At 61.5% G+C, this 57,242-nt stretch carries 54 protein-coding genes and 5 pseudogenes (1 of these 59 running past the window's edge); 34 read left to right on the forward strand and 25 right to left on the reverse strand.

Features of this window, described 5'->3' with window-relative positions; translation table 11 throughout:
- Positions 1–798: pseudogene (locus P7F60_RS21500) on the forward strand (DDE-type integrase/transposase/recombinase); the annotation flags it as partial.
- Here the strand turns inward: P7F60_RS21500 and P7F60_RS21505 are convergent.
- From P7F60_RS21505 to P7F60_RS21525, 5 genes are all read right to left on the reverse strand, one after another.
- On the reverse strand, positions 770–1,396 hold the full coding sequence (locus P7F60_RS21505; protein ID WP_277919754.1) for a hypothetical protein: 627 nt from the start codon (positions 1,394–1,396) through the stop codon (positions 770–772). The pseudogene P7F60_RS21500 and the gene P7F60_RS21505 sit on opposite strands and share 29 nt — an antisense overlap.
- A gap of 5 nt (positions 1,397–1,401) precedes the next feature.
- Positions 1,402–1,797, reverse strand: a complete 396-nt coding sequence (locus tag P7F60_RS21510) for a hypothetical protein (protein WP_166096897.1) — start codon at positions 1,795–1,797, stop codon at positions 1,402–1,404.
- 107 nt (positions 1,798–1,904) lie between these two features.
- On the reverse strand, positions 1,905–3,449 hold the full coding sequence (locus tag P7F60_RS21515; RefSeq protein WP_277919755.1) for an SIR2 family protein: 1,545 nt from the start codon (positions 3,447–3,449) through the stop codon (positions 1,905–1,907).
- A gap of 573 nt (positions 3,450–4,022) precedes the next feature.
- Entirely contained in the window at positions 4,023–4,775 is a 753-nt protein-coding gene (locus P7F60_RS21520) for an alpha/beta hydrolase (protein ID WP_166096899.1), read from the reverse strand.
- A 49-nt stretch (positions 4,776–4,824) separates the two neighbouring features.
- On the reverse strand, positions 4,825–6,600 hold the full coding sequence (locus tag P7F60_RS21525) for a cytochrome c biogenesis protein DipZ (RefSeq protein WP_166096901.1): 1,776 nt from the start codon (positions 6,598–6,600) through the stop codon (positions 4,825–4,827).
- A gap of 321 nt (positions 6,601–6,921) precedes the next feature.
- Between P7F60_RS21525 and P7F60_RS21530 the strand changes: the two genes are divergently transcribed.
- The 4 genes from P7F60_RS21530 to P7F60_RS21545 all read left to right on the forward strand — a co-directional run bounded on the left by P7F60_RS21530 (position 6,922) and on the right by P7F60_RS21545 (position 10,654).
- Positions 6,922–7,962: an alpha/beta hydrolase gene (locus tag P7F60_RS21530; RefSeq protein ID WP_166096902.1), complete on the forward strand. Its 1,041-nt coding sequence runs from the start codon at positions 6,922–6,924 to the stop codon at positions 7,960–7,962.
- An 89-nt stretch (positions 7,963–8,051) separates the two neighbouring features.
- Positions 8,052–8,792 carry a response regulator gene (locus P7F60_RS21535; protein ID WP_166096903.1) on the forward strand — a complete coding sequence of 247 codons (741 nt, stop codon included), beginning with the start codon at positions 8,052–8,054 and terminating at the stop codon, positions 8,790–8,792.
- Complete coding sequence (locus P7F60_RS21540) at positions 8,789–10,108, forward strand: HAMP domain-containing sensor histidine kinase (protein WP_166096905.1); 1,320 nt, start codon at positions 8,789–8,791, stop codon at positions 10,106–10,108. The genes P7F60_RS21535 and P7F60_RS21540 overlap by 4 nt, the downstream gene beginning before the upstream one ends.
- 129 nt (positions 10,109–10,237) lie before the next feature.
- Entirely contained in the window at positions 10,238–10,654 is a 417-nt protein-coding gene (locus P7F60_RS21545; RefSeq protein ID WP_166096910.1) for an organic hydroperoxide resistance protein, read from the forward strand.
- Between the two features lie 220 nt (positions 10,655–10,874).
- Here the strand turns inward: P7F60_RS21545 and P7F60_RS30845 are convergent.
- Positions 10,875–11,507 (reverse strand): annotated as a pseudogene (locus P7F60_RS30845) (TetR/AcrR family transcriptional regulator); the annotation flags it as partial.
- Between the two features lie 112 nt (positions 11,508–11,619).
- On the opposite strand from P7F60_RS30845, the gene P7F60_RS21555 reads away from it, so the two are divergent.
- The 3 genes from P7F60_RS21555 (at position 11,620) to P7F60_RS21565 (ending at position 14,232) form a co-directional block, all read left to right on the forward strand.
- Entirely contained in the window at positions 11,620–13,215 is a 1,596-nt protein-coding gene (locus tag P7F60_RS21555) for an ABC-F family ATP-binding cassette domain-containing protein (protein ID WP_166096907.1), read from the forward strand.
- Between the two features lie 65 nt (positions 13,216–13,280).
- Positions 13,281–13,850 (forward strand): hypothetical protein, encoded by a 570-nt coding sequence (locus P7F60_RS21560; protein ID WP_235914672.1) that lies wholly within the window; start codon positions 13,281–13,283, stop codon positions 13,848–13,850.
- 52 nt (positions 13,851–13,902) lie between these two features.
- The gene (locus P7F60_RS21565; protein ID WP_235914673.1) at positions 13,903–14,232 is read left to right on the forward strand and encodes an alpha/beta hydrolase fold domain-containing protein; all 330 of its coding nucleotides are present in this window, start codon (positions 13,903–13,905) and stop codon (positions 14,230–14,232) included.
- 109 nt (positions 14,233–14,341) lie between these two features.
- On the opposite strand, the gene P7F60_RS21570 is transcribed toward P7F60_RS21565, so the two are convergent.
- The 8 genes and pseudogenes from P7F60_RS21570 to P7F60_RS21605 form a co-directional block, all read right to left on the reverse strand.
- Positions 14,342–15,310 carry a quinone oxidoreductase gene (locus P7F60_RS21570; RefSeq protein WP_166096909.1) on the reverse strand — a complete coding sequence of 323 codons (969 nt, stop codon included), beginning with the start codon at positions 15,308–15,310 and terminating at the stop codon, positions 14,342–14,344.
- Between the two features lie 46 nt (positions 15,311–15,356).
- Positions 15,357–15,929, reverse strand: coding sequence for a TetR/AcrR family transcriptional regulator (locus P7F60_RS21575; protein WP_166096913.1), 573 nt, complete (start codon positions 15,927–15,929; stop codon positions 15,357–15,359).
- A gap of 140 nt (positions 15,930–16,069) precedes the next feature.
- On the reverse strand, positions 16,070–16,483 hold the full coding sequence (locus P7F60_RS21580) for an SDR family NAD(P)-dependent oxidoreductase (RefSeq protein ID WP_235914674.1): 414 nt from the start codon (positions 16,481–16,483) through the stop codon (positions 16,070–16,072).
- Positions 16,484–16,553: 70 nt separating this feature from the next.
- A pseudogene (locus P7F60_RS21585) lies at positions 16,554–17,657 on the reverse strand (aldehyde dehydrogenase family protein); the annotation flags it as partial.
- Between the two features lie 110 nt (positions 17,658–17,767).
- Positions 17,768–17,932 (reverse strand): hypothetical protein, encoded by a 165-nt coding sequence (locus P7F60_RS21590; protein ID WP_277919757.1) that lies wholly within the window; start codon positions 17,930–17,932, stop codon positions 17,768–17,770.
- A gap of 133 nt (positions 17,933–18,065) precedes the next feature.
- Positions 18,066–19,439, reverse strand: coding sequence for an aspartate aminotransferase family protein (locus P7F60_RS21595; protein ID WP_277919758.1), 1,374 nt, complete (start codon positions 19,437–19,439; stop codon positions 18,066–18,068).
- 34 nt (positions 19,440–19,473) lie between these two features.
- A complete protein-coding gene (locus P7F60_RS21600) occupies positions 19,474–20,970 on the reverse strand; it encodes an NAD-dependent succinate-semialdehyde dehydrogenase (RefSeq protein WP_277919759.1) in 1,497 nt (498 codons plus the stop codon).
- A 117-nt stretch (positions 20,971–21,087) separates the two neighbouring features.
- Positions 21,088–21,582 carry an Lrp/AsnC family transcriptional regulator gene (locus P7F60_RS21605; RefSeq protein WP_277919760.1) on the reverse strand — a complete coding sequence of 165 codons (495 nt, stop codon included), beginning with the start codon at positions 21,580–21,582 and terminating at the stop codon, positions 21,088–21,090.
- A gap of 66 nt (positions 21,583–21,648) precedes the next feature.
- Between P7F60_RS21605 and P7F60_RS21610 the strand changes: the two genes are divergently transcribed.
- From P7F60_RS21610 to doeB, 10 genes are all read left to right on the forward strand, one after another.
- On the forward strand, positions 21,649–23,070 hold the full coding sequence (locus P7F60_RS21610; RefSeq protein WP_277919937.1) for a PLP-dependent aminotransferase family protein: 1,422 nt from the start codon (positions 21,649–21,651) through the stop codon (positions 23,068–23,070).
- Positions 23,071–23,192: 122 nt separating this feature from the next.
- The gene (gene ehuA / locus P7F60_RS21615) at positions 23,193–23,978 is read left to right on the forward strand and encodes an ectoine/hydroxyectoine ABC transporter ATP-binding protein EhuA (protein ID WP_277919761.1); all 786 of its coding nucleotides are present in this window, start codon (positions 23,193–23,195) and stop codon (positions 23,976–23,978) included.
- A 99-nt stretch (positions 23,979–24,077) separates the two neighbouring features.
- Positions 24,078–24,905, forward strand: a complete 828-nt coding sequence (ehuB, locus tag P7F60_RS21620) for an ectoine/hydroxyectoine ABC transporter substrate-binding protein EhuB (RefSeq protein WP_277919938.1) — start codon at positions 24,078–24,080, stop codon at positions 24,903–24,905.
- A 71-nt stretch (positions 24,906–24,976) separates the two neighbouring features.
- Positions 24,977–25,636 (forward strand): ectoine/hydroxyectoine ABC transporter permease subunit EhuC, encoded by a 660-nt coding sequence (ehuC, locus tag P7F60_RS21625; protein ID WP_277919762.1) that lies wholly within the window; start codon positions 24,977–24,979, stop codon positions 25,634–25,636.
- Positions 25,637–25,638: 2 nt separating this feature from the next.
- A complete protein-coding gene (gene ehuD, locus P7F60_RS21630) occupies positions 25,639–26,301 on the forward strand; it encodes an ectoine/hydroxyectoine ABC transporter permease subunit EhuD (RefSeq protein ID WP_277919763.1) in 663 nt (220 codons plus the stop codon).
- On the forward strand, positions 26,298–27,083 hold the full coding sequence (eutA, locus tag P7F60_RS21635; protein ID WP_277919939.1) for an ectoine utilization protein EutA: 786 nt from the start codon (positions 26,298–26,300) through the stop codon (positions 27,081–27,083). Before ehuD ends, eutA begins: the two co-directional genes overlap by 4 nt.
- Positions 27,080–28,063 carry a hydroxyectoine utilization dehydratase EutB gene (gene eutB / locus P7F60_RS21640; protein ID WP_277919764.1) on the forward strand — a complete coding sequence of 328 codons (984 nt, stop codon included), beginning with the start codon at positions 27,080–27,082 and terminating at the stop codon, positions 28,061–28,063. The genes eutA and eutB overlap by 4 nt, the downstream gene beginning before the upstream one ends.
- Positions 28,060–29,052, forward strand: a complete 993-nt coding sequence (eutC, locus tag P7F60_RS21645) for an ectoine utilization protein EutC (protein WP_277919765.1) — start codon at positions 28,060–28,062, stop codon at positions 29,050–29,052. The genes eutB and eutC overlap by 4 nt, the downstream gene beginning before the upstream one ends.
- A 34-nt stretch (positions 29,053–29,086) precedes the next feature.
- Entirely contained in the window at positions 29,087–30,268 is a 1,182-nt protein-coding gene (gene doeA, locus P7F60_RS21650; RefSeq protein ID WP_277919766.1) for an ectoine hydrolase DoeA, read from the forward strand.
- 3 nt (positions 30,269–30,271) lie between these two features.
- Positions 30,272–31,267 carry a N(2)-acetyl-L-2,4-diaminobutanoate deacetylase DoeB gene (gene doeB, locus P7F60_RS21655; protein ID WP_277919767.1) on the forward strand — a complete coding sequence of 332 codons (996 nt, stop codon included), beginning with the start codon at positions 30,272–30,274 and terminating at the stop codon, positions 31,265–31,267.
- Positions 31,268–31,369: 102 nt separating this feature from the next.
- Here doeB and P7F60_RS21660 read toward each other — a convergent pair.
- A pseudogene (locus tag P7F60_RS21660) lies at positions 31,370–31,561 on the reverse strand (integrase); the annotation flags it as partial.
- Between the two features lie 261 nt (positions 31,562–31,822).
- Entirely contained in the window at positions 31,823–33,370 is a 1,548-nt protein-coding gene (locus P7F60_RS21665) for a winged helix-turn-helix domain-containing protein (RefSeq protein ID WP_277919768.1), read from the reverse strand.
- A gap of 139 nt (positions 33,371–33,509) precedes the next feature.
- On the opposite strand from P7F60_RS21665, the gene P7F60_RS21670 reads away from it, so the two are divergent.
- Genes P7F60_RS21670 through P7F60_RS21685 form a run of 4 tightly spaced genes read left to right on the forward strand, consistent with a single transcriptional unit; the run spans position 33,510 to position 37,252 of the window.
- Entirely contained in the window at positions 33,510–34,259 is a 750-nt protein-coding gene (locus P7F60_RS21670) for a DUF1194 domain-containing protein (RefSeq protein WP_277919769.1), read from the forward strand.
- Positions 34,260–34,309: 50 nt separating this feature from the next.
- On the forward strand, positions 34,310–35,143 hold the full coding sequence (locus tag P7F60_RS21675; protein WP_277919770.1) for an ABC transporter substrate-binding protein: 834 nt from the start codon (positions 34,310–34,312) through the stop codon (positions 35,141–35,143).
- Positions 35,136–36,428, forward strand: coding sequence for a cation:dicarboxylase symporter family transporter (locus tag P7F60_RS21680; RefSeq protein ID WP_277919771.1), 1,293 nt, complete (start codon positions 35,136–35,138; stop codon positions 36,426–36,428). Before P7F60_RS21675 ends, P7F60_RS21680 begins: the two co-directional genes overlap by 8 nt.
- Entirely contained in the window at positions 36,425–37,252 is an 828-nt protein-coding gene (locus P7F60_RS21685) for a class I SAM-dependent methyltransferase (protein ID WP_277919772.1), read from the forward strand. Before P7F60_RS21680 ends, P7F60_RS21685 begins: the two co-directional genes overlap by 4 nt.
- A gap of 62 nt (positions 37,253–37,314) precedes the next feature.
- Here the strand turns inward: P7F60_RS21685 and P7F60_RS21690 are convergent.
- Together P7F60_RS21690 and P7F60_RS21695 are read right to left on the reverse strand one after the other, a co-directional pair.
- Positions 37,315–37,583, reverse strand: a pseudogene (locus P7F60_RS21690) (integrase); the annotation flags it as partial.
- A 520-nt stretch (positions 37,584–38,103) separates the two neighbouring features.
- Positions 38,104–38,316 carry a hypothetical protein gene (locus P7F60_RS21695; RefSeq protein WP_277919773.1) on the reverse strand — a complete coding sequence of 71 codons (213 nt, stop codon included), beginning with the start codon at positions 38,314–38,316 and terminating at the stop codon, positions 38,104–38,106.
- Positions 38,317–38,915: 599 nt separating this feature from the next.
- Between P7F60_RS21695 and P7F60_RS21700 the strand changes: the two genes are divergently transcribed.
- From P7F60_RS21700 to P7F60_RS21755, 12 genes are all read left to right on the forward strand, one after another.
- Positions 38,916–39,431, forward strand: a complete 516-nt coding sequence (locus P7F60_RS21700; protein ID WP_166096917.1) for an RNA polymerase sigma factor — start codon at positions 38,916–38,918, stop codon at positions 39,429–39,431.
- A 228-nt stretch (positions 39,432–39,659) separates the two neighbouring features.
- The gene (locus tag P7F60_RS21705) at positions 39,660–40,592 is read left to right on the forward strand and encodes a FecR family protein (protein WP_277919774.1); all 933 of its coding nucleotides are present in this window, start codon (positions 39,660–39,662) and stop codon (positions 40,590–40,592) included.
- Between the two features lie 113 nt (positions 40,593–40,705).
- Entirely contained in the window at positions 40,706–43,177 is a 2,472-nt protein-coding gene (locus P7F60_RS21710) for a TonB-dependent siderophore receptor (RefSeq protein ID WP_197738785.1), read from the forward strand.
- Positions 43,177–44,067 (forward strand): siderophore-interacting protein, encoded by an 891-nt coding sequence (locus P7F60_RS21715; protein ID WP_166096920.1) that lies wholly within the window; start codon positions 43,177–43,179, stop codon positions 44,065–44,067. The genes P7F60_RS21710 and P7F60_RS21715 overlap by 1 nt, the downstream gene beginning before the upstream one ends.
- A 2-nt stretch (positions 44,068–44,069) precedes the next feature.
- A complete protein-coding gene (locus P7F60_RS21720) occupies positions 44,070–45,065 on the forward strand; it encodes an ABC transporter substrate-binding protein (RefSeq protein ID WP_235914676.1) in 996 nt (331 codons plus the stop codon).
- Between the two features lie 39 nt (positions 45,066–45,104).
- Entirely contained in the window at positions 45,105–46,139 is a 1,035-nt protein-coding gene (locus tag P7F60_RS21725) for an iron chelate uptake ABC transporter family permease subunit (protein WP_277919775.1), read from the forward strand.
- Between the two features lie 15 nt (positions 46,140–46,154).
- Entirely contained in the window at positions 46,155–47,228 is a 1,074-nt protein-coding gene (locus P7F60_RS21730; RefSeq protein ID WP_277919776.1) for an iron chelate uptake ABC transporter family permease subunit, read from the forward strand.
- A complete protein-coding gene (locus P7F60_RS21735; protein WP_277919777.1) occupies positions 47,228–48,169 on the forward strand; it encodes an ABC transporter ATP-binding protein in 942 nt (313 codons plus the stop codon). The genes P7F60_RS21730 and P7F60_RS21735 overlap by 1 nt, the downstream gene beginning before the upstream one ends.
- A gap of 259 nt (positions 48,170–48,428) precedes the next feature.
- Positions 48,429–49,439 (forward strand): hypothetical protein, encoded by a 1,011-nt coding sequence (locus P7F60_RS21740; protein WP_277919778.1) that lies wholly within the window; start codon positions 48,429–48,431, stop codon positions 49,437–49,439.
- 50 nt (positions 49,440–49,489) lie between these two features.
- Complete coding sequence (locus P7F60_RS21745; RefSeq protein ID WP_277919779.1) at positions 49,490–50,674, forward strand: acyl-CoA dehydrogenase family protein; 1,185 nt, start codon at positions 49,490–49,492, stop codon at positions 50,672–50,674.
- Positions 50,675–50,689: 15 nt separating this feature from the next.
- Positions 50,690–51,241, forward strand: coding sequence for a flavin reductase (locus tag P7F60_RS21750; protein ID WP_277919780.1), 552 nt, complete (start codon positions 50,690–50,692; stop codon positions 51,239–51,241).
- A gap of 123 nt (positions 51,242–51,364) precedes the next feature.
- A complete protein-coding gene (locus P7F60_RS21755; protein WP_277919781.1) occupies positions 51,365–51,670 on the forward strand; it encodes a DUF2218 domain-containing protein in 306 nt (101 codons plus the stop codon).
- 56 nt (positions 51,671–51,726) lie between these two features.
- Here the strand turns inward: P7F60_RS21755 and P7F60_RS21760 are convergent, their stop codons facing one another.
- The 7 genes from P7F60_RS21760 to P7F60_RS21790 all read right to left on the reverse strand — a co-directional run.
- Positions 51,727–52,011, reverse strand: coding sequence for a hypothetical protein (locus P7F60_RS21760; RefSeq protein WP_277919782.1), 285 nt, complete (start codon positions 52,009–52,011; stop codon positions 51,727–51,729).
- A 159-nt stretch (positions 52,012–52,170) separates the two neighbouring features.
- A complete protein-coding gene (locus P7F60_RS21765) occupies positions 52,171–52,554 on the reverse strand; it encodes a carboxymuconolactone decarboxylase family protein (protein WP_277919783.1) in 384 nt (127 codons plus the stop codon).
- 49 nt (positions 52,555–52,603) lie between these two features.
- Positions 52,604–53,830 (reverse strand): acyl-CoA dehydrogenase family protein, encoded by a 1,227-nt coding sequence (locus P7F60_RS21770; RefSeq protein WP_277919784.1) that lies wholly within the window; start codon positions 53,828–53,830, stop codon positions 52,604–52,606.
- A gap of 25 nt (positions 53,831–53,855) precedes the next feature.
- Entirely contained in the window at positions 53,856–54,446 is a 591-nt protein-coding gene (locus P7F60_RS21775) for a VOC family protein (RefSeq protein ID WP_277919785.1), read from the reverse strand.
- A 165-nt stretch (positions 54,447–54,611) separates the two neighbouring features.
- Complete coding sequence (locus P7F60_RS21780) at positions 54,612–55,436, reverse strand: helix-turn-helix transcriptional regulator (RefSeq protein ID WP_277919786.1); 825 nt, start codon at positions 55,434–55,436, stop codon at positions 54,612–54,614.
- Positions 55,437–55,537: 101 nt separating this feature from the next.
- The gene (locus P7F60_RS21785) at positions 55,538–56,908 is read right to left on the reverse strand and encodes an aminotransferase class III-fold pyridoxal phosphate-dependent enzyme (protein WP_277919787.1); all 1,371 of its coding nucleotides are present in this window, start codon (positions 56,906–56,908) and stop codon (positions 55,538–55,540) included.
- A 32-nt stretch (positions 56,909–56,940) separates the two neighbouring features.
- Positions 56,941–57,242, reverse strand: the 3' portion of a protein-coding gene (locus tag P7F60_RS21790; RefSeq protein ID WP_277919788.1) for an IclR family transcriptional regulator. Its footprint extends 493 nt past the window's final position; 302 of the gene's 795 nt are visible here — the last part of the coding sequence; the start codon falls outside the window, past its right edge; it ends in the stop codon at positions 56,941–56,943.

The raw sequence follows: 57,242 nt of genomic DNA on the forward strand, positions 1-57,242 counted from the left end.
GCGCCCAATCTGCTTTACCGGTGGCGCAGGCTCTTGAATGAGGGAGGTGCTGCAGCCGTGGTTTCTGACGAGCCGGTCATCGGCAATTCGGAAGTGAAGAAGCTGGAAGATCGCGTCCGCGAGGTGGGGCGCATCCTTGGCCGCAAGACGATGGAGGTCGAAATCCTCCGCGAAGCCCTTTCGAAAGCGGACTCAAAAAAACGGATATCGCGGCCGATCTTGTTGCCGAAGGACGGTTCCCGATGAAAACCGTCGCAGACACGCTGGGCGTCTCCCGTTCCAACCTCGTCGAACGTCTCAAGGGCAGAGCAAAGCCGCGTCCCGCATCTGAAGGTTGAAGATGCAGAGCTTCTGCCAGCCATTCGCGGGCTCGTCGATGCCAGACCCACCGCTGGCTATCGGCGGATCGCCGCGCTCCTCAATCGCGAGAGGCGATCCGCCGATAAGCCTGTCGTCAACGCCAAACGAGTTCATCGCATCATGGGCAACCACGCCATGTTGCTGGAGAAGCATACGGCCATTCGCCAGGGCCGCATCCACGACGGCAAAGTCATGGTGATGCGCTCCAACCTGCGATGGTGCTCGGATGGACTGGAATTTACCTGCTGGAACGGCGAGGTCGTTCGTCTCGCCTTCATCATCAACGCCTTCGACCGCGAGATCATCGCTTGGACGGCTGTCGCCAATGCAGGCATCTCCGGCTCCGACGTCCGCGATATGATGCTGGAGGCTGTCGAGAAACGCTTCGGCGCAACCCGAGCCCCACATGCTATCGAGCATCTCTCGGACAATGGCTCGGCCTAGCCTCGTCCCGCCGCGCCGTCGTCAACCGCTCACTCTCCGATGCTCGCTCCGTCGAGAGCGCCTGCAGGCGCCCCGCTTCCGACGTAAGGTTCGCTATCGTGGCCGCAATGTGTGCGGTGAGGGAGCCACTATTGAGCTCCGCGTAGTCGCGGTTGCATACCGGGCACATGTCCCCTTCGACATGCGGCGCGATCCCCGCAAGGGCAGCGGCGAGCGTCCGGACGTCCTTGGCGCCCGCTTCGAGCGCTTGGTTGATCTCGCCAGTGCGTGTTGTCGCCCTTTGGATCGTGGTTCGCGCCCCCATAAGCTGCTGGCTCGCCGTGTCGTGCTGGTCCAGCAACCGCAGACAGCGATCAACTTCGACGACACACCATTTGAGCGCATCCGTAACCTGATCCTCGACGCTTGCGCCATCGGGTGGCGACAGCTCGGAATGAAACTCTCTAATGGCGTCCAGCGCCTCTGTGATCTGCGCTCCAGGACCGTTCAGCCACGTTTCGTACTCGGATCCGATGGCGGCAGCATCCCGCTCCAGCGCCGCGATCTCGGCGTGGGGACTTACTGCGGAGGTCTGATCCAGACGGCTCAGCAACGAGCTCACCTCTGAGCCCTGCTGTGTGACGCTCGCGAGTTCAGCCTGGTCCCTGTCCGATCTCCAACCCGGGCCCGCAGCGCGGCGACATCGAAACCGGTAGCAACCGGCCCTGCGGTCGAGTCTAGAACAGCCAGCAGTTCGTTAAGGCGCACGATGCGTTGGGCTGTCGCCTGGCGAGCCGTCTCGACGTTCGACCGCTCGCGCGCAAGCTGCTTGTCGAGCAGATCACGAGCGTCCTCTAACTGCCTGTGGACCGGAGCCAGCTTCCGTATCCGAGTGACGTGGAACGCATGGTCGAGGCCGTCGACCAGGGCGTCGAGCGCGTCGAGACGCAGCAACCCCTTCACGAACTCGGTCAGCCGCGAGTTCGTGGTCTTCTTCTGGTCGTAGATGTCCAACGGCCGACCCAGCACTGCTAGCACCGCTCCGCAAAGAAATCGGCATCGACCGCATTGAGCGCCGGCTTCGCTTCGAACCAGGATCTCAAAGACCGTTTCCGCTGTCGTCATAGTCCGACCTCAGAGTTAAACCTGCTCTGGACCTCGTCAAACGATGCCGAGCTCGAGTAGGACGCTGACGTTAACATAGCGCGGCGGCGCCTTGCCTGTCCGCCAGGACTTGGATGGGCTTCGCTGTTGCCGGGGAGTGACCTTGCGCGAGCAGATGACGACAACGTCGTCGTCTGCCTCGTCAAATGCCCCGGACGCGACGAGCTGGTTGATATTATCGTCATTGGCGGCGAGAAACACGCGGGCCTCGGCCGCCGTGGCGACAAGTCGCAGTGCCCCGCTCGTCGGCTGCTCCGGATCGTCCACCGCAACCGACCACTGGCGACAAGCCCCTGGCCGATCAGGCCCAGTGCGGCAGCGGCTTCCGGCCTGGCGGAGAACTCCGCCGCCGGGTCCTGCTGCATCAGATGTGCCGGCTGCGCACTTAGCGGCTCATAGGGGCGGCGGCCGGCGCTGCCCGGACGCCCGAGAAATTGTTCGGAGACCCGCCCGATCAACGCTGCAATGGTCCGGGCGCAATCGTACCGGTTGGCGTTACCGGCCCGCGCCGCGGCACCTTCAAGCGCTTTGAGTCCATCGACAAGGCTCTGCTTGCCCGTAGCACCAACGGCTGGCGACGTCAGCAGACCTGCAAGCGCGGCAAGCTTGCTGAACATTGTTCTCAGCAGTAGCCAGCAGCAGTGGGTTTCCGAAGGCAGGCAGGGTGGCATCTGTCCGAATCTGGTGACGGTTGGCCTCATAGTCACCCTGGTACGCACCCTCGAGGATAATTTCTGTCCCTCAGAGAGCTCCTGGGCCGCGAACACGATCGGCGGCGGGGCGGAATTCCAGGCGCAGCCATTCGCGCTGAACAGCTGCTGGATGTTGGTGTCCTGCCTGGAAAGACCGATCATCAGCGTTCTTGAACGGGCAATTAGTGCCCGGAGCTGTTCCCGCATCTGGGTGAAGCGCGGGTTCAGAGCCCAATGCGTGATGGCCGCTTCCCTCGCCACAAGCAGTGGCCGATACTCGGCTTCGTTAGCTATTGCCCGGTTCGCACAGCCGTGGAACTTGTACGACCTCCCGATCCCCGGCGGTCCGTGGAGATCGCCCCCGGTAACAGCGACGAGAAACGTCTCGTTCGGCCGACCGAGTTCAACCATTGCGGCTTCCAGTAGGCCATCCCAGTTTGCAGTTGCAAGATCCGATACCACGCCTTCGAGAACCAGCATACCGATCGCCAGGTGCTCGGCGTCGGCCCTCTGCACTGCAAATGTCGTGGCGAAGTCGAGAACGTCCCACAGCAGGTAGTCGAAGGGCCGGTCCTGAACCTCGGTACCCAGCGCCTTGGAGTACTTGTTCCAGAGTCGGTCGATGAGTGCGGCGTGGATCGGCCAGGATGCAACCGGCCGCGCGAGGTCGATCTGTGCTCTCTCGTCGGCAGACAGATCGGCAAGACCGAGAATCGCGTCAAAGGCGCGATGGTGCTCGCAATCGGCGCCGGTGATGCGCAGGCACAGGTTCTCTAGCAGCTTGGACAGCACACCGTCCAGCCCGGCCACGCGTTCCCGCTAAATAGCAGATCCCAACCAGAGGGCATACTGCCCGGCTTGGAAGCCAACCGAAAAAACCCTTCTGCGGACCATTGAGCGGGTCGAGCGTTTCCGAGATCTTGATTGTTGACGCTGTCGGCAAGGTGCTCCTCCTCAACACCACGCCCAGCGTGATCGAGTGAATGTTTCAACCAATATTGAAGAGCAACCGGGTTGCAACAACGCTTGGCGGTTCGTCACTGCAATCAGTAGAGGGCGATGCCAGCTAATATGAGATTGGAAGTCGATGTCTGTCTGTGGCGGGGGATAGATAAAGCATTGAGAAGCCCGTTGAGAAAGCCCGACTTAGGCGACCTCGGGCTCATATCGGATATATGTCCGCTTCTCGTTTGAAGTCCCTCAAATACGAATGGTTGCTTACGACCCCACATCAACCATTTCCCGAGAGCACGTAGCTGTGCGTAAACGTAAATTCGGCGCTAACGTGTGAGCCGGCCGACTGGGTCGGCGGTTCGACTCTCTTCAAGAGCGAATTAGTTTCAGTGGCGATCCATGTTGCCGGATCGCCACTTTATGCCCGTGCTAGAGAGCCTTCGCTGCTGTTTCAATGATCTCAGCAACCTTCTCGGGCTGAGAGGCGAAGACGGCGTGGCTGGATTTGATCTCGGTCACGCTGCTGCCGGCGCGGCTGGCCATTTCACGCTCCAGATCAGGATTGATGGAGCGATCTTCGGTCGCAACAATGGACCAGCTCGGTTTCGTCTTCCAAGCGGGATCCCCTATCTTGGCTGAGAACGCTTCTTTCGAGGCGAAGACCTGCGATCTTGCCAGAAACGCCGCATCGTCCTTCGGCAGGTCCGCGGCGAAGTCCTTCGCGAAGCCCGCGGGATCGAGATAGAGATACTTCCCGTCCTTCGTCTCGCGGATATTCATGCCGCCAGCGGGCTTCGAACTTGCGAGGCTTATGAGACTTTCGCCCTGGTCCGGCTGGAAGGCAGCGACATACACGAGACCAGCGACAACGGGATTGTGGCCAGCCTCGGTGATTACCATTCCACCATAGCTGTGACCGATGAGAAGCGTCGGGCCGTCCTGCAAATCGAGCACCCGGTTGGTGGCGGCGATATCGTCGGCGAGCGACGTAATCGGCTGCTGCACGATCGTGACATTGAAACCTCGCTGGACCAGGATATCGGATGCCTTGCGCCATCCCGAACCATCGGCAAGTGCGCCATGAACGATGACGATGTTTTTGACCTCGGCGGCCTGCGCAGAATAAGCGATGACGCTGGCGGCGAAGGCGAGTGCGAGGATCGAGATGGAATGTCGGTTCATGCGTTTTACTCCTGTTGTCGTGGAAGGTCTTGATGCGAAGGATGGGGTGTCAGCCGAAGGTGAAGGCGTAGGCTTCGACGCCTGAGTCGAGGAAGCGGATCTTGAATGTCCGCTCCTCCACGTCGCCGGACTGGCGAACGAGCTGGTAGAGCCTGGTAGACGTCACCGTGCCGTAGCCGTCAGCATCGATGTCTGTGCCGTGATCGAGCCCAGGTGCCGTGCCGTCGATCGTCACCTGGAAGCGAATAGGCTTACCGGTCGCTTCGGGTCCGAGCACCAGATGCAGATCGCGGGCGCTAAAGTGGTAGACGATGCCGCCATCCGGCTGGTCCAGTACGGCGCGCTCGGCGCCGATCGTCCAGGTTCCGAAAAGGCCCCATTCATTGAGAGCTGGTCTATCGGCGGAATATGTGGTGACCACATCCGCGCGGAGGCCTTCCGGAGAGACGAAGTCTGCTGCGCGCTCATAGCCCAGGTAGCTCTCGCCGGAGCGGATGTTTTTGAGATCGGGGCTCGCCTCGACGCCCTTGGGATTGGGCGTCACGGTTGTGGTCGCTGCCAGATCGTCGCTGGTTTCTCGCAACAGGTCCTGGATCGCCTGCTCGGTCTGGCGGTAATTGCCTTCGCCAAAGTGGTGGTAGCGGATCTGCCCCTTTGCATCGATCAGGTACTGTGCCGGCCAATAGCTGTTTTGGAACGCACGCCAGACCTTGTAGTCATTGTCGATTGCAACCGGATAACCGATCTTGAACTCCTCGATCGCCTTTTTGACGTTGTCGATCTTCTTCTCGAAGGCGAATTCCGGGGCGTGTACACCGATCACGACCAGGCCCTGATCATTGTATTTTTCGGCCCAGGCGCGAACATAGGGGGAGGTCCGGATGCAGTTGATGCAGGAATAGGTCCAGAAATCGATGAGGACGACCTTGCCGTGAAGCTGTTCCCTCGTCAGCGGCGGCGAGTTCAGCCACTCGACGGCGCCGTTCAGCGAAGGCGACGCGCCCTCGACGGGCAGATTGCTGCGGAACGGCTGTCCTGCTTCGATGACAGCGGATGTTGTGTCATTGCTGGCAACAACGGATGGAGGCTCGCTTGCTGACTTGTCTTTCAGTTGGTTTAGTATGGCCTGCTCGAATGTGGAGGTGCTGGCATAAGAGAGCCGCGCCAGGAGACCGGTGTCGAGACCGAGCGCAATGACCGCGACGCCAGCCAGAACTGCGGCTCCCAGCCCTTGGCGAATACGCTCGCTGATGCCGAGCGACCGCTTCATGCCGGCAATCAACTTGCCGCCGATGAGGAGAGCGATGGCAAGCGATGTCGCGGCGCCAGCAGCATAAGCGACAAGCAGAACAGTCGTCTGGAGGTTGGCGCCATTCAACGCCGCGCCTGTCAGCAGAAGGCCAAGGATCGGCCCGGCGCACGGCGCCCAAAGGAGCCCGGTTGCAACGCCGAGGATGAATGAACTCGCCGCAGTCGGCACAGAGCCTGGCCTGCCCGACACGTTTAGCAGCCTGTTGCCGAAATCGACGACGGGCTGGGTGATGATGCTCGCAACGCGTGGTGACAACAAGCTGACCCCGAAGACGGCGAGCAGCAGGATCGCGGCGAGACGACCGTATTCATTGGCATGGATCGCCCAACTCCCGCCGACTGCTGCAAGCGTCGCTACCAATGCGAACGTGACGCTCATGCCGATCAGCATGGGAAAGGTACTTCTGAAGAAGGGCTGTCCAGCTCGGGCAAAGACGAAGGGTAGAATGGGAAGGATGCACGGGCTGAGGATGGTCAGCGCCCCTCCGAGGTAGGCAATGATAAGAAGCGTCATCGTCGTTTCCTTGAAACCGGTTGGTCGGGTTCTGGACGGCGATGGGGCGCGACCAGCAACAGGGCCAATCTGGTCGGAGCGACGTGTCCCGCATGTGTCGGGCTTCCATCGGAAATGTACCGCAGTGTAGGACCCGGCCCATCCACAACAGAGCGATACAAATTGTTGGCAAGCCCGGTCGGCGGGTGGCGCGAGTTGTATCAGACTGTATCGAAGGCTGCGGAGGCTACATGCGCATTCAATTCAGGGCTTGACGGGACATATGCGGGATACGTGGAGTTGGCTTTCTTTTCATCACAATCAATCAAGATGGAGAGAACGATGTCCCCTCAATTCAACCACCAGCGCCGGCGCTTCTTCGGTATCGCCGCCATGACCGTGGCTGCCACGCAATTGGGCATGAGCACGATTGCCCATGCCCAGATGCCCGCCGCGGCCCCGGCCTCGGTCAAGGCGGGAGGGCAAATTGCGTTCGCGGCACTCAAGCAGATCAAGGCAGGCGTACTCGATATCGGATATGCGGAAGCCGGCCCGGCCGATGGTCCCGTTGTCCTGCTCGTTCACGGCTGGCCATACGACATCTACAGCTATGTTGATGTGGCACCGATCCTGGCCGATGCAGGCTACCGCGTGCTTATTCCCTATCTGCGTGGCTACGGCACGACGCGTTTCCTCTCGGACGAGACACCGCGAAATGGCCAGCAGGCGGCACTGGCTGCCGACATGATTGCCTTCATGGATGCGCTCGGCGTCGACAAGGCGATCCTGGGTGGATATGACTGGGGTGCGCGCACCGTCAACATCATGGCGGTTCTCTGGCCGGAACGCTGCCAGGCGATGGTTTCGGTCAGCGGCTATCTCATCGGCAGCCAGGCCGCCAACAGCAAGCCATTGCCGCCGGCCGCGGAACTCTCCTGGTGGTACCAATTCTATTTCGCCACCGAGCGGGGACGGCTCGGCTATGCCGCCAACACGCACGAATTTGCAAAGCTCATCTGGCGGACGGCATCGCCCACCTGGATGTTCGACGATGCGACGTTTAACCGATCGGCCGCCGCCTTGGACAATCCGGACCACGTCGCCATCACAATTCACAATTACCGCTGGCGGCTCGGTCTCGAAGACGGTGAGGAGAAGTTCGATGGCTTCGAGAGGCAGCTCGCCATGGGTCCGGTGATCACCATTCCGACGATCACCATGGAAGGCGATGCCAATGGTGCGCCCCATCCGCAACCATCGGCCTATGCAAAGAAGTTCTCTGGAAGATACGAGCACCGGAATATAGCAGGTGTCGGGCATAATTTGCCACAGGAATCGCCGGAGGCATTCGCCCAGGCCATCATCGACGTGGCGCAATTCTGATCGCAAGGCTGCCGCGAGAAACCGCTTTACTCGTGGCAGCCAACGCGGAAACTAAACTTGCCTGGTTTCGGATCCTTGAAAGGTCACAAATGGAGCATGTCGACCATATTCTGATTGTCGATGACGACCGCGAAATTCGCGAGCTGGTCTCAAGCTATCTGAAGAAGAACGGTCTTCGAACGACAGTTGCCGCCGATGGTCGGCAGATGCGCAGTTTCCTGGAAGCCAGCACGGTGGACCTGATCGTGCTCGACGTGATGATGCCCGGGGATGATGGCTTGGTGCTGTGCCGGGAACTGCGCGCCGGCAAGCACAAGGCGACGCCGGTCATCATGCTGACGGCACGCGACGACGAGATGGATCGGATCATCGGGCTGGAAATGGGCGCCGACGACTATCTGCCGAAGCCGTTTGCGGCGAGGGAACTACTTGCCCGTATCAAGGCGGTGCTGCGGCGTACGCGTATGTTGCCGCCCAACCTGCAGATCAGCGAAGCCGGCCAACTGCTGACCTTCGGCGATTGGCGGCTCGACACCGTCGGCCGGCATCTTCTTGACCATGACGGAACAGAGGTTGCCTTGAGCGGCGCCGAGTACCGACTGCTACGGGTGTTTATCGATCATCCGCAACGCGTGCTCAATCGCGACCAGATCCTGAACCTCACGCAGGGCCGCGATGCCGAACTATTCGACCGCTCGATTGACCTTCTGGTCAGCCGTCTGCGCCAGCGGCTTGGCGATGATGCGCGCGAGCCGACCTACATCAAGACGGTGCGGGCAGAAGGTTATGTGTTCTCCGTACCTGTTGAAATCTCGGTGCCGAAGACATGAGTAGTGGCAGCAAGTCTCTTTCTGGCTGGTGGCCGGGCACCCTTCGCTCGCGATTGTTCCTGATCCTATTTTCTGGGCTGGCGGTCGCCTATGGCCTGTCTTTCAGTATTCTTTTTGCCGAGCGCTATATGTCGGCCAAGGCCGTCATGCTCGGGACATTGGAGAGCGATCTGGCCACGTCTATCGCTGTTCTCGACCGTCTTCCCGCCAGCGAGCGGCCTGATTGGCTGGATCGCCTGAGTCGCGGCAGCTATCGCCTTGTCCTTGGGCCAGGGCTTCCCGGTGTTCCGGACTTGTCGGGGCGTGGCGCGGAGATCGCGGACCGGATCGGGCAGGCGGCCGGCAACCGGTTCCCGATCCGCGTCGAAGCCATACCGGGCGACCACATGCGGCTGCAGGGGCATCTGACGCTGTCGGACGGTTCGCCGCTGACAATCGATGTGACCCCGCGCGGGGTGATGCCCTTAGCCGAATGGCTGCCGTATGTCTTCGCAGCCCAGATGGTTCTGCTCATCCTTTGCACCTGGTTTGCGGTGCGCCTCGCCATTCGTCCGCTTGGCGCTCTCGCTGCTGCTGCCGATGCACTCGATCCCAGCAGACAAGGGTCTCCCTTGAACGAAGATGGTCCGAACGAGGTTGCCCATGCGGCACGTGCGTTCAACGCCATGCGTGACCGTATCGCCCATTACCTGGAAGAACGTGTGCAGATCCTTGCGGCAATCTCCCATGACCTGCAGACGCCGATCACGCGCATGCGGCTTCGCGCTGACATGGCGGACGACAGCCCAGAAAAGGACAAGCTGGTCGGCGATCTGCGCGAAATCGAGCGGTTGGTGCAGGACGGAATTGCCTATGCGCGCAGTTCGCACGGCAATGGCGAGAAAAACTCGCGCATCGATCTTGCTTCCTTCATCGACAGCATCGCCTACGACTATCAGGATACCGGCAAGGCGGTTTCGGTAACCGGCATTGTTCAGGGGACTGTCCTGACCAAGCCGCATGCGTTGCGACGTATCCTGACCAATTTCATCGACAACGCCCTCAAGTTTGCCGGTGCGGCAGAGATCAGCGTCGAAAGATCGGGCGAGGGAAATATTATCATCGCAGTCATGGACCATGGACCAGGCATTCCCGACGACAAGCTGGAGTCCGTCATGCAACCCTTTTATCGTCTCGAGACGTCCCGCAATCGGGACACAGGAGGCACAGGGCTTGGATTGGCGATTGCCCAGCAGCTAGCCGTCTCGATCGGTGGGATGGTGCGTATCTACAATCGCGACGATGGCGGGCTTGCTGCGGAAATATCGCTACCCTGACCTACGCGACGCGTCGCTCCTACGATGGGATACAATTTAGCCCTTTTCGAAAACATGCCGGATACGTCGATGCGCCAGAACACCTCCGTCAACCACGTCGTTCTATGCGAACGAATAAAGGAGTGTTCCATGACCAAGATCGAAAAAGTTCTCTATACTGCCAAGACCCATACTACCGGCGGACGCGACGGTGCGGCGCGCAGTGACGATGCGCAGCTTGACGTCAAGCTTTCGCCTCCGGGTAGCAACAAGCCCGGCACAAATCCCGAGCAACTCTTTGCTGCTGGCTGGTCCGCATGCTTTATCGGTGCACTGGGCATTGCCGCGGGCAAACATAAGCTGGCGCTGCCAGCGACGACGGCCGTCAATGCCGAAGTCGACCTCGGAATGACTGACGGCGCCTACCTGCTGCAGGCCCGGCTGAATGTCAGCCTTCCGGGGCTCGATGCCGACCTTGCACGGGTTCTTATCGACGAAGCTCACCAGACCTGCCCCTATTCCAAGGCGACACGGGGCAACATCGCGGTTGAACTGAAGCTTGCCTGAGCAGTCTCCGCAACCTCCCGGAGGGTTCGATTAAACGCCTGATCGTTGGCATGCTCGCGCTTGCCGTCTTCGCAGCGCCCTGCGTTCATGACGTGTTCTCGCCGGAACCGTCCCCGATAGCCGCGCTGGCCACGGCCGTTGGTCTTCTGGGGTAGAGAGGGTTGGAGATCGAAGAGGGAGCGCCTCTGAAACAGTCGCTCCCCTTTTCCATCAGGACTTTAGGTGTCATGGCAGTCTGGAAGATCGTCCATCGGCTTTCGAAAACGTGGCGGCACTCGGCTTCATCGGGAGTGTCGCAAAGGCCGAGGCGGATGCGGTTGTTGGCGCCCTCCAGCAGATCGACGAGGACGCCGCATAGTTCTGATGAGTCGCCTTCAATGAGGGCACCTGATTGCTGAGCAGCGATGATTGCGTCGACCATGGGCTCCAGCGCAGCGCTCGACCAGATCGCCAGCCTTTCTCGAAGGGACGCCGATACCACGGCCTCTGCAATGACTGAGAGGTAGAAGGCCGAATAGTCCCTGTCCATGCCGAACAGGAAATAGCGAAATGCGATCCCATGGAGGGCGAGCAGGGGTTCCTCGTGCTGCTTTGCCGCATTTGCGAGCGCTGCTCGAAACCGGGCGAGATCGCGCTCAACCACGGCCTCCAGAAGCGCCTTCTTGTTCCCGTATCGACGATATAGTGTGTGTTTGGAGATCGCCTGGCGCGCTGCAATCTCCTCCATCGAAGCGTTGGCGATACCCTTCTTTGCAAAGACGGCGCGGGCTTCGTCCAGAATCTGCCGGGTAAGGCTCGCCGCCTCCTCGCGTGTCGGTCGTCCTCCCGGGCGTGGTGGCTGTATTTTCTTCATGCGACCTCGAAGCGTCGGATGGAGGGGGATTTGAGGGTCACCGTTGCTGATACCCGAATAATTTGATAACAGCACGGTATCGTGCCGTTTATTTCGTTGCAACAGGTTTGATATGTCTTCCATCGTGTTGTCGGGTCTTTCCTGCGTCAAGCCGGACGGTGATCCGGTATTCGAGGGCCTCGACCTATCGTTTCGACTGGAACGAACTGGTCTGGTCGGGCGAAATGGTGTCGGCAAAACGACCCTGCTGAAAATGATCTGCGGTCTGCTCTCCCCGTCTGCGGGGTCCATAACCGTCGAGGGTACGGTGGCGCTCGTCCGGCAGATGCTGGATGTCGAGACAGATGAAACGATCGCCGATCTTTTCCGTGCCGGGCAGGCGCTAGACTTGCTCGCCCGGGCAGAAAGCGGGGAAGCCAGCCTTGAGGATCTGGCGGAGACCGATTGGACGGTCAGGGAGCGTATGTTGTCGGCACTTGCCCGATTTGGGCTGGCTGCCGAGCCCGATACACTGCTCAATCATTTATCTGGTGGACAACGGACCAGGGCTGCTCTTGCGGCGGCTCTCTTCAAGGAACCGGATTTTCTTCTGCTCGATGAGCCGACCAACAATCTGGACAGAGCCGGCCGGCAAGCGGTGATCGACCTTCTCAGCAGGTGGAAAGGCGGGGCGATCGTCATCAGCCATGATCGCGGACTGCTTGAGTATATGGATGCCATCACTGAATTAACCACGCTTGGTGCGAAACGCTACGGCGGCAACTGGAGCGACTATCGGTCGGCGAAGGCAATCGAATTGAATGCCGCCGAGCAGAGCCTCGCCCATGCTCAAAAGACAGCCGAGGAGATCGACCGCAAGGCGCAGGTGCTGGCGGAACGGCAGGACCGGCGGAACGCAGCGGGTAACCGCAAAGCAGGAAAAGGTGACATGCCAAAAATTCTCCTCGGTCGGCGGAAGAGCAATGCGGAGGCTAGCCGAGGCAAGGTGGTGGAACTTGCCGGACGCCAGCGCTCCGATGCTTTGGGTGCGGTCGCATCCGCCAAGGCGAGAGTCGAAGTGCTCCAGCCATTTTCTGTGAATCTTCCCTCGACAAACCTGCCTAACGGCAAGGCGGTACTATCGTTTGATCGCATTGCGGCGGGCTATGATTCGAGGCATCCCGTTATCCGGGATCTGTCCCTTTCGATTGTCGGGCCTCAGCGTGTGGCGCTTTCGGGGCCTAACGGGTCTGGCAAAACAACGCTACTGAAGGTGATCACAGGAGAGATCATGCCCATAACCGGCAAGGTCACTTTATCTGTTCCTGCGACGATGCTGGACCAAAGTGTCAGCCTTCTTGATCGCAGTGAAAGTATCCTCGACAATTTCAAGCGACTGAGCCCCGGCGCATCCGAAAATGCTTGCCGGGCCGCTTTGGCCGGCTTTCGTTTTCGCGCGGATGCCGCCCTCCAGCGCGTGGAATCGTTAAGTGGGGGACAGATCCTGCGCGCCGGCCTTGCCTGTGTGCTCGGCGGTGCCACTCCCCCGTCACTGTTGATCCTGGATGAACCGACCAATCATCTCGACATCGAGTCCATAGAGACGGTTGAAGCGGTGTTGAGGGCCTATGACGGTGCCCTGTTGATCGTTAGCCACGACGACGCCTTCCTCGAAAATGTCGGGATGGACAGGCGGGTGGATCTCGCTGGCTGCGCTTCATCAAGTTAGCCGGACGAACGGATAAAGGTACTCACAGCCTTACTCTGTCATTCTCTCCAGACGCGGAAGTAACCATGTCCCAACTGATCTACGACCCTCAACTCACCAAAGTTCTGGCATCAATTGGCGATTTCGTGCCGACCGGGATGACGCTCGATCGGCTGCCCTATTTCAGAGAAATAAGCAGCCCAACCCGGAAGGATCTGCTGCAGAATTATCCGGTGAATTGCGTCGATCACCGGATCCCGGGATATGAGGGAGATGAGCTCGTGATTTCGGTCATCACCCGCAAAGGCCATGACCAGATCGGCCCCGCGATCTTTTTCCTGCATGGCGGCGGCATGGTCATGGGCAATCGTTTTGCCGGTGCTGCTCCCCTGGTTGAGTGGGCGATCAAACATGACGCGGTCTGTGTAACGTCGAATACCGGTTGGCGCCAGAACATCCGGCGCCAATTCCGGTGGAAGATTGCTATGCAGGCCTGTTGTGGATGGCGTCGCATTCGGCCGCGCTCAAGTTCGATCCGGATCGCCTGGCGGTCTTCGGTGGGAGCGGTGGCGGCGGGCTCGCGGCGGGCACGGCGCTCTTGGCACGAGACCGAAACGGTCCGCGATTGCTGGGTCAGTTGCTGCAGTGCCCTATGATCGATGATCGAAATACCACCGCGTCTGCCCACTTGTTTGATGGTGTCGGGGTGTGGGACACGACCAGCAACCGGACTGCCTGGCGGCGGTGCTCGGCACGGACTGCGGGGGTGCCGAGGTGTCGCCCTATAGCGCACCGGCGCGGGCCGCAGATCTCTCCGGGCTGCCCCCGAAGTTTATCGATGTCGGCGCGTGCGAGGTTTTTCGTGATGAAGCCATCGATTATGCAGTCCGAATCCTCGCATCTGGTGGTCAATGCGAATTGCGTGTCTGGGGCGGAGCCTTTCATGGCTTTTACGACATCGCCCCTCAATCCGATCTCGCTCGCGCTTGTGTCGCTGCGCGAAACGGCTGGCTCGAGCGGTTGCTGAAGCGGGACTGATCAGAGCGATGTCGATAGGGCACTGGCCTAGTCGCCGACGACCGCCTGGCTCCTCTCTCGAATTGCGGAGCCAGGGCAGAATGCGGGCGATGGCGCACTCAAATGACGACTAGGGGACGAGAAGCAACTTGCCGGTCGTGCGTCGGCTTGCCATGTGGGCGTGGGCCAACGCGGCGTCTTCGAGACGATAACTTCCTCCAATGTTGATTTTCAGCGAGCCATCCCGGATCCAGTCGAAAAGCTGGGTGGTACGGGCGCGAAGGCGTTCCGGTGAGGAAATATGGTCGGAGAAGACCGCGTAGCCGATCTTGATGCTTTTCGGCAGACTCATGATGTCGATGAGGCCCGGCCCGCCCAGAACAGGGCCGTACCAGCAAAAGGTCCCCGAACGGCGCAGGCTGTCGAGAGAGCCCTGAAAGGTCTTGGGGCCCGAACCGTCGTAGACAACATCGACACCCCTGCCATTCGTCAAGTGCAGGACTTGCTGCGCGAAATCTCCCTTGCTGTCGGCGATGACATGCTCGGCGCCTGCCTGTTTGGCGATGGCGACTTTGTCTTCGGAGGAAACGCGTCCGATGACGCGCCCACCGCGCAGTCTGATGATCTGGGTCAGCAGCAGGCCGACGCCTCCGGCGGCCGCATGCACCAGTGCAATGTCAACCGGCTGAACCGGGTAGAAATCGGTGGCGAAGTGGCTTGCCGTCAGTCCCTGCATCATGACTGCGGCAGCCGTCCGGTCATCGATGAAATCAGGCAGACGAACCAGCGAACTGGCGGGTAACGAGATCCGCTTCGCGTAGCTTCCTGGAGCGTAGACCCAGGCCACGCGATCTCCCGCGAAGAAATCCGTCACGCCTTCACCGACGGCGAGAACGCGCCCTGCACCTTCGACGCCAAGTATTTTGGGATTCGGGGTATCGGTCCAGGCCATGCCTTGCCGAACTCCAATGTCCATGAAATTAACGCCGGCCGCGGCAATTTCAACGAGTACATGTCCTTGTGCTGCGACGGGCTCCGGATATTCGACGACTTCCATGACATCGGTATCCCCAATGCTGTTCATGACGACCGCTTTCATTTTCAGTCCTTTCTTGACTGTTCGTTCCAGAATAGGTTAAATTTTTTTACCGAGGCATCAGGGCGCGGAGCGCCAACTCACCGAGCGACTGCAGTGTTTCTTGGCCCGCACCCGCGCGCGCAGCAATCCGAATGCCGGCGATGCTGGCGATGAGAAAGTCGATCACCGCATCTACGGACAGCGTCTTATCCAGATCCCCCGCGTCCTGAGCTTGCCTGACGCACTCCCGTGCTGCGTGTCGCAACCGATGATCGGCAGCATGATGTACTTCTGTCAGGTCCGGACGGCTCTGCCCGAACTCGCAGATCGAGTTGACACCAAGACATGCCCGATCTGCTTCAGCCACCAACCGCGCCATCATTGCCGAAATGCCGTCAATTGCACGCCCAGTGCTGCGCAGTTTGCCAATGTGCGCTTCGGTCTCCGCAGATACATAGCGCTCCACCGCGAGGCGATAGAGGACCCATTTGTCGCCGAACGTGTCGTAGAGGCTCTGGCGGCCGATCTTCATGGCCTTGACCAGCATCTCCGTCGATGTCCCGTCGAAGCCGTGCTCCCGAAATACATCCACTGCTGCGTCCAGCGCCTTGTCCCTATCGAATTCCTTGATCCTTGCCATAAGAGTTGAGATAAGTATTCTGGAACAAACAGTCAAGAATAATCTTCTCCATGGCAATGGACCATCCTCGTTGAAATAGCCCCCGCTGGGGCGACTGTCGGGAAGCGTCGCAAGGTCCACGACGATTTTCGCGCCCTTTTTCACAGTGCGCGTGCCGGATGCGGCGATCTTTGCAGTAGCGGCAGGAATGCACGGATGGTCCGCACGGTGCCAAAGACGTCGACGTCGTAAGTTGCAAAGATGTTCGCTGCGTCCGTCTCAAGCGCGGGCACACGATAGAGGACGCCTGCATTGTTGACGAGAACGTCGAGCAATCCCTCCCGATCTTCGATTTGCCGTGCCGCAGCCACGATGCTCGTTTCGTCCGTGACGTCGAGTGCAATCGCCATCACGTCCGCTCCTTCCTTCGCCAGGTCGTCCGCCGCGGCCTGTCCGCGCTCGCCATCCCGGCTGCCAAGGTAGACTCGCGTTCCGAGACCGCCGAGCTGGCGGGCAACCTCTTTACCAAGTCCCTTGTTGGCGCCGGTGATCAGCGCAATCGGCTTCTTCGTCATGGTTCACTCCTCAGCCAAGCACAGCGCGGGGTTCAAGAAAGGCCTCAAGGCCGAAGACGCCGAATTCCCGTCAGAAGCCGGATTGCTTGAATCCCACCGAACGGTGCCAGCGGTTCATGCGGCGCGCCATTGAGAATGACTCGGCCGGCCTCGATCCTGTCCGCCACCCGCCGTGCTCGCGAAATGTCTGATGAGAAGACCTGCGCCTGGAGGCCGTAATCGGTGTCGTTCGCGATCGTGATGGCCTCCTCCTCGTCGCGATAAAGAATGAGGGAAAGGATCGAGCCAAAGATCTCCTCGCGGGCGATGCGCATGCCGTTGTTCACCCCGGTGAAGATAGTGGGCGCACAAACCAGCCTCGCGAAAGGCCTTCCGGTCATCCCTCGCCACCGGCGAGCAGGCGGGCACCTTCTTCTTGGCCCAGCCGGATATAGGACTGGACGCGGTCCCATTGTTTCCGGCTGACCATGGGGCCGACGCGGACGTTCTTGTCATTGGTCGCCCACCTTGAAATCCTCGACTGCCTCCCGGATACGGGCTTCGATCTCCTCGAACCCGCTTTCGGGCGCGAGAATGCGGGTTCCGGCTATGCAGGCCTGCCCGCTGTTGAGGAAGCCTGCTGCCAGCACCGGCGGGATTGAAACATCAAGGTCGGCATCTTCGAGATTGATGCTGGGGCTCTTGCCGCCAAGTTCCATTGTCACGCGCTTCATGGTTTCCGCGGCCTTGCGGACAATGGTCCGGCCTGTGGCCGTCGAGCCGGTGAAGGTGATTTTTGACACATCGCGGTGAGAGGTCAGCGCGGACCCGACGACTGCCCCGTCGCCGGTGACGATGTTGAATACGGCCTCGGGAAGGCCAGCGGCGTGCAGGCATTCGGTGATTACTCGGGTCTGGATGGCACTCATTTCCGAAGCTTGAATCACCATGGTGGCGCCGGCCGCGATGGCGGCGGACAGTTTCCGCAGATGAAGCCGTAATTGCTGTTCCAGGAGGTGATTGCCACGGCGACACCGGAGGGGCGCATCTCGACCTCGGCAGTCCCGATACGCCGTCTGAAATCATAGTTTGCCAGTGCCTTGGCCATGTCCAGAAAGACGTTGCCCGCTCGTGGCGCGGAAAACTCGATGAAGTTCGAAGGTGCGCCATACTCCTCGCGCATGGCGTCGATGAGAAGGGCGGCGATGTCCAGCGGTGTCCGCTTTCGGCCGGAACGACATCGACATGGGAGTTGAAGGCAAGCGAGCGTCCGCCGCCGGGGGAGGTTTTGCGGCCGACGATGTTTCAGCTCTCGTCATAAGCGGCGGTCGCGGGCGAAATGGCGGAGTGATGGCCGATCCTTGCTGCATCCGTGCGGACGCGGCTGACATCGAAGCTGCGCTGCTTCAACGCCGCCGCGATAAAGTCCTGCGCACCGGCTTCGTCGTTGCGCAGGGATTTGAAGCGCACCAGCTTTTCCGAAAACAGAAGCTGATCGTCGAAAAGCCGATCGACGGCGGCGCGGATGTCATGGGTGGGCCTTGGGGGAAGGGCAGGTGCGAATTGCGGAGCAGCCTAATCGCCGCCCCGTCCATTTCAAGTCTCAGCCGAGGACAGCGTTCACAGCATCGGCGGTCGCCTTGACAATGATATCGACCTCTTCGCGCGTCAGGCAGAGCGGCGGTGCGAAGCCGAGGATATCCCCTTGCGGCATGGCTCGGCCGATGACGCCGCGTTCGAGCAGGGCGGCGGAGACCTGCGGCCCGATCTTCCGGGCCGGATCGAAGAAGGCGCGGTCGTTCCTGTCCTCGACGAATTCGACGGCCGCCATCAGGCCGTCGCCGCGCACCTCGCCGACATTGGGGTGATCGCCGACCGCCTTGGCAAGCTCGCTGCGGAAATAGGCGCCGGTGGTCCCGGCATTCTCGACCAGGCCGAGTTCGTCGATGAGTTCGAGATTGGCGACACCGGCGGCAGCGCAGATCGGATGCGCGGAATAGGTCCAGCCATGGCCGATGGCGCCGAGCTCGTCCGATCCCTTCACCAGTACCTGCCAGACCTTGTCGGAAACGATAGTGCCGGAGAGCGGCGCGTAAGCGGATGTCAGGCCCTTGGCGATGGTGATCAGTGCCGGCTTCATGCCGTAATGGTCGGAGCCGAACATCGTGCCGAGGCGGCCGAAGCCGGTGACGACTTCATCGGCAACGAGCAGGATGTCGTATTTGTCGAGCACAGCCTGGATCTTCTGCCAGTAGCCCTTCGGCGGCGGCACGATGCCGCCGGTGCCGAGGATCGGCTCGCCGATAAAGGCGGCGACGGTTTCCGGCCCCTCGGCGAGGATCATCTCCTCCAGCTTGTCGGCGCAATATTGCGAGAACTGTTCTTCGTCCAGGGCGCGATCCGGGCGGCGGAAGAAATAGGGGGCTTCCGTATGCAGGATCGGCGCGCGCGGCAGGTCGAAGGCATTGTGGAACAGGTGCAGGCCGGTCAGCGAGCCGGTCATGACACCCGAGCCGTGATAGCCGCGCCAGCGCGAGATGATCTTCTTCTTCTCCGGTCGGCCGAGGATGTTGTTGTAATACCAGATCAGCTTGATGTTGGTCTCGTTGGCATCCGAACCGGACTGGCCGAAATAGACGCGGCTCATGCCCTCCGGCGCGCGGTCGATGATCATCTTGGAAAGCGTGATCGAGGCTTCCGTGCCATGGCCGACATAGGCATGGTAATAGGCGAGGTTCTTGGCCTGCACGGCGATGGCGTCGGCGATCTTATGGCGACCGTAGCCGACATTGACGCAATAGAGGCCGGCAAAGGCGTCGAGGCTGGTCTTGCCGTTGGTATCGGTGATGTAGACGCCTTCGCCGCCGCCGATGACTCGGGTCGGCGTCTCGCCACGGGCATGCATGCCCATATGGGTCGAGGGGTGGAAGAAGTGGTCGCGGTCCCAGGCGGTGAGTTCGTTACGTCTGTCGGACATGGTTTTTCCTTTCGATTGTGCTTGGGCGCCAAGATCAGGCAGCGGTGTCGATGCAGAGATATTTGAGTTCGGTGAAGGCTTCCATGCCGTGGCGCGCGCCTTCGCGGCCGAGGCCGGATTGTTTCCAGCCGCCGAAGGGGATCGGCCCGCCGGTGATCTTCACCCGGTTGACAGCCACCATGCCGACTTCCAGCGCCCGGGCAAGGCGCATCTGCCGGGCGCCGTTTTCGGTAACCACATAGGCGACGAGGCCGTATTCGGTATCGTTGGCGCGGGCGACGACCTCCGCCTCGGTGTCGAAGGCGGTGACGGCGGCAACGGGGCCGAATGTTTCCTCGCGCATGATGAGAGCGTCGTCGGGAACATCCGCCAGAAGCGTCGGCGCGTAGAACAGCGGGCCGGCTTCGTGGCGCTTGCCGCCGGTGAGCAGCTTTGCGCCACGCTTGACCGCATCGGCGACCTGTTCCTCGACCTTGGCGATGGCTCGCTCGTGCATCAGCGGGCCGAGCTCGACCTCCGGCTCCAGCCCGGCTCCGACTTTCAGTGCCTCGATGCGCGCCTTGAAGGCTCTTGTGAAGGCCTCCAGGATGGGGCGCTCAACATAGATACGGTTGGCTGCGAGGCAATCCTGGCCCGATGTCGCGAACTTGGCGTTGACGGCGATATCCGCCGCCTTGCCGATATCGGCATCGGCGAAGACGATCAGTGGTGCATGGCCGCCGAGTTCCATGACCAGCCGCTTCATGGTGGGGGCGCATTGGCCGGCGATGAGCTTGCCGATCTCCGTCGAGCCGGTGAAGCTCATGGCGCGGATGCGCGCATCGGCATTCATGCGCCCGACGATGGTGGCAGCATCGCCGGTCACCACGTTGAAAACGCCGGCTGGCAGGCCGGCGCGCTCGCCGAGTTCGGCAAGGGCAAGCGCCGAAAGCGGCGTTTCGCTGGAGGGGTGGGCAACGACGGTGCAGCCGGCGGCAAGGGCCGCCGCCACCTTGCGGGTGATCATCGCGGAGGGGAAATTCCACGGTGTGGCGACACCGACGACGCCGAGCGCCTCGCGGCGCACGATCATCTCAGCGCCCGGCAAATGGCTGGTGACGCTCTCGGCGTTGAGGCGTTTTCCCTCCTCGGCATACCATTCGATGAAGGAGGCCGCGTAGTCGATCTCGCCGCGCGACTCGGCCAGCGGCTTGCCCTGCTCCAGCGTCATCAGCAAGGCGAGGTCTTCGCGCGCTTCCAGCATCAGGCCGTGCCATTTGCGCAGGATCGTCGCGCGCTGTTGCGGCAGCATGTCCCGCCAGGCGGGGAAAGCCTGCGCGGCAGCGGAAATCGCTTCCGATGTCTGCTCGCCGTCGAGCGCGGCGACCCAGGCGAGCGTCGCGTCCGAGGCCGGATCGGTCACGCGAAAACTCTTGCCGTCGCGGCCGGCGATCCAGCGTCCGCCGACATAGGACAGTTCGCGCAGCAGATGCGGATCGGTCAGACGTGCAAGCGCATCGTGAAAACTCGTGCGGGCGAATACGGCGGTCATGGCGGCCTCCTCTGGGGTGTGGAAGGAGTGTGCCAGAGGACCGGCGGCAGATTGTCTATCGCCGGGGCGGATCGCAGAGAGTTTGGCCAAAGATGCGGGCGGCCGTAGACAATCTCTCTATCGGGTTTCGCTACTGGGGGAGGGGAGCAGGGTCGCGAGCGGCAGAACGATCTCCTCCTTCACCGTCTTGGTGACGATGTAGGTGAAGTAGCGGTCGATGCCGAGTTCGCGGTCGAGCAGGCTGTCGACGAGGCGCTGATAGGCGTCGATATCGGCCGCCATGATCTTCAGGATATAATCGACACCGCCGCCGACCGACCAGCAGGCGACGATCTCGGGCGTTGCCGCCACGACTTTTTCGAAGCGCTCGAAATCCGCCTGCCGATGGTTGGCGAGCGTCACCTCCATCATCACGCTGGCCACCGGCGCAAGGCGCCGCATGGCGACGCGGGCGTGATAGCCGGTGACGATGCCGGCCTTTTCCAGCTTGCGCAGCCTGAGCCAGCAGGGAGTGGGGGAAAGGCCCGCCTTTTCCGCCAGCGCCAGCTTGGTGATGCGCCCGTCCGCCTGGATGGCTTCGAGGATGCGCAGGTCGATGGCGTCGAGTTTCATGTGGGCGCCCTCCGGGCGAAAATCAGGTCAGGCAAGGGAAAAAGACAATGGAAAGCCATTTTGGCGTTGTCAATTGGACTGAATTTGAGCACTGTCGAAATCATGACAAATTGGCGTCCCGATCCATCTCAATTGCGCCGCCCGGCTTACCTCTCCCTTGCCGAGCAGATCGCCCGCGCCATTCAGGAAGGCCATCTGCCGAACGGCACCCGGCTTCAACCCCATCGCAAGCTCGCCGACGACCTGAAACTTTCGGTGCAGACCGTCAGCCGCGCCTATGACGAGTTGATCCGTCGCGGACTGATCTCCGGCGAGATCGGCCGCGGTTCCTTCGTGCAGACCCGGCCGAAGGAACCGGAGCCGCCCTATCTGCCGGAGCGCCTGGGCGAGCTCGTCGATCTCTCGATCCTCAAGCCCGTCTGCGAGCAACTGCATCTCGAGCGTATGCGCGAGGCCTTCGGATGGCTGGCGGAAAACCTGCCGTCGAGCTCGGCGCTCTCCTTCCGCCCAAACATGGTTTTCCCGCGCCACCGGGCCGTTGCCGCCGAATGGCTGGCGCGCTGCGGCCTGGAGATCTCGCCGCTCAACATCAGCCTCACCAACGGCGCGACATCGGGCATGACGGTGGCGCTGATGAGCGTCGCGCCGCCCGGCTCGACGGTAGCGACGGAGGCGATCAGCCACCATACGCTGGTGCCGCTTTCCACCTATCTCGGCCTGCATCTTGAGGGACTGCCGATCGATCGCGACGGCATGGTGCCCGAAGCGCTGGACGAGGCCTGCCGCAAGGGCGTCATCCGCGCCGTTTTCCTGCAACCCTCGGTGATCAACCCGACGGCGACGCTAATGAGCGCGGAGCGCCGCCAGGCATTGGCGGAGGTAGCGCGCCGCCACGATATCGCGATCATCGAGAACGACGTTCTCGGTCCGCTCGTCGAAAACCGTGCGCCGCCACTTGCCGCTTATGCGCCGGAGCGCACGCTTTACGTCACGAGCTTCACCAAGATCACGGTGCCGGGCCTGCGCATCGGTTATCTCGCGGCGCCCGACCGTTATGTCGCGGCCGTCGCCAATCGCCATCTCGTTTCCAACTGGATGGCGACGCCTTCGATTGCCGAAATCGCGACGCGCTGGGTCGGAGACGGCACGGCGATGGAACTGGTGAACTGGCAGCGCCGGGCGCTCGGTCTTCGCCATGTCATCGCCGAAGAGGCGCTTGGCGGCCTGCCCTATCACGCCCACCCGCAGAGCCTGCATGTCTGGCTTCCCTTGCCGGAAGGCCATGCGGAGGAAGGGTTCGTCTCGCAGGCGCGGCTTCGCGGCGTGGCGATCGCGCCCGGCTCGTCTTTCCGCACCGCCGATCACGGCTGGCAGCCGGCAGTACGCGTCTCGCTCGGATCGACGACCGAGCAGGAATTGCGCACCGGGCTTGGCATTCTCGCTTCGCTCGCCAGCGGCAACCCCGAGGCATTGCTGCTGGCAATTTGAGGAGACAACGCTGCAAATCGCCATGGCAGGAATAATTGTCATGATATTATTATTCAGATTGACATGATTTACATTGCCGCGCATCGTTGCGCCATCACTTGTCTCAACAGGGAGAGACATGCATGGCCGCACCCATCATCCGCATCGACAACATCACCAAGCGCTACGGCGCCTTGACGGTGCTCGACGGGCTGTCGATGGAGGTGATGCCAGGCGAAAAGCTGGCGCTGATCGGCCCTTCCGGTTCCGGCAAGACGACGATCCTGCGCATTCTGATGACGCTGGAAACGATCAGCGACGGCCATATCGAGGTGGATGGCGACCAGCTCTATCATATGCCGCGTAACGGCAGCCTCGTGGCGGCCGACGATCGTCACCTGCACCGGATGCGCGAGAAGATCGGCATGGTCTTCCAGCACTTCAACCTTTTCCCGCACAAATGCGTGCTCGACAATGTCACGCTTGCGCCGATGCTGACCAAGGGCATGGCGAAGGCGGCGGCGGAAAAGCGGGCGATGGAGCTTCTCGACATGGTGGGCATGGCCGACAAGGCGAAAAGCGTGCCCGCGCAATTGTCCGGCGGACAGAAGCAACGGGTGGCCATCGCCCGCGCGCTCGCGCTCTCGCCGAAGATCATGCTGTTCGACGAGGTGACCTCGGCGCTCGACCCGGAGCTTGTCGAAGAGGTGCTGAACGTCATGCGCAAGCTTGCCGCCGAGACCGACATGACCATGCTGCTCGTCACCCACGAGATGGGTTTCGCCCATGATTTCGCCGACCGGGTGATGTTCTTCGATCGCGGAAAGATCGTCGAGCAAGGCAGGCCGGAAGAGATTTTCCGCACGCCCCGGCAGGAGCGGACGCAGGCTTTCCTGCGCAAGATCATCGCGGCGGGGCACCGCGTCTGATTTCCTGAGCGTCCGGGAAATACTGCAAACACAATGCCAAACATAAAAGAAGAACCGCCAGAGGAGTTCGCAACGATGAAGAACACGCATTTCTTGACCATGCTTGTCGGTACAGCCACGCTGATGGCGGTTTTCGCCGGCCCGCCGGCCTTTGCCGCCGACGGCAAGCTGGAGCAATTGAAGACGCAGGGCTTCGCCCGCGTCGCCATCGCCAACGAGCCGCCGTTCACGGCGGTTGCCGCCGATGGCAAGGTTTCCGGTGCCGCGCCGGATGTGGCGCGCGAGATCTTCAAGCGCCTCGGCGTTGCCGATATCGTCGCCTCGATTTCCGAATATGGCGCGATGATCCCGGGCCTGCAGGCCGGCCGTCACGACGTCATCACCGCCGGCCTGTTCATGAAGCCGGAGCGCTGCGCGGCGGTCGCCTATTCGCAGCCGATCCTGTGCGATGCGGAAGCCTTTGCTCTGAAGAAGGGCAATCCGCTGAAGCTGCAGAGCTACAAGGACATCGCCGACAATCCGGATGCCAAAATCGGCGCACCGGGCGGCGGCACCGAAGAGAAGCTGGCGCTGGAAGCGGGCGTGCCGCGCGACCGCGTCATCGTTGTGCCGGATGGCCAAAGCGGCCTGAAGATGTTGCAGGACGGCCGCATCGATGCCTATTCGCTGCCGGTCCTGTCGATCAACGATCTGGTTTCCAAGGCGAAGGACCCCGAGATCGAGGTCGTGGCGCCGGTTCAGGGCGCGCCGGTCTATTGCGACGGCGCGGCCTTCAAGAAGGGTGACGAGGCGCTGCGCGATGCCTTCGACGTCGAACTCGCCAAGCTGAAGGAATCGGGCGATTTCGCCAAGATCATCGAGCCCTACGGCTTCTCCGCCAAGGCCGCGATGTCGACGACGCGCGAAAAGCTCTGCGCCGCAAAGTGATCGCCTGAAACGGGGCCGTTCCCTCCTCATTTGGGGAGGGAAATTTCCGCTCAATCGCAAACGGGAAGATAATGACCGACTGGTCCGGCTATATAGGTCTGATCCTGCAAGGCGCGCTGGTGACGATGGAGTTGACGGTCATGGGCTCGGCGCTCGCCGTCGTCATGGCTTTCGTCGCCGGGCTCGGGCGCGTCAGCCGCTCCATGGCGATCAGAGCGCTCGCCACCACCTATATCGAATTCTTCCGTGGAACCTCGATCTTCGTCCAGCTTTTCTGGGTCTATTTCGTGCTGCCTTTCGCCGGCGTCACGCTGTCGCCGCTGCAGGCGGGCGTGCTCGCGCTGGGGCTGAACGTCGGGGCGTATGGCGCGGAGGTGGTGCGCGGCGCCGTCAAGGCGATCGGCCGCGAACAGCGCGAGGCCTGCATTGCGCTCAACCTCACCCGCGCCCAGGCGATGCGCCATATCATCCTGCCGCAGGCGCTGCCGCTGATGCTGCCGACCTTCGGCAACAACGCCATCGAGCTTCTGAAGGGCACGGCGGTCGTATCGCTGATCTCGCTCACCGACATGACCTTCCAGGCGCAGGTGGTGCGCGCCCAGACCGGCAGCACGCTGATCCCCTTCGCCACGATCCTCGTGCTCTATTTCCTGATGGCGCTCGCCATCTCCCATGGCATGCGCTGGCTGGAACGCCGGGTTACGCGCGGCCTCGATGGCATGAGGACCTGACGATGGAATGGGACTGGAATTTCGTCTGGGAGATCATGCCGACCCTCATCGAGGGCCTGAAGATCACCCTTCTGGCAACTGTGTTCGGGGCGGCGCTCGCCGCCGTCATCGGCCTTGCCTTCGCCATCCTGCGCATGACCGCGCCCCGGCCGATTGCGAAAACGACAAGCTTTGTCGTGGAATTCATTCGCGGCACGCCGCTGCTGGTGCAGCTCTATTTCATCTTCTATGTGCTGCCGGATATCGGCATTCGCTTGCCGGCGCTGCTGGCCGGCGTCATCGGTCTCGGCCTGCATTACGGCACCTATGCGGCGGAAGTCTACCGCGCCGGCATCGAGAACGTGCCGCGCGGCCAGTGGGAGGCGGCGAAGGCGACGAACCTCACCGCGCGCCAGACCTGGATCCATGTGGTGCTGCCGCAGGCGATCCCGCCGATGATCCCGGCGCTCGCCAACTATCTCATCGCCATGTTCAAGGAGACGCCGCTGCTCTCCGCCATCACGGTGCTGGAATTGATGAACCAGGCGAAAAGCGTCGCCAACAGCAGCTATCGTTACATCGAGCCGATGACGCTGGTCGGCGTGTTCTTCCTGATCATGAGCCTGATCTCCGTCGTCTTCCTGCGCTTTCTGGAAGACCGTTTTTCTCCGCTGGAGCAACGCTGATGCCGCCCCTCGATCTCACGCTCGCTTCGCGCACCCCTGTTTTGGATGAACGGCCGCTTTCAAAACGCGTCGGCCTGATCATCCTTGCGACCGATCACACGACGGAAGTGGATTTCCAGCGCATGGTGGCGAGCGACCGGATCGGCGTCTATGCGACCCGCATCCCCTATGCCAATCCGGTGACGCCGGAAAACCTGCGCGCCATGCAGCCGTCGCTGACGATGGGCGCAGCGCTCATCCTGCCGGATGAGCCGCTGGATGTGGTCATGTATTCCTGCACCTCGGCTTCTGTCGTCATCGGCGATGCCAATATCGAGGCGGCGGTGAAGACCGCCAAGCCGACCGCCGCCGTGTTGACGCCCACCGCCGCCGCCGTCTCGGGCCTGAGGGCACTTGGCGCAAAACGCATCTCCGTGCTGACTCCCTATACGGTGGAAACCAGCGTGCCGATGGCCGATTATTTCCGGTCGCTCGGCTTTGACATCGCCCGTTTCACCTGCCTCGGCCTGACCGACGATCGTGAGATGGCGCGCATTTCTCCGGCCGAAATCGTATCCTTCGCAAAGGAGGCGACCGCGCCGGATTGCGACGCGCTGTTCATTTCCTGCACCGCCGTTCGCGCGGCGGGGGTCGCGGCCGAGATCGAGGCCGCTACGGGCAAGCCCGTGGTGACCAGCAACCTCGCCACCGCCTGGGCGACGTTGCGCCTTTGCGGCGACGAGACGGCGCGTCCGGCGCTTGGCCGGCTGATGACGCTTGCTTATCCGGGCGCGGCGCCATGACGTCCCTTCCCGTGACATTGGCGGATATCGATGAGGCGGCGCGGCGCATCGACGGGCGCGTCCTGCGCACGCCTTTCGTTTCCTCGCCGTCGCTGACAGAACTCTGCGGCGTGCCTGTCGGCCTCAAGCTCGAACATCACCAGACCACCGGCAGCTTCAAGCTGCGCGGCGCGACCAATGCCGTGCTGTCGCTGACGCCGGATGCGCGGGCGCGCGGCGTCGTTGCCGCCTCCACCGGCAACCACGGCAGGGCGCTCGCCCATGCTGCGAAAGCGGAAGGGTCGGTTGCAACGATCTGCATGTCTCGGCTCGTGCCCGACAACAAGGTTTCGGAAATCCGCCGGCTTGGCGCCAATGTCCGCATTGTCGGCAAATCGCAGGACGAGGCGCAGGTCGAGGTCGAAAGGCTGGTTGCGGAAGACGGCGTGGTGATGGTGCCGCCCTTCGACAATCCCGCCGTCGTGGCGGGGCAGGGCACGCTTGGGCTGGAGATCGTCGAGGCCATGCCCGATGTGGCGACGGTGCTCGTGCCGCTTTCGGGCGGCGGGCTTGCCGCCGGTGTTGCGGCGGCGGTCAAGGGGCAGTCGCCGAAGACGCGCGTCATCGGCCTCACCATGGAACGGGGTGCGGCGATGAAGGCGAGCCTCGATGCCGGCCGGCCGGTGCAGGTCGAGGAGGTCGCAAGCCTTGCGGATTCGCTCGGCGGCGGCATCGGCCTCGACAATGCCGTGACGTTTGCGATGTGCCGGGCGCTGCTCGATGACGTGATCCTGCTCTCGGAAGCCGAAATCGCCGCCGGCATGCGCCATGCCTACGAGCAAGAGCGCGAGGTGATCGAGGGCGCCGGCGCCGTCGGCATCGCGGTGCTCGTCTCCGGCCGGCTCGGCCGGCTGGACGGGCCCGTCGCGGTGGTCCTGTCCGGCCGCAATGTGGACATGGCTCAGCATCTCAGGGTCATCAACGGTGAGGATGCGCCATGACGACGATGAAGATCCTGACTGAAGCCGATCTCAGGCGCATCGTTCCGCTCGATCTGGAGGCGATCGCCTGCGTGGAAGATGCCTTTCATGCATTGGCGACCAAAGCCGTCGCCATGCCGCCGATCCTGCGTCTCGACATTCCCGAACATCGCGGCGAGGTCGATGTGAAGACGGCCTACGTGCCGGGCCTCGATGGTTTTGCCATCAAGATCAGCCCCGGTTTCTTCGACAATCCGAAAATCGGCCTGCCGAGCACCAACGGATTGATGGTGCTGTTGTCGACGAAAACCGGCCTCGTGCAGGCGGTGCTGTTCGACAATGGTTACCTGACGGATGTGCGCACCGCCGCCGCCGGCGCGGTCGCCGCAAAACATCTGTCGCGGGAAGATGCGTCGGTGGCCGCCATCTTCGGCGCGGGGATGCAGGCGAAATTGCAACTGGAGGCCCTGAGCCTCGTTCGCCCGATCCGTGAAGCCCGCATCTGGGCGCGCGATCTTACGAAAGCGGGAAACGCAGCGGACGAACTGGCGGAAAAGCTCGGATTTCCCGTGCGCGCGGCGGAGGATGGCCGGGCGGCGGTCGATGGCGCCGACATCATCGTCACCACCACGCCCTCGTCAACGCCGATCCTTAAGGCGGAATGGCTCCAGCCGGGCCAGCATGTCACTGCCATGGGGTCGGACGCCGAGCACAAGAACGAGATCGAGCCGGCGGTGCTCATCGCTGCCGGCCTTTATGTTGCCGACAGCCTCCGGCAGACCCGCCGACTCGGCGAGTTGCACCACGCCATCGCGGCCGGCCTCGTGGCGGAGGACACCATTTTCCCCGAGCTCGGCGAGATCGTCGCCGGGCGCAAACCGGGCCGCACCGGCCCCGATCAAATCACCGTGGCGGACCTGACCGGCACGGGCATCCAGGACACGGCCATCGCAACCCTTGCCAGCGCCCGCGCGGGATCGGCAGGCGCTGGCACGACCTTCAAAAGTTGAGACCGGCTTCTCGCCGGGTATAGAGGAAAAACCGATGAAACAAGCGAACCTGAAGTTTTCACTTCCGGAGTATGAAACGCGTCTGAAAAAAACGCGGTCCGCCATGGAAGCCAAGGGCATCGACGTGCTGATCTGCAGCGATCCCTCGAACATGAACTGGCTGACGGGCTATGACGGCTGGTCCTTCTACGTCCACCAATGCGTCGTCGTGCCGCCCACAGGCGAGCCGATCTGGTACGGCCGCGGGCAGGATGCCACCGGCGCGAAATTCACCGCCTATCTGAAACACGAGAATATCATCGGCTATCCGGACCATTACGTCCAGTCAACCGAGCGCCACCCGATGGATTACCTCTCCGCAAAGCTGACCGAGCGCGGTCTCGATGGGCTGACGATCGGCGTCGAGATGGACAATTACTGGTTTTCGGCCGCCGCCTTTGCCTCGCTGCAAAAGCACCTGCCGAACGCCCGCTTCGTCGATGCCACGGCGCTCGTGAACTGGCAGCGCGCGGTGAAGAGCGAGGCGGAAATCAAGTATATGCGCAATGCCGCACGCATCGTCGAAAAGATGCATGAGCGCATTTTCGACAAGATCGAGGTCGGCATGCGCAAATGCGATCTCGTGGCGGAAATCTACGATGCCGGCACGCGCGGCGTCGAGGGCATCGGCGGCGATTATCCGGCCATCGTGCCGCTGCTGCCGTCCGGCGTCGAGGCCTCCGCGCCCCACCTGACCTGGGACGACCGGCCGATGCAATCGGGCGAGGGCACGTTTTTCGAAATCGCCGGCTGCTACAATCGCTACCATGTGCCGCTGTCGCGCACGGTCTTCCTCGGCAAGCCGACGCAGGCGTTCCTCGATGCGGAAAAGGCGACGCTGGAGGGCATGGAGGCCGGACTTGCCATGGCCAAACCCGGCAATACCTGCGAGGATATCGCCAACGCCTTCTTCGCGGTGCTGAAGAAATACGGCATCGTCAAGGACAACCGCACCGGCTACGGCATCGGCGTTTCCTACCCGCCGGACTGGGGTGAGCGCACCATGAGCCTGCGCCCCGGCGACCGGAGCGAATTGAAGCCGGGCATGACCTTTCATTTCATGACGGGCCTGTGGCTCGAAGATATGGGCTTCGAGACCACGGAAAGCATCCTCATCACCGAGACCGGCGTCGAGTGCTTCGCCAATGTGCCGCGCAAGCTTCTCGTGAAGGATTGAACCATGCGCGCGTCTCCCATCAGCCCCACGGTCGATTTCTCGGCCGATGGTGTACAGCACGGCTTCTTGCGACTGCCCTACAGCCGTGACGATTCCGCCTGGGGTTCAGTGATGATCCCGGTGACAGTTGTGAAAAACGGGGAGGGGCCGACGGCCCTTCTCACCGGCGGCAACCATGGCGACGAATATGAAGGGCCGATCGCGCTGTTTGATCTCGCCCGATCCCTGAAAGCGGAAGAAGTGAGCGGCCGCGTCATCATCGTGCCGGCGATGAATTATCCGGCCTTCCTCGCCGGCACGCGCACCTCGCCGGTCGACAAGGGCAACATGAACCGTAGCTTTCCGGGCGCGCCGGATGGGACGGTCACGCAAAAGATCGCCGATTTTTTCCAGCGCGTGCTGCTGCCGCTCGCCGATATCGTCCTCGATTTCCACTCGGGCGGCAAGACGCTGGATTTCCTGCCCTTCTGCGCCGCCCATATCCTGCCCGACAAGGCGCAGGAGGCGAAGGCCTTCGATCTCGTTCATGCCTTCGGCGCGCCCTGGTCGATGAAGATGCTCGAGATCGATGCGGTCGGCATGTACGACACCGCGGCGGAAGAGATGGGAAAAATCTTCATCACCACCGAACTTGGCGGCGGCGGTACGTCGACGGCAAAAAGCGCCGGTATCGCCAAGGCAGGCGCTGCGAATGTATTGAAGGCTGCGGGTATTCTAAAGGGGACGATCGAGGCGACGCAAACCACCTGGCTCGACATGCCCGACGGCAACTGCTTTTTGTTCGCCGAGGACGGCGGACTCATCGAGCCACTCTTCGATCTCGGCGACACCGTGAGGATGGGTGACATTGTTGCGCGCATCTATCCCGTTGGGCGCACGGGCGAAGAACCGCTGAATATAAGGGCGAAGATGAATGGCATCCTCGCCGCCCGCCATTTCCCTGGTCTTATCAAATCCGGTGACTGCGTCAGCGTTCTGGCGTCGGTTGTGATGACGTAAAACCCATCCGGCCACCTTGGTGAGGTTGACGCGAAAGCGATCCCGCCGTGGATGGCTGGCGAATTTCCGCCTCCGCTCGGCTTCGTGAAGATCGCCGCGCACCCCGGCGGCGCAGGCCGTGATATAGAGCCGGACGACATGCGGATCCGGCGGAAGCGGCGGTAGGTTCTGCCGCCGGCACCAGGCGGAAAAATGCTTTCAGTCTAAGAGGTAGGCCTTTCGCGTGTTGGCGCAACTGGCGGCCTAGACATAAACGCGAGCGCGATCGGCAAGGTCCTCCAGATGGGCCGCCAGGGGAGGGACCCCGGTCGTCGAGAGGACGCGGCCTGAAAGCGCATCGGAATCCTCCGTCCTGTGCGGCGGCGCTGAATTCCCCTGAGGCTGAAATTCGGTATTTTCGTCGACCTATAAAGAGCACAATGACCGATAATGCTGCTGGGTTCATGGTGAACGTTACGCCCGATCTTTGGTCGCCCTCAGCCTGAAGAATTTGATACGATCCAGCCACGTTGAGACAGCCTGAGCGCGGCACGTGACATCCCTCAGTGAGATTCGTCAGCGCGACACCTGCTCCGGTAAACCCGCTTTCGCCAGTCCACCGATCCACAGATCCATCATCCAGTTGTGCGCCATCCGACTGCGGCACGCGAGGCTCAGGCTGTAGTCCGGCTGGATCTCCAGGATGCGTGACAGGACGGCGCGCGCCTCCTCCTTTTGCTCGGAAAGGGCGAGAGCCGCGGCAAGGAAACGGTGCGCGACGATATGGGAGGGCGATTCCAGGACGATTCTTCGCGTCAGGGCGATGGTCTCCTTGAAATTCTCCAGGAAGAAATTCGCGCCCGCGAGGCCGAGGAGGAAGAAGTAACTGCGCGGATCCAGCGGGCTCAACCTGCGGGCCGCCTCGAACTGCGCGATGGCGCGCCGGCACTGGCCGGTATAGACGAAGACCCAGCCGCAATAGGAGCGGATGGCGGGCGTATCCGGATGGAGCGCCAGCGCCCGTTCCGCCAGCTCGAGCGCGCGCTCGAACCTCTCCCCGAACATGGCCGAAGCCCAGGCGGCGGTGGCGAGCGCGCCGGGATGCTCCGGGTCCGCCAGGACGGCGCGCTCGGCAAGGGCGCAGCTTTCCGCATAGGCCCTGCCGACATCGTCGCGCCAGCCGTTAAGCGCCATCCGGCCGACGCAATCGGCCAGCGCAGCCAGCGCGTCGGCATAAGTCGGATCGTGCGTCAGTGCCGCGCGCAGCAGGGCCTCGGCCTCGGTGAAGCCTTCCCGCGTATAGGCATGGAAGAAGGGCAGGGACCGAAGATAGAGATCATAGGCGCCGAGATCGCCGGTCGGCTTCTTCCGCGCCCTTTCCACCTCCGCCGCTTGGAGGCTCGGCTCGATGGCGAGCGTCACCTCCCGCGCGATCCGGTCCTGAAGGGCGAAGACATCCGCAAGGTCGCCTTCGAACCGGTCGGCCCAGACCTGGCGTCCGGTCCCCGCCTCGATCAGCCGCGCCGTTAACCGCAGGCGCCGGGCGTCGCGGCGCACCGTGCCGTCGAGAAGATAGTGTGCGCCGAGCGCGCGACCGATGCGGCCAAGGTCGCCATGCTCCTCCTTGCCGACGGCAAACGAGGAATTGCGGCCGATGACATGGAACCAGCGGATACGGCTGAGCGTGACGATGAGGTCGTCGGCGATGCCGAGCGCGAGATAGGCTTGATCGGCGTCCCCCGTCGCGTCCGTGAACGGCAGGACCGCCAGAAAGGGCTTCTCCGCGCCGCGACCGCCTTGGACCGGCATGTCCGCGCAGTCCAGCCGAATATTGTTCCCCGCTTTGGTCCTCACCCCCTCCAGCAGGTAGCCCCGGCCCGGAAAGGTGCGCAGGTTGTGCCGGTATTTCACGCCGAGCGCCTTGCGTATGTCCGAAATGCAGCGGGCGAGAGATTCGTCGCTTGCCGTAACGTTCGGCCAGTTGGCATTGATCAGCGCCTCCTTGGAGACGACCTGCCCGATATTCTCGGCCAGAAGCAGTAGCAGATTGAACGACCGGCGACGCAGTTCTATGCGCTGGCCTTCGTCGTTACGCACTTCACGCTGTTCGATCAGAATCATCATCGTTCTTGCTTTGGCCTCGGAAGCGAATTCAAGAAGATTTCAAACCGTTTTCACGACACCTGTCCACCCGCCGCCTAAGTTTGTTTGACGCCGCGCCTGGTCACGGCCGATTGTTCCGAATATCGCGAAGGAAGCCGAGATGCTGTGCCTGCAATCGCTCTCCGTTTCGATCTGCCTGCTTGCAGTAGCGGCTTTGCCAGCGGCGGGGGAAGATCATATTGAAGTCGACGCCGCCATCGTTTTCGCCGTCGACAGCTCCACATCAATCGATCCAGAACGCGCCGACAGGCAGAGGATCGGACATGCAGAAGCCCTGCGCTCCCGCGAGGTGATTACCGCGATCACGAGCGGTCCTGCGGGTTGCATCGCCATCACATATTTCGAGTGGTCAAGCGTGGGCAGCTTGCGCACCATCCTGCCATGGCAACTCGTCTGCAACGAGGCACAAGCCCGTGCCGCCGCGCAGACGATAGAAGACTACGGCGATACAGGCCATGGACGTAGTCGCGGCGGACGCACGTCGATTTCATTTGCGATTGATGCGGCGAGCCTCTCTCTTCGCGCCTGGAGCGGCAAGGCGACACGAACGGTAATCGATATCTCGGTGAACGGAACGAACAATGACGGCTTGCCCGTCGAGATCAGCCGGAGACAAGCTTTGGCCGAAGGTCATGTCATCAACGCAATTACCCTCGATCGTGCGGAAGAGGGTGTGACGGATGATCTTGCCGGCTATCTGCATGAGGCGGTCATCGGAGGGCCTGGGGCCTTCGTGTTGATGACAAACAACCCGGCCGACTATGCGCGGGCATTGCGTCGGAAACTGGCCCTCGAAATCAGCGGTCTCGCTTTGCCGGCGGATGCGACAACGGCGGTCTATGTGCGATGAGGCCGCAATTTTTCATGCCGAGGTTCGTTCCGGCCAAGCCGGTCGAAAGCTTGCTTCTCGCGATCCTCTTCGCCGTGGCGGCGGCGCTTCAAGCCCATGCGGCGGGCTCAGCGCTCGAACGCATCCAGGAGAAAGGAAGCCTCACCGTTGCAATGTTCGGCGAGGACGTGCCGCCTTTCTTCTACACGGACGACACAGGCGAACTCGCCGGCATCGATCCGAACCTTGCGCGCGACATCGCGGCCAAACTCGGCGTGCGGGTGGTTTTTGATAGGTCGGCGACGACTTTCGACGGCGTCATGGACAAGGTGCGGATGGGCGGTGCCGACATCGCCGTCAGCCTGCTTAGCGATACGCTGGAGCGTGCGGCCCACGTCAGCTTCAGCCGGAGCTATGTCAGCGTCCGGCAGTTCATGCTGATCAACCGGCTGGAATTTGCCAAGCTCACCGCGACGCACTGTGCCGGCGGTGCCGCCGTTCCGGTCGCGAAGCTGCTCGACGATCCCGCTGCGCGTATCGGCGTCATCAGCGGCACCTCCTATGTCGGCTTTCTCGCCCAAGATTTCCCCAGGGCGACGATGGTCGAGTTTGCCGACTGGAACGCGATGCTCGCCGCCGTGAAGGCCGGTAGGCTGGTCGCGCTTATGTATGACGAGATCGAGATCGGTAACTGGCGTCACGCCGATCCGGCCGGTTCCCTCGATCTCCGGCCTTTCCATCTTGCCGGTCACCCGGACACGATCGCCATCGCGATGCGCCGGGAGGACCAAGACCTGAAGGCGTGGATCGACCTCTATCTCGGTAAGATCAGCGAGAGCGGCTTCCTGCCGTCCCTTCTGGATACCTACCTTTATTCCTCCGACACGGGGCTCGCCAATGATTGAAAGCGTCAGGCGCCGCCTCGCCGCCATTCTGCTGCATCCCGCAAGCGTCTTTGCCGGTCTGCTTTCGGGCGGGCTTTACGGGTGGCTCGATGCTGGTCCCGCGCCGGTTGTCGAGTTCATGGGGCATCTCTACCTGCGACTCTTGCAGATGTGCGTGATTCCCCTCCTGTTCTCGGCGGTGGTCATGGGGCTCGCTAAACTCTTCTCCAGCGGTTCGGCGCGCCGATATGTTGGTCGTCTCGTCGGACTGTTCGCCGCCGGCTTGCTGCTTGCCGGCAGTCTTGGCCTGCTTCTTGGCGAGGTGGGTCAGCCGGGCGCAAACCTTCAGAGCGGGGCGCGGCAAGTGATCGGCGAGGCCGTCTTCCGCGCCGAGGCGACGAGCGGGGCGACGGCCGGAACCAGCCTACAGGATATCGCCATCGGCATCGTGCCCGAGAATATCTTCAAGGCCTTCAGCAGCGGCAACATGCTGGCCATCCTGTTCTTTGCCCTGCTTTTTGGCGTGGCGCTCGGCTCGCTCGACGCCGACAAGTCCGAGCGGGCGATCCTCCTGTTCGAAAGCATCTACGAGACGCTGACGGCGATCATCGGCTGGCTCGTCTATATTCTTCCGGCCGGTCTCTTCTGCCTAGCCTATAGCCAGGTGTCGGCCGTCGGCCTGCCGATTTTGGGCGCCATGTTCAAACTTGTCTTGCTGATCTATGCCGGCGGGCTCGCTATCGTGCTGCTTTGCATACTCGTCGTCTGGTGGCGGCTCGGCGGTGATGTCCGCCGTCCGGTTTCGGCCTTGCGCGAGGCGACCTTCGTGGCCTTCGGAGCCTCGAGCAGCTTCGCTGCCCTGCCCGCGGCGTTGCGTGGGTTGAAGGAAGGCGTCGGCATGGATCGCCATGTCGTCGATCTCGTCCTGCCGCTCGGCATCACGCTCAATCCTCCGGGCTCGGTGTTCCATTTCGCGATTGCGACTGTCTTCCTCGCCAATCTCTACGGTGTCGTTCTCGACACGGGTCAGATGTCCTTCGTTCTGGTGGCCTCGGTCCTGGCAGGGCTCGCTGCGGCGGGAGCGCCGGGTGTGGCGGCGCTTTCCATGATGTCGCTGATCCTCATTCCGCTCGGCCTGCCGGTGGAGGTGGCGATCATCCTGCTTGTGGCGATCGATCCGATCATCGACCCCGTATTGACGGTGGTGAACGTCCAGGCGAATGCTGCGACGACCATCCTTCTGGCTGGTTCGGAAGATCGTGGAAACCGAACTCAATCGGATCACGGAGTTTTGAGGCAGCCATGACGAGAAACACGACAAGCGCCGGCCACGAAGCCAGCAATGCAGGATGGCTCGATCTGCATTTCGAGTCCTCCCGGCCGGAATATGAAGCGGCGCTGGAAGAGGTCGGCATCAGGCGAGGATGGAACGTACTTGACGCAGGATGCGGGAGCGGCGGCTTCCTGCCGCAGATCGCCGGACTTGTCGGCGAGGCTGGTTCGCTCGCCGCCCTCGATCTCGATCCCGAGAATGTCGATATGGCCGGTACTTTGCTTGCAGGAACGGGATTGGGCGCAAATGCCAGCGTTCAGATTGGAAACGTCCTGGCTCTACCCTTTACGGATGCGTCATTCGACTGCGTCTGGTCCGCGAATGTCATGCAGTACCTGACGCCTGCCGAATTCCGACAGGCTGCCGCCGAGGCGGCGCGGGTGCTGAAACCGGGCGGGTTATATGCGGTCAAGGAGTTCGATTCGACATCCCTGCAAATACGGCCGATCGACTACGGCATCTTTACCCGTTTCATGGCGGCCCGGATGGAGACGTTTCGAAAGAAGGATGTGCTCGGAACAGATTGCGGTTCCCGCTTGCCGGCATTGCTGGAGCAAACAGGTTGGGAAATTGTCTGGCGGAAGGGCTGGATGGTGGAGCGCTGGGCGCCCGCCGATATTCGCACGCGGAATTATCTACTCGATCTTCTCTCCTATTTCGCAGGTGTCGCCCCAGACTACGACCTCCCTGCTGACGATCAGCGATACTGGCGGGAACTTGCCGACGCTCCAGACCGCGTGTTGGATGATCCCTTCTTCTGCTACCGCGAGTTCTTCGTCGTCGTAGTCTGTCGGTAGAAGAAGCTCTCGAAAACAAGCAATTTGATATATTCGGCAAAGGAGCCTTTATAATCCCGCCGCTTTGTGAGATTTATGCGGAAGCGATCACGCCGGCGCTGGTAGCGGCGGGTCATTTCGGCTGCGGCATGGCCGGGCTGTTTTTGCACATAGCGCTCGTCGGCTTCGGCCGAGGAGGTGAGGCCGGCGCGAAGCGAGTGCCCGCGAATTTCTGGCCGCGCTCGGCTTCGGAAAGATCGCCGCGCATGCCGGCGGCGAGTGCGGTCTTCTTGACGAGGCGCGCCACCTCCTGATCGTTCAGCCGCTCAGGCCCGACATCCTTTCCCTTCCCGCCCGCATAGGCTGTCAATCGGCAGCCGCCGCTGCGCGGAGTTTTTTTCACCAGGTCCAGCTCCATCGTGAGCTGGCCGACCTTGCGTTCGAGCGCCGCAATGTGGGCCTCTACTCCGCGATGACGCTCGCTTCCGCCTCTTCATCGTTCAGTTCACCACGATCGAACTGCGTCAACCATGGCTGTATGAGGTTGGCCGAAATGCCATACGGTGCGCTGTGCGTCGCGCCGTCGATGACGCCGTTTCGGATATCCTGGCAAAGCTGCAATTTGAACGGTGTCGAATGCTGTCGATATGGGATTTCAGGAGCCTTCTCCGATTGAGGCCCGCAGAGTGTATCAGTTTCTCCATGTCCCGTTGTCCAGCCCGAGGGGTTCACTCAAGTTTTGATCGTATTGGTCTCCTGCGAGCTATGGCTAAACTTGGTATTATACTGCCAGTTTAACCCAGATAGCTGAAAAGAAAGGGGCCGCCGGCGACCGCTTCCTTTGATGCCGAAATCGGCATTACGCTTGTAGATTACCTTGAGGTCGAGCGTCCGTTGGCGACTTGGCCGGCGAGGCTCGGAATGTTGCCCGTCTGGTTTTCCTTCACCAGTGCCGTGGCGAACGCGCATTTCAGCGCTCCGAGGACTTGCGAGAACTGGACGAGCGCGGAATCCATACGCGTGGGTGCGTGGCCGCATCCGCTTAGTCCAGCGGCCAATATCACGCAGACGATCTGTTTTCTCATGGAAAGGGTCCCTCACGACGAGGGTAGTCTGGATACAACCTGTTGCAGAAAGGCGAATGCAGCAGGTGCGTTAAGGAAGGTATGTGGTCGCACAACGCATGGCAGGCGTCTCGCCGAGGTGACGAGACTTGGGCATGAAAGTCCGGAGGAAATCGGCCCAGTCGGCGGGGCATCCGACGGATAGGGGTTTCCGCCTGGCAAACGCCAGCTCACGAATTAAGGGGCAGGATGTGTGGCATGTCCGCCACTGCTGCTGTGAATTCTCTGTATCGGAACGTAAAAACCGCGCTCTCTGCTCGACCGCGAGTCTGTGAATGAAATCAAACACAAAACTTGTGCAAAGCACTCATGTTACTGCTGCACGTTGGATCAGTTCTAATTCATTGTGCTTGCACGCAAAATCCGCCTCGGGCTAATGCATGTCCAGCAGGGACTTGGAGACGGGCCTGCCTGTAACAGCGTGGAGCGGTAGACGAAGTGCGCAGTGACGTTGGGTGTAGGTCCGGAAGCTATGGTCGGTCGCATGACCGGCAGCCCGCCATCGTCGTCATCCAGTCTGCCATTCGACTGGCCCTCCGCATGGGTGGAGGACCGGTCCATTGCCCGCAATCCTGAACGCAATCTTCCAGAACCACCGCCGCTCGCTGATGTGGACGGTCATGCGGATCGTCGGTGATCCGCAGACCGCCGAGGACGTCGCGCAGGAAGCCTATCTTCGCGCCCGGCGCGCGATCGAGAGCGGTCCGATCGAGCATATCGAGGCGTTCCTGCAGCAGACGGCCCGCAATCTCGCGCTCGATCACCAGCGCCGCCGCAAAATGCGCGCCGAATATGAGACTGACGGGCTCGGCGAGGATGTGCTCCAGAACATCCCCGACAACGTTCCGTCCCTCGAAGCGGCGCTGGTGGAGCGCGAGCGCTTCGAGGCGTTCCGAAAGGCTCTCGACGGCTTGCCCCCGCGGGCTCAGTCGGTCATGATCCTCAGCCGGCTGGAGGAATGGTCCAACCGGCAGATCGCCGAGCATCTCGGCATCTCCGAGCGGACTGTCTTCAGCGATCTCAAGCTGGCGATGGCGCATTGCCGCGAGAGGCTCGCCCGGCTCGATGGCCGCTAGCCGCGGCGGTGTTCGGCGGCCGCTGGCCGCCTGCTGCCGTACCAAGCCATAGAAATCCTCGCGACAGCGCCCCGGCAGAGCTGCGAGAAATTTTGCTGAATTTCGGAGTGTCGAACGTCTCATGTATAAGGACCCCCGCGACACAGTAGCGATTGGACGACTTGAGTGGGACGTAAGGACATAGACCACGAGACGCCGGAAGACGGGTTCAAACATGAGGATCCCGTCGTGGACGAGGCGCTCGAATGGTTCGCCCGGCTCCGCAACACGACAGCCGACCCGGCGACCAGGGCCGCGTTCGAGCGCTGGCTCGCGACCAGCCCGCGCCACGTCCAAGAATATCGCGACCTTGAGGCGATGTGGAGCGCATCGAGCTTCGCGAAAGCCGTAGACAGTCTCCCGATAGCCCCTGCCGTCCGTCGCCACGCCAGAGGCCCAATCGCTCGCTGGGGCATGCGCGCCTTTCCATTGGTGGCCACCATCCTGATCTCGGTCGCTATCTGGCAGTATCCGGCGATCATGCTGCGATGGGAAGCCGACTACCTTACCGCGATCGGCGACAAGACCACAGTAACGCTGCCTGACGGTTCGACCATGATGCTCGACACAGCGTCGGCCGTCGCCGTCGATTTCAACGGTGACAAACGTCAAGTCCGGCTCCTGCAGGGAGAGGCGTTCTTCGACGTTAAGCCCGACCCGGACCATCCCTTCCGCGTCGCCGGAAGTTACGGCGAAGTAGAGGTGCGCGGCACGGCGTTCTCGGTCCGCACCGACGCGGGCGAAGATCGCACGATCCTCGAACGTGGCCTCGTCCATGTCAGCCGTTTGAACAATCCCAGGGACGCGGCCGATCTTGAACCCGGCCAGATGATCGTCGCAACGGCAACCTCGCTCTCGGACGTCATGCCCGCCGATCCGGCCACCGCGCTGGCATGGCGCGACGGCCGCATTATCTTCGAAAACCAACGCTTGTCGCGCGTGCTGAACGAACTGCGCCGCTACTATGGCGGCAGTATCATTGTCGCGGACAGCCGTGTCGGCCAGCTCGTCGTCACCGGCAATTATCGCCTCGACGATGTGGAGGCAGCCATCCGCACCCTCGCCGATGCCGCGGGCGTCACCATGAACCGCCTGCCGGGCGGAATCATAATCTTGCGCTAACCTCTCAAGTTTTTTTTCCGACTCGGGACCCGTCGTTCGTCAAGAGTACGAGGGACCTGATCGGAACAGTACGAATTCACGGTCCTTCGAAATCGAAACGAGGGCTTTGCGTGATGACGGCGCGTTCCGCTACGACGTATGAAAATGTAACTTCCCATCATGGCCGGAACCAAAGGCGTCTGCTGGCGCTGCTGTTGACGTCCACGATCTTTGGATGCGCGAGCGCCGCAGCCGTCTCCTTCGCTCAGGCACAGCAGAGCTCGCGCGCGGCAACCGCCGATCAGACCTTACAGTTCTCGATCCCCGCGCAGCCGCTTTCTTCCGCCATCAGCGCTTTCATCCGGCAGACAGGCTGGCAGATCAGCTATACATCCGCGCTCGCGAGCGGCAAGACGTCAGGCTCCGTTGTTGGCAGCTACAACCCGTCGCAGGCTCTGCAGCGACTTGTCTCCGGCACCGGCCTCAATGTCCGTGTCAGCGCACCCGGTTCGGCCGCGTTGGTGAACCCGGGCATTGCTGCCGTCGACACGATCCCGGACGAGGGCTCCACGGTGCTCGATACGATCCTCGTTCAGGGGCAAGGCGAGACGGCCACGAGCCATTTCGAGGGTTTCGCGGCGACGAGAAGCGCAACTGGCACGAAGACGGACACGCCACTGATTGAGACGCCTCAGGCCGTGACGGTGATCGGGAGCGACGAACTGCGCAGCCGGGATGCCAAAAGTCTTCAGGATGCATTGAGCTACGTGGCCGGCGTTAACAGATATGAAGGCGCTGACAGAACGACAGAGAGCTTTATTATCAGAGGCTTCCGCGCGCTGGCGGGCTACAGTAGCCTGTACAGAGACGGCATGAAATATCAAGTCAACGGCTATGACGGACAGCAGGAGCCTTACGGTCTCGAACGCGTGGAAGTGCTAAAAGGATCATCATCTGTTCTCTACGGGGGAGCAGCTCCAGGGGGGATCATCAACACAATAAGCAAACGCCCGACCGAGGTTCCACTACGCGAAATCAACGTCGAGTACGGTAGCTACAATCGCAAGCAGATTTCAGGAGATTTCGGTGGTCCACTGACACAGGACGGGGATCTGAGTTATCGCCTGACGTTTCTGCATCGAAAAAGCGATACATTCCTGGATTACGTGCCTGACGACAGGACATTTATCGCACCCGCTATCAAGTGGCAGCCGTCCGATGCAACGTCATTGACGATATTGGGTGAATATCAGCATGATCTTTCGAAATATCAATATGGTTTGCCGACGCAGGGGACGATCCTGCCAAATCCGAATGGCGCCATCCCCCGCAATCGATTCAACGGCGAACCGGGGCTTGATGAATGGGACAATAGGCGGTGGTCGGTAGGGTATCAATTTGAACATCAGTTCAGCGAGCAACTTACTTTCCACAGTAATGGGCGCTACGTCACGTCCGAAAATCATATGCCCTTCACCGGTTCGTCCGGTCTGCTCGACGACATGCGCACGACTGCGTGGCGCGAATACTGGGTGGCCGATCGTTTATCTTCAGGAATAACGATCGACAATTTGCTGCAATATGACTGGTCGCTTGGAAGCATGGAAAATCGAAGCCTGGTCGGATTGGATTATACCGATCGCAAATGGCGGATGTTCGATTATCGCGCCTCGGCAACCCCGCTTGACCTGTTTGACCCGGTTTACGGCGGGCCGGTCGGTGAATTGCGCCAGCATGGAACCTTCCGGAACGAAGTCGAGGCAGTCGGCTTGTATGCGCAGAACCAGATGACGATCGATGACAGATGGGTTTTGTTGTTCGGAGGGAGATACGACTGGGCAAATATTGACAACAAAGTCGTCAATCAGGATGTCTGGACGCATACGAAAAGCGATGCGTTTACCGGTAGGGCAGGACTCGTGTACCTGTTCGACAACGGGTTTGCCCCCTATGTGAGCTTTGCTCAGGGGTTCGAGCCGGTCGTCGGTTCTGATAGGCATGGTGGTGCGTTCCAGCCGGCTGAAAGCGAACAATACGAAGTTGGCCTGCGCTATCAACCACCAGGAATGGACCTCATGTTTACGGCGTCTGCATATCATTTGACGATGTCGAATGTGACAGTTGCCGATCCTGTCGATCGTACAAAACTTGCGCAAATGGGTGAGGTCCGCTCACAAGGAATTGAGCTTGAAGCGCGGGGCAGGCTTGGCAATTACTGGGATGTCGCTGCCGCCTATGCCTATACCGATGCCCGTACTGTCAGGAGCAGTGTCTGGACACCGGAACTTGAGGGAAGACGAACCGGCGGGGTTCCGTACAATAGCTTCTCGCTCTGGGCGGACTATGATTTCGAAGGCTTGGGCGCGCCCGGCTTGAAGATTGGTGGCGGGCTACGTTATGTAGGGGAAACTGAAGGGCTATACGTCAAGGGTACTGTACCTGCCTATACTGTGGTCGACGCAAGTATCAGCTATACTCGTGATGATTGGAAGGCAACTCTCAGTGCGACCAATTTGTTTGATAAGAACTATGCCGCATCATGCACGTCTGATTGCTTTTATGGTGAGCCTCTTAACGTAAAGTTTTCCCTGAGCAAGCGCTGGTGATGAAGAATAGGACCTTTCATCAAGCCCGTGTTTCTTCGCGGGAATTCGTCAATCCGGGGATGATTGAAATAGTTCTCGAGGGCGAAGGACTGGGCGACTACCCTTCCACGGGTATTCCCGACGAATTCGCTCGCCTTTATTTCCCGAGCAACGATGCAGGCTTGATCAGGCATCCAGATATTCCGGTTGCACTGGGGCAAAAGAGAGAGCGATCGGCTGGGCCTTGCCATAGCGAAGTATACACCATCCGCTCGTTCGACCGGGTGAAGCGCGAACTGGTAATTGATTTTGTCGTCCATAAGGGCGGCAAAGCCAGTACATGGGCGCAAGGAGCGCGCCAGGGTGATCCGCTGGTTCTCTCCAGCCCACATGGAATGTATCGTCCACAGACATGGAAGCGCAAGCAGTTGTTCCTTTGCGATGCCACGGGCATTCCGGCGCTCGCACGCATCTTGGAGACGCTTCCCTCCGAGACCGAGTGCCTCGCGATCATCGAGATTGCCGATCCGACCCACCGTTACGAGTTTCAACCGTCATGCAGGCTGGAAACGGTCTGGCTGGAGCGAAGCGGCAATGGTGTGGCTCCGGGCCGGCTTTGTGAGGCGCTGCATTCCCTACCGCCCGCAAGGCTTCCCGATTACGTCTGGATGGCGGGCGAGCATAAGCAAGCCCGTGCCATCCGTCGTCACCTGCGCCAGCAATGGCAACTGCCCTGCGAGCGCTATGCAGTCGCCGGCTACTGGATCGAAAAACGCGCGGAATGGATGGCCGCTTGGAAGGATATAGAGCCGGCGTTGAAACGGAGGATCGAGACCAGCTGGTCCTCCGGCCGCGACAGGGAGGAAATCCGCGACGAAGTGGATGCCATGATGGAGGAAGCGGGCCTTTGAACGTGTGGAAACCATCGCGGCGTGAAATCCTGAAATCCATTGGCGGCACTTTGATTACCTGCCTCGCGACACAGTCCTCAGCGGCTGCATCGTCTTTTCCGATGTCCTTCGATCATGCCTTCGGCACAACTGCCATCGACCGGGTGCCGCTGCGCGTCGCCTCGCTCGGCTTTCTCGAACACGATACCTTGCTGGCGCTGGGCACCGTGCCTGTCGGTATCAAAGGATGGTTTCAGAGCCTGCCGCATGCCACCGGGCCTTGGGCTGCGCATCTGCTGGCCGGCGCTCAGCCCGTTCCACTCGCGGGAGGCGAAATTCCGTTCGAGACGCTTCTCGATCTCGAGCCTGACCTCATCGTGGCGCTCTACACCAATCTGACGCAGGAGGAATACGACCGGCTGACCAGTATCGCGCCGACGATTGCGTGGACGCGCGCGGCAGGGCCCTGGGGAACGTTCTGGGAGGATACCGCTCGGCTCCTCGGTCGTATTCTCGACCGGGAAACAAGGGCCGAAGAGCTGATAGCCAATGTCCACGAAACCTACAGGTCATTGCGGGAACGCTACCCACGCCTTGCCGGAGCCCGGGGAATAGCAGGCAATTCGGCTGGCGATACCTTCGTGGTCCGCGGGCCGCGTTACGATACTGGTGCCCTGATGGTCGGCCTCGGCATCGAATGTCCGGCGGAAATTCTTGCTTATATCGGAACATCGACCCTTGCCCACTTCAGTTGGGAACAGGTGTCCCTCATCGGCCACGGGCTGGATGTCATCCTCTGGGATGTCCATGGCGATGGCAATGTTTCCGCCATGGCGCGCCGGATGGAGATGCTGGGTGTCTATCCCGGCGAAAAGCGGATCGTCTTCAACAGCGCGGTCAGTATGGTGTCTATGGCCATGGCTTCGCAATCGGTACTCAGCATTCCATTTGCGGCCGAACTGATCGCGCCGCGCCTTGCCGCCGCGATCGACGGCAAGGCCGCTGTTCAGGTGAATTGAGAAGGCGCAACGGCGATGGGTCCTGGGCAACCGGAAAAGATGCCGCCGATCATGGGCGGAACCGGCAGAGTATATGCAGTGAACCGTCTGTCGCAAAAGGTCTGGCTGATGCTGGCAACGGCGGTATTGGCGCTGCTGGTCTTTCTGAGCCTGGCATGTGGCGTACGTCCGCTTTCCCTGCATACGGTCTGGACCATCATGCTCGGCGGCGGTGCTGTCGATGAGCGCGCGGTCGTACTGATGTTGCGGCTGCCGCGGACACTTCTCGGCCTTCTGGTCGGCGCTTCGCTCGGCATCGCCGGAGCGATGATACAAGCGCTGACGCGCAATCCGCTGGCCGATCCCGGCCTGCTCGGTGTCAATGCCGGCGCTTCCTTCTGTATCCTGCTCGGGAGCGCATTGTTTGAAGTTTCCGCACCGGATGGCCTCATCTGGTTCGCCTTCGCGGGGGCCTGCGCGGGGGCCTGCCTCGTGCATCTTCTGGGCCGCACCGGCGGACCCTCGGCAACGCCTGTGCGGCTCGTGCTCTGCGGGGTCGCAGTAGCTGCCGTTCTTGGCGGCCTGACCTCGCTGATCTCGCTGCTCGATCCTGCCGCATTTGACCGGTTCCGACACTGGAACGCAGGTGCGCTCGGGTCTTCGGAGATGCATACCGTCCGGCAGAGTGGAGGTTTCATGCTGGCGGGATGCGTCCTGTCGTTGCTTGTGTCGAGGCGTCTCAACATCGTGGCGCTCGGAGATGCCAAGGCGCATGCGCTCGGCGTCGATATCGTTGGAACGCGTCTCCTGTGCCTAGTTGCGATCACGCTTCTTTGTGGAGCCGCGACCGCCGCTGTAGGGCCGATCGGTTTCGTCGGCCTGACGGTGCCGCACGTCGCGCGCACGCTTTGCGGCCCGGATCAGCGATGGATCGTTCTTTTCTGCGCTATTCTTGGACCCGTACTTCTGCTCACCGCCGATATCCTGGGCAGACTGATTGCGGCGCCGGCTGAACTTCCTACCGGGATACTCTGTGCCTTTGTTGGCGCGCCCGTGTTCATCGCTCTTTTGCGACGGACAATCCAAAGTCGGTGATGAGGGGGAGGAAGAGTGAGCTGGCATTCGATTTCCCTTCGCCCGGTTCCGTTCAGTCCCGGCACCTACGTATTGCGTATCGGCCGCTGGTCGCTCCGCTTCGATGCAAGGCTTATCGGCCATACACTTCTGCTGCTAGCTATGGCCCTGACCGTGGGCATCCTGAGCCTCAAAAGCGGTGCGCGGCCATTCACGTTCGCTGAAATCACGGAGGCAATATTCATTGATGCCCCCCGAAGACTTCATCTTCCCATCATCGAGTGGCGGATGCCGAGAGTTGTGCTGGCTTTATTGGCCGGTTCAAGCCTTGGCATGGCAGGCGCGATTTTCCAATCGGTCTCGCGCAATTCGCTCGCTTCGCCCGACATCCTGGGATTCAGTACGGGTGCCGCCACTGGTGCGCTGTTTGTCATCCTGCTTGGAACGGGCGGTTACTATGAGCGCGCCGGCGCGGCGCTGCTCGGCGGAGGCATGACTGCTGCCGTGACCTATATGCTTGCGTGGAAAGGCGGCATTCAGGGGGTGCGGCTTGTGCTCGTGGGGATCGGCATATCCTCCATGCTGACATCACTGAATGCCTGGCTAGTTCTGAAGGCTGATCTTCGTCTCGCTATACAGGCGGCGGTCTGGCAGGTTGGTTCGCTGAACACGGTCAACTGGCGACAGGTGCAGCATCTTGGCTCGGCGCTCTCCGTCATAGTGCCTTGTACCTTCCTCCTCGGCCGCGCGATGCGCCAGCTCGAGATCGGAGAAGACCTCGCCCGTAGTCAGGGGCTTCGATCGGAATATGTGCGCGCGTCACTTCTTGCGTCAGGCATTGCGTTGACGGCAGCGACGACCGCGATCGTGGGACCAATCGCCTTCGTAGCCTTGTCGGCACCCCAACTAGCACTTCGATTCCTGCGGCTGCCGGGGCTTCGGCTTGCCCCTTCAGCCGCCATGGGAGCGTTGCTTCTTGTGTCCGGCGATTGGTTCGCACAGCATCTTTTCGCACCGAGGCTGATTCCTGTCGGCATCGTCACGATCTGCATTGGGGGGGCCTATCTCGTTTGGCTTCTCGCAGGAGAAACCAGAAGGAAGCAAAGCTGATGGCTTTCTCCAACAGCACAACCGATACATTCGTGACATCGCGCTTGCTGGCCGAAGATATAACGCTGGCTTACAACGGACGCGTTGTCGCAAGCAACCTTTCGGTCGCAATCCCGGACAGGTCGTTTAGCGCCATTATTGGGCCGAACGCCTCGGGAAAGTCGACATTGCTACGGGCGCTCTCCCGGCTCCTTCGTCCCGAAAGCGGATCCGTCTATCTTGACGGCAAGCGGATATGGGAACTCCGGGCGAGAGACGTGGCGAAGATACTTGGGCTGTTGCCGCAATCCGCGATCGCCCCCGATGCAATAACGGTATTCGATCTCGTCAGCCGCGGGCGCTACCCTCATCAAGGATTGTTTCGTCAATGGTCCGAAGACGATGAAGCGGCGGTTTTCTCGGCTCTTGACGCCACGAAAACCACCGGCCTCGCCGGACGTTGTATGGACGAGCTTTCAGGCGGGCAGCGGCAGCGCGTCTGGCTTGCAATGGTTCTAGCGCAGGAGACATCGCTACTTCTTCTCGATGAGCCCACGACCTATCTGGACATTGCGTACCAAATCGAGTTGCTCGAGCTCCTGGCCGAACTCAATGCCGGCGGCCGCACCGTGGTCGCCGTGCTCCATGACCTCAATCACGCCTGCCGCTTTGCGTCGCATGTGATCGCCATGAAGGGCGGCGCCATCGTCGCGGAAGGCAAGCCGGCAGAAATCATCACGGAAGAACTGGTCGAGGATGTGTTCGGCCTCCCGTCTATTATCATTCCCGATCCCGTCGCAGGAACCCCGATGATTGTTCCAAAGCAGAAAAAGGTGTCGGCTATGGGTGAGGTCGCATGCCAAGCACAGCCATCGCGGGCCTCACGACCCGACTTGACCGCCGCATCCCGCCTGAATGGCCTCAGTTCCTCCCGCATTCCGCGAAAGCCGCACCAAGGTTGATCTTCTCCTGAAGCGCTTCGGCACCTACCGCCGCCGCGTCGCGGGCTAAGGCGTGTGGGGATTCACGATGAAGCTTGGATGTGATTCAAGCTATTCTCCTGCGAAGTCACACCGCCCGCTTATTCAACCATTTCCATGTCATCGACATGTGCCGGTTCGCTCACCTTGCAGGGGTATGTACCGCAAGCCCCGCTGCGGGCAACTTTAGCGTCGTGACAAGGGTGCGGAGCCCGCCTGCTTGTAAGGAAGGGAATGTAGATTGAGACCGATACGCGCAATCGTCTATGGACTGGGTTCTGTGGGCCGGGTGACCGTCCGCTATCTCCGGGAAAAGAATGTCGAGGTTGTGGCTGCCTATGTGCGGACGATCGAGGGCAAGGATTTTTCGGCGCCGGAGCTTGCGGGTGTCGAGGTCTGCCAGCCGCATGTTCCCTTCGATAAATTCGAGGCGGATATCGTGCTGATGACCCATTGCACGCATCTCTCCGATCTCTACGAGCCGGCGGTCAAGGCCGCCAAGGCGGGTCTCGACGTGGTGACCATCGCCGAGGATGCCTTCGAGCCCTTCTATGTCGACAAGGAAACGCCTGTGGCACGCGAGCTCGATGCGATCTTCCGTTCGCATGGCAAGACGCTGGTCAGCGTCGGCGTGCAGGATACCTTCTGGTATGCCCAGCCTTTGTCCTTCCTCGCCTCGGTGCAGCGGATCGACCGGCTCATCGGCCGCAACATCTGCGATCTCGGCGCCTTCGGCACGGTCGGCGGCCATAACGACCAGATCGGCATCACCCGTGAGGAGTTCCATGCCAAGGGCTACGATGCCCCTTCGGATCATCGCGGCATTTTCGAAGTGGCGTTGCGGCCGCTGGTCCGGGCGCTCGGCCTCGGCATCAGGTCGACGAAGGTCGTGCATGAGCCGATCATCGCCGAGCACGATATGCCCAAGGCAAAGAGCGAACACCCGATCAAGGCCGGCACCACCTGCGGCTTCATGGAGCGCGTGGTATTCGAGCTCGACGGCGGCATCGTCGCCGAGGGACAATTCATCATGCAGCACCTGCCGGAAGGGGCGAGCGTCTTCAACGAATGGATCGTCGAAGGCGTGCCCAGCATGAACATGCGCACCGACAATTTCCTCGGCGACGTCATCACGCCGGCATCGCTGGTCAACCGTGTGCGCGACACAATGGATGCCCAGCCCGGTTTCCTCAGCGTCGATCAATTGCCGCAGGCCCGCTTTTTCCCGACGCTTGTGCGGCGCAACGGCTGACAGCGGCCCATGACCATCAGGCCCATCCGGCCATGACAAAGGAACGGAACGTGAGTGCAACACAGAGCAATGCCTGGGTCGTCGAAACGCTTGGGGACGACTACAAATCCCCGGCCGAAATCCTCGAAAATCTGAAGGCGCTCGGGCCGCTGATCGAGGAGGAAGCGCCCGAGATCGACCGTATTCGCCACCTGACGCCGCGCATGGTCGCGGCGCTGAAACAGGCCGGCGCCTTCCGCATCGCCTGGCCGGCGGCCTGGGGCGGGCCGGAAATGCGCTTCGACGACCAGATCCGGGCCGTGGAAACGCTGTCCTATCACGATGCCTCCGTCGCCTGGAACGTGCAGATTCTCTCCGATACTGGCTTTTACGGCGCGCAGTTCCCGGAAGAGATCGCTCGCGAGCTGTACGGCTCGATGGATTTCGCCACGGCCGGCGGCTATTACCCGCCGCAGCGCGCCGACCGGGTCGAGGGCGGCTGGCATATTCCCAAGGGGCGCTGGCCCTTCGGCAGCGGTATCCACAGCGCCGATTGCATCGTCTGCGGCATCCATCTGCATGAGAACGGCGAGGTGTTGCGCGATGCCGACGGCCAACCGGAATTCCGCGTCGCCTACCTGCCCAAGGACAAGGTGAAGCTGCTGGATACCTGGCATACGCTCGGCCTTCGTGGCTCCGGCAGCACCGATTATGAAATCGAGGATGTGGTCATCCCCGACAAATATGTCTTCAAGTATTTTTCCGGCGCGGCCAGTCATCTGCCGCCGCTGGCGCGCCATGCGGATTTCATCGCGATTTCGCTGCAGGGGGTGGTGCTCGGTCTTGGCCGGCGCATCCTCGACGATGTGCGCACCGAGCTGAAGAAGCGTTCGCCCAATGACCGCTTCGCCCGCATCCAGTATGCCGAGGCCGAGATGAACTACAACGCCGCCCGCGCCTTCTCGCTATCGACGGCGGCTTTGGTCAGCGACAAGCTGTTTGCCGGCCAGGAACTGACGGCCGACGAGGAGGCGATGACGACGCTCTGCTCCGTCAATGCCGGCCACCAAGTGCGCAAGGCCTGCGGCATGGCGCTGGAACTGCTGGGCGCTTCGATCATCTACCAGCGCAGCCCGTTCGAGCGTCGGCGCCGGGATCTCGATACGCTGATGGTGCATCTCGGCCACCAGCGCCGGGCGCTGGAAGCGGCCGGCGGCAGCATTCTCGGCGAAAACAACCTGCCGCATCTCGCATGACAAGGAGCCGATCCCATGGGTGAAATGCAATTCGCCGCCGAATTCCAGACTGCGATGAACAATGGTGCCGCCATGGTCGACAAGTTCATGTACCGGGAAGCGATGTCGAAGCTGGGAGCGGCGGTGAGCGTTGTCACCTCGAATGGGGAGGCGGGGCTGTGCGGCGCGACCGTTTCGGCGGTGTGCAGCGTCAGCGACAGCCCGGCGACGCTTCTCGTCTGCGTCAACCAGTCCAGCCGGTCGAACAGCGTGATCAAGACCAATCGGGTGCTCTGTGTCAATGTTCTCGCCGGCATCAACCGAAGGGTGGCGGACCTGTTTGCGGGTTCGACCGGCATCCCCTCCGACGAACGCTTTTCTCACATTCGCTATTCCAGTCTGAAGACCGGCGCGCCGGTTCTCGACGAAGCGATCGTTTCCTTCGATTGCGAGCTGGACCAGGTCATCGAAGCCGGCACGCATTCGATCTTCCTGGCGCGGGTGGTGGATATCAGGGGCAACGATGCCGAGGCCTGCCTGGTCTATTTCGGACGGCAATACATTTCCGTCAGCGCATCGCCCGAATAGGTTTTCTTGGCATTATCTGCACGCAAGCCCGCCATGTCCCGCCGTACCGGTGGAGCATGGCGGGCTTTTTCGGTCGCCGCGCTACCGGTATTTTCATGCATTCACGAAGAGGAGATGTCGACCATGCCCATATCCACCGCGCGCTTTGCCACCGCCCATGCCGAAAAATATCTCCAGCAGCTTTGCAAACACTGGAGCCATCGTTTCTCGGTCGAGGTCATGCCCGGAAAGGGGAGGATCGATTTCAGCGGCGATGAAGTGCTCGATCTTGCCGCCGATGCGGACGGGCTCACTCTGGTCCTGCGTTCGACCGGCGATCCCGCCGCCCATGCCGATCTGGAGCGGGTGGTTGCCGAGCATCTGAAGCGCTTCGCCTTTCGCGAGGTTTTCGCGCTCGACTGGTTTGGCATCGACCCTGACGAGACATGAAAAATGCCGCCGGAGCGATCCGGCGGCATATCGATTCACCCAAGAATTCGGCTGGTTTATTCGACGACTTCGTAGATCGTATCGGTCGAGCGATGGCCGAAGGCCGCCTCGAATTTCTCGATATAGGGACCGGCTTCGGCCTTGAAGGCGGCATAGGCTTCGGCGCTCGGCCATTCGTCGAAATCGAGGAATTCGCTGGCGCTGGTCACGGCGCGATGGCTGATGCGCTTGTGCTTTTCGAACAGCTTGACGATCGGGTCGAGCAGTTCGCCGTTCTTCGAGGCCCATTCCACCACGGCGCTATGGGCGACGGGGAAGCGGATGACAACCATGACGGACATTCATATCTCCATGTAAGTGGGGTTTCGGTGATCCCGGAAGGCTTGGCATTTTCCGGGATATCCATGGTCAGCTTATGCGAAGGGGAAGCGGCCTCATATACCTTGGAAGGGTGACGGTTCCCGGCTATCCATTTAGAATCAAAAGAAATTTCCGCGCGCTCATTCGCCTTTGTCGACCTCGGCGAACACCTCTCTCGCCAGCCGAAACGCCTCGACGCCGGCGGGGATGCCGGCATAGATGGCAAGCTGCATCAGCGTGTCCTTGATCTCCTCGCGGGTGCAGCCATTTGTCAAAGCGCCCTTGAGATGCAGCTTGAACTCTTGGCTGCGGTTGAGCGTGCCGAGCATGACGAGATTGAGCAGGCTCTTGTCGCGCCGCGACAGGGCGCTGCGCCCCCAGCCCGCGCCCCAGCAATATTCGGTGACGAGGTTCTGGAAATCGCGGTTGAAGTCGTCGGCGGCATTGAGGGATTTTTCGACATAGGCGGCGCCGAGCACCGCCTTGCGGATTTCCAATCCGCGCTCGAACATTTCCTTGGACATGGGATCGATACCTCGTTGGTCGGTGGACGGTGGGGGAAGGGCGCAAGCCTCACGCCGGAAAGGAGAAATTCCGGTTGCGGGTGAGGAGCGCCTGGGCAATGCCGGCGGCACGGAATTCGAACTGGTCATGGCCGCGGCTGATGGTCATCAGGATGTCGCGCATGTAGCGCGACAGGCGTCCATCCTGCTTGAGCGCGGCGGAGCTTGCGGTGCGGACCAGGATCTCGACGGCCTCATAGGCCAGCCGCTCGGCCGTATGATAGGTGCCGTCCATGCGCATCGCCTTCTCGACGGTGAAGGGCTCGATGCCCGGGGCGCAGAGCGCTGCGTTTTCCAGATAGAGCGCGCCGCCGGCAAGCGTGATGGCGCGGGCGCTGTCGGCCAGCGCCACCGCCATGCCGAGGGAGCGCTGGTAATCCGGGTTGTAGGCCCGGAGCGTTTGGCGGCCGGGTGTGTTGCGGGTGGCGACCAGCTCCTCGTATTCGTCGATGGCGGCATAGGCGAGGCCGGTGGACATGGCCGAAAGACCGCCTTCCGCAAAGGCTGCGAACAGGCCGGAATAGAGGGGATTGCGATGCACACCATAACCCAGTGTCGGCCCGGTCAGGCCGAGATCGGCATCGAAGGAGAAGGTCATGTGCTCCGGCACGAAGACATTCTCGACAGTCACGCCATGCGAGCCGCTGCCCTTCATGCCCAGGAGGTCGCCCCAGTTGTCGAGGCGGGTGAAGCTGCCGTCGGGAATGACGACGGTCAGCATCGGCGTGCCCGTCGTGTCCGCATCCTTCGGCAGCGGAATATTGCCCATGAAATGGCTGGCATAAGGAACGCCGGAGCAATAATACCAGGTACCGCTGACGCGGTAGCCGCCATCGACCTTTTCAGCCTGCGTCTTCGCCGCCGCGAAGGACCAGGGCGCCTGAAAATTCCTGCGGAAGCCAAAGATTTCCGCCTGCGCCCGTTCGTCGAAATAGGAGGCGATCTGCGCCGAATGGCCGGTGCCGAGCGCGAACCACCAGCCGGTTTCCGGGCAGCCGCGGGCGATCTCGATGACGACGCGGTAGAAATCGTCGAGATTGAGCTCGTAGCCGCCATAACGCTTCGGCGTCAGGATGTTGAACAGCTCCGCCGCGACGATGGCGTCGTAGACGCGCCGCGTCGGAAAGCCGTTGGCCTCCGTCGCCGCCTGCTCCTCGCGCAGCAGCGGTTTTAGCGCGGCCGCCCGGGCGACGAGTTCCCGGACGGTTTCGGGATGGTCTTGCAGCATGGCATTCATGTCCTTGGCTTCCTCGGTTGGGGGCTCAGGCCGTGCGCACGCCCGATGTCAGCCTGGCGCGGGCCTTGCGGCTGTCTTCCTCGCGATTGGCGACATAGGCGTCGAAATCGAAATCGAGCAGGTCGATTTCCTCGATGGGATCGTAGAGGCGCGGCGTTCCGTCCCAGCCGATCTTGTCGATGCCCCAGTAGAATTCGAGCAGGTTGCCGTCGGGATCGCGGGCATAGAAGCGGGGCTGGTTGCCCGGGCCGCCCTTGCGGCAATTGACGATCTCGACGCCGTCGTCGCGCATGCTGACATAGAGCGCCTTGAGGTCTTCGGGCGAGCCCAGCTCGAAGGCGATGTGGTGCAGACCAAAGCCGAAACGCGGCGCGGCCGGCGCGTCGTCACCCAGGATATCCTTGCGCATCCGGAAGATCGACAGTTCGTGATGCGTTACGTCGCAGCGCACGAAGGCGCCGGCCGCCACCGCAACGCCATGCCCGATCTTCTCCTCGGGATATTCGAACTTTTCGGTGAGCCGCATCCCGAGATAACGCTCATAGAACGCCACCGAGCGGTCGATATCGCGAACTGTCAGTCCGATATGGCCGAGCTTCGTCACGCGCACTTGCATGTTGCCTCCAATGGTTCGTTTATCGAACAGATAAATTCTAATAACGAACATATAGAGAGGGCGAATTATTGGCAAGCGGCCTGCCTACCTCTCGAAGGGGACAGACGGCATGAAAAAAGCCCGCCGGGGAGGGCGGGCCGTGTCGATTGCTTGGGAAGGCGGCGGTCAGTTGTAGCGCAAGGCCCTGAGATTGGTTTCGACCACCGAGAAATAGCGGGCGAACAGTTCGTTCTGGCTGCAGACCCGGAGCTTGGCATAGGCGCGCTTGCGATGGGTCGCGACCGTGTTCACCGAAATGCCGAGGTTCATGCTGATGCCGAGCACGGTATAGCCGAGCACGATGCTGGCGCAGATTTCCGCCTCGCGGGCGGTGATCAGGCCGCTATCGGCCATGATTGCCGAACGCACCCGTTCGAGCAGCGCCTTCTGGCTGACCGGCTTCGGCTCAGCCTGCACCGGGCCGGTGAGAAGCGAGATTTCGGCATGCTTGTGCAACACTTGCATGATGGTGCGGCCGCAATATTTCAGCAGTTCGGCGGAGCGGTCGGAAAAATGCGGCCGTCCGTTTTCCCGGTAGAAACCGGCATAGATGCGATCGCCGTTGATGACGGTCGTCAGGGCAAGCTCATGCTTGATGTTCGGTTTGTCGTAGAATTCGCGCCGATATCCCTCGTCGGCAAGCTCGGTCGGCGACAGAAGGAAGGTGGAGCAGCCCGCATGCGGCGCGCTCTGGAACGTGCCCCAGACCGGATCCTGCACATAGGCCTCGCGGATGTAGATATCGGCCAGCGAACGCACGCGCGCGGCGGTCTTTTCGCAATTGGCCTCCGCGACCAGCGTTCGCGGATTGTCGTTGGCGCACATGAAGACGGTGCAATGGTCGATGCCGATCAGCTCGTTGGCAATGCGATAGAAACCGGCCCCGAAGTCGCGCGAGCCGATCAGCGACACCATCTCGCCGACGGGCTCGATTGCATCAAGCAATTCCATGGTCATTCTCCTCAGTCGGTTTCGTTCCCATGATTTCTTTGCGAAATTCTTGATTGGGTATGAAAGCGGGCGGCCGTCGGGGCGGCCGCGCGCGGTGCCGGTCAGCGCCTGTTCAGCGCATGGGTGGCGGCGGCAAGACCGAGATCGAGCGCCGAGAGAATACGGTTAACATGTGTATCGTCGATCGCCAAGCAGGGGGAGATGATGACATTGTTGCCGGAGGTGCGGATCATCACGCCGGCCTCGTAGGCTGCGTCGTACAGGGCTTGGACCACGGCCTTGTCGGCGGGCGTCTTGGCCGTGCGGTCACTGACGAGTTCCAGCGCCGCCATCAGGCCCTTGCCGCGGGCATCGCCCACCACTTCGTATTTGTCCTTGAGCGCTTCCAGCCCGGTGAGCAGCTGCACGCCGAGCCGGGCGGCATTCGCGGCGATATCCTGGCGTTTGACCTCGGCGATGGTCGCCAGCGCCGCTGCCGCGCCGATGGGGTGGCCGGAATAGGTGTAGCCGTGGCTGATCGTGCCGGCCGCCCCCTTGGCGCCCTCGATGACACCGGCGATCTTTTCGCTGATCATCGCCGCGCCGAGCGGGAAATAGCCGTTGCTGATGCCCTTGGCCGTCGACATCATGTCCGGCCGGATGCCCCACAGGCGCGAGCCGCTTTCGGCGCCGGCGCGGCCGAAGCCGGTGATCACCTCGTCGGCGATCAGCAGGATGCCGTGGCGGTCGCAGACGGCGCGCATCAGCGGGAAGAAGGTCTCGTGCGGCACGATGACGCCGCCCGATCCCAGCACCGGCTCCATGATCAGCGCCGCAATCGTATCGGCGCCCTGGAAGGCGATCTCCTCTTCGAAAAGAGCGGCGATCTTGCGGGCGATGACGGCGCCGTCATCGGTGTCGAACGGGTTTCGATAGGTGAAGGGGGCGGGCAGGTGATGCACGCCGCCCAGCATCGGCTCGTAGTTGCGGCGGAAATTGGGATTGCCGTTGACCGAGGCGCCGCCGAAATGCGTGCCGTGATAACCCTTCTTCAGCGAGAAGAATTTGGTGCGCTCCGGTTGGCCGTTGGCGCGGTGATACTGGCGGGCGAGCCGCAGGCAGGTCTCGACGGAATCCGAGCCGCCCGAGGTCAGGAAGGCGCGCGCCATGCCCTCCGGCTTGAAGAAGTCGCAGAGTTCGTAGGAGAGTTCGATCAGCGGCGAATTGGTGGTGCCGCGGAAGGCATTGTAATAGGGCAGTTTCTTGAGCTGGGCGATGATCGCGTCTTTGATCGGCTCGCAGGAATAGCCGAGATTGACGTTCCAGAGACCGCCGACGCCGTCCAGCAGGCGGTGGCCGTGGATGTCGACGATCTCCACGCCTTCGCCCTGCTCGATGATATGCGGCGGGTTTTCGCGCATCTCTCCGGGATGGGCCATCGGGTGCCACACATGCCTGGCATTGTTCTCGATCAGGAAATTGTTGTCGCGCATCGTCTTGCCTCGTCTGTTGACGTGTCGGTCGGTTACCGGCCCTTGATGCGGCCGGCGGCGGAGCTTTTCAGGAAATCGTCGGGGATGCGGCCGCCGAGCGCGGCCGTCGCCTGCAAGGCGGCCTCGACCAGCGCATCGACCGTCACCGCAAGGCTCGCCTCGTCCATGCGCGCGGCGGGCGTCGCGGCGGCAAGCGCGCCGGCGGCAAAGCCGTCCGGGCCGAAGATCGGCACGCCGATGCCGATGACGTCGGCATCGAAGCTGCGGTCGGCAATGCTGTAGCCCTCGGCGCGAAAGCCGGCGACCAGCGCCGCCAGCGCCGCCGGATCGGTCG

The organism is Rhizobium sp. YJ-22 (genome assembly GCF_029601685.1).
GTDB lineage: Bacteria > Pseudomonadota > Alphaproteobacteria > Rhizobiales > Rhizobiaceae > Metarhizobium.

Bases quoted from the DNA above. Each gene is read 5' to 3' on its own strand.
- P7F60_RS21520 (WP_166096899.1), bottom strand. From the start codon at position 4,775: ATGAACCGACATTCCATCTCGATCCTCGCACTCGCCTTCGCCGCCAGC.
- P7F60_RS21525 (WP_166096901.1), bottom strand. From the start codon at position 6,600: ATGACGCTTCTTATCATTGCCTACCTCGGAGGGGCGCTGACCATCCTC.
- P7F60_RS21530 (WP_166096902.1), top strand. From the start codon at position 6,922: ATGTCCCCTCAATTCAACCACCAGCGCCGGCGCTTCTTCGGTATCGCC.
- P7F60_RS21535 (WP_166096903.1), top strand. From the start codon at position 8,052: ATGGAGCATGTCGACCATATTCTGATTGTCGATGACGACCGCGAAATT.
- P7F60_RS21540 (WP_166096905.1), top strand. From the start codon at position 8,789: ATGAGTAGTGGCAGCAAGTCTCTTTCTGGCTGGTGGCCGGGCACCCTT.
- P7F60_RS21545 (WP_166096910.1), top strand. From the start codon at position 10,238: ATGACCAAGATCGAAAAAGTTCTCTATACTGCCAAGACCCATACTACC.
- P7F60_RS21555 (WP_166096907.1), top strand. From the start codon at position 11,620: ATGTCTTCCATCGTGTTGTCGGGTCTTTCCTGCGTCAAGCCGGACGGT.
- P7F60_RS21560 (WP_235914672.1), top strand. From the start codon at position 13,281: ATGTCCCAACTGATCTACGACCCTCAACTCACCAAAGTTCTGGCATCA.
- P7F60_RS21570 (WP_166096909.1), bottom strand. From the start codon at position 15,310: ATGAAAGCGGTCGTCATGAACAGCATTGGGGATACCGATGTCATGGAA.
- P7F60_RS21575 (WP_166096913.1), bottom strand. From the start codon at position 15,929: ATGGCAAGGATCAAGGAATTCGATAGGGACAAGGCGCTGGACGCAGCA.
- P7F60_RS21580 (WP_235914674.1), bottom strand. From the start codon at position 16,483: ATGACGAAGAAGCCGATTGCGCTGATCACCGGCGCCAACAAGGGACTT.
- P7F60_RS21595 (WP_277919758.1), bottom strand. From the start codon at position 19,439: ATGTCCGACAGACGTAACGAACTCACCGCCTGGGACCGCGACCACTTC.
- P7F60_RS21600 (WP_277919759.1), bottom strand. From the start codon at position 20,970: ATGACCGCCGTATTCGCCCGCACGAGTTTTCACGATGCGCTTGCACGT.
- P7F60_RS21605 (WP_277919760.1), bottom strand. From the start codon at position 21,582: ATGAAACTCGACGCCATCGACCTGCGCATCCTCGAAGCCATCCAGGCG.
- ehuA (WP_277919761.1), top strand. From the start codon at position 23,193: ATGGCCGCACCCATCATCCGCATCGACAACATCACCAAGCGCTACGGC.
- ehuB (WP_277919938.1), top strand. From the start codon at position 24,078: ATGCTTGTCGGTACAGCCACGCTGATGGCGGTTTTCGCCGGCCCGCCG.
- ehuC (WP_277919762.1), top strand. From the start codon at position 24,977: ATGACCGACTGGTCCGGCTATATAGGTCTGATCCTGCAAGGCGCGCTG.
- ehuD (WP_277919763.1), top strand. From the start codon at position 25,639: ATGGAATGGGACTGGAATTTCGTCTGGGAGATCATGCCGACCCTCATC.
- eutB (WP_277919764.1), top strand. From the start codon at position 27,080: ATGACGTCCCTTCCCGTGACATTGGCGGATATCGATGAGGCGGCGCGG.
- eutC (WP_277919765.1), top strand. From the start codon at position 28,060: ATGACGACGATGAAGATCCTGACTGAAGCCGATCTCAGGCGCATCGTT.
- doeA (WP_277919766.1), top strand. From the start codon at position 29,087: ATGAAACAAGCGAACCTGAAGTTTTCACTTCCGGAGTATGAAACGCGT.
- doeB (WP_277919767.1), top strand. From the start codon at position 30,272: ATGCGCGCGTCTCCCATCAGCCCCACGGTCGATTTCTCGGCCGATGGT.
- P7F60_RS21665 (WP_277919768.1), bottom strand. From the start codon at position 33,370: ATGATGATTCTGATCGAACAGCGTGAAGTGCGTAACGACGAAGGCCAG.
- P7F60_RS21670 (WP_277919769.1), top strand. From the start codon at position 33,510: ATGCTGTGCCTGCAATCGCTCTCCGTTTCGATCTGCCTGCTTGCAGTA.
- P7F60_RS21680 (WP_277919771.1), top strand. From the start codon at position 35,136: ATGATTGAAAGCGTCAGGCGCCGCCTCGCCGCCATTCTGCTGCATCCC.
- P7F60_RS21685 (WP_277919772.1), top strand. From the start codon at position 36,425: ATGACGAGAAACACGACAAGCGCCGGCCACGAAGCCAGCAATGCAGGA.
- P7F60_RS21695 (WP_277919773.1), bottom strand. From the start codon at position 38,316: ATGAGAAAACAGATCGTCTGCGTGATATTGGCCGCTGGACTAAGCGGA.
- P7F60_RS21710 (WP_197738785.1), top strand. From the start codon at position 40,706: ATGACGGCGCGTTCCGCTACGACGTATGAAAATGTAACTTCCCATCAT.
- P7F60_RS21715 (WP_166096920.1), top strand. From the start codon at position 43,177: ATGAAGAATAGGACCTTTCATCAAGCCCGTGTTTCTTCGCGGGAATTC.
- P7F60_RS21725 (WP_277919775.1), top strand. From the start codon at position 45,105: ATGCCGCCGATCATGGGCGGAACCGGCAGAGTATATGCAGTGAACCGT.
- P7F60_RS21735 (WP_277919777.1), top strand. From the start codon at position 47,228: ATGGCTTTCTCCAACAGCACAACCGATACATTCGTGACATCGCGCTTG.
- P7F60_RS21750 (WP_277919780.1), top strand. From the start codon at position 50,690: ATGGGTGAAATGCAATTCGCCGCCGAATTCCAGACTGCGATGAACAAT.
- P7F60_RS21755 (WP_277919781.1), top strand. From the start codon at position 51,365: ATGCCCATATCCACCGCGCGCTTTGCCACCGCCCATGCCGAAAAATAT.
- P7F60_RS21760 (WP_277919782.1), bottom strand. From the start codon at position 52,011: ATGTCCGTCATGGTTGTCATCCGCTTCCCCGTCGCCCATAGCGCCGTG.
- P7F60_RS21765 (WP_277919783.1), bottom strand. From the start codon at position 52,554: ATGTCCAAGGAAATGTTCGAGCGCGGATTGGAAATCCGCAAGGCGGTG.
- P7F60_RS21770 (WP_277919784.1), bottom strand. From the start codon at position 53,830: ATGAATGCCATGCTGCAAGACCATCCCGAAACCGTCCGGGAACTCGTC.
- P7F60_RS21775 (WP_277919785.1), bottom strand. From the start codon at position 54,446: ATGCAAGTGCGCGTGACGAAGCTCGGCCATATCGGACTGACAGTTCGC.
- P7F60_RS21780 (WP_277919786.1), bottom strand. From the start codon at position 55,436: ATGGAATTGCTTGATGCAATCGAGCCCGTCGGCGAGATGGTGTCGCTG.
- P7F60_RS21785 (WP_277919787.1), bottom strand. From the start codon at position 56,908: ATGCGCGACAACAATTTCCTGATCGAGAACAATGCCAGGCATGTGTGG.